Here is a 56798-nt window from a genome sequence, read left to right as displayed (position 1 = left end):
CCGACATGCCGATATGCGGTGCGTAGCGGATGTCGTGCGCGGCTGCGTAATCCGCCATGCGCCTTGTCTCGGTTATACCGCCGGCGCGTGCGACGTCCGGCTGTAGGAAGGACAGCGTCCGGTTTGCGATCAGCCGCTGGGCCTGGTCGAGCGTGAAATTGCTTTCGCCCGCAGCCAGCGGGACATCGCAGCGGCGGCGCAGTTCTTCGTAGCCTTGCTCGTTCTCCGGCTGCAGCGGTTCCTCGAACCAGAAATAGCCGTTCGCCGACAGCGCGCGGCCAACCTCGACGGCCTCGTCGAGCGTATAAGCCCAGTTCGCATCGACGCAGAGGCCGACCAGGTCGCCCGCACGCTTGCGCAGACGCTCTATCCGTTTGCAAGCATCGCGCACCGGGCGCGCCATCTTGATCTTGATGCGCGGGAAGCCTTCGTCCAGATAACGGTCCAGTTCGGCGTCGGCAGCCTTGTCATCCGTCCAATTGACCGCGGCGGCGTAGACATCGATGCGATCGCGGCCAACGCCTCCCAGGAGCTTGGCGATGGGCTGGCCGGTTGCCTTGCCGAGGATATCCCACAGCGCAATATCCACGCCGGCAATGGCCTCGATGAGCATGCCCCCTGCCTTGCCCGACAAAGCCCTGCGCATCGATTGCCACAACGCCCCGATGTTGCGCGCATCCTGACCGACAAGGCGGGGCTTGAGCGACGTCTCGATCAGGTCGCCATAGGCCTTGGGCGAAAAGCGGGCCAGCGTTTCACCGACGCCGACAATGCCGGCGTCGGTGCGCACTTCCACCAGCACGAGCGAGACCTTGGTGTAAGAACCCCACGACGTCACGGTCGGTACCGGCAGCGTCTGGCTAAGCGGGTGGGCGATCACCTCCACAATCTTGAGCGGTTCTGCCGCCATCGGCTCGCTGGGACGCATCGGCCTCACGCTTCTCCCATTCCACTGCCTTCCTCGAACTGCGGATTCTCTTAGCGCGCACTTTCCTGCTTAGCAACCAAAAAACTTAGTTGCTATGTTTGCGCGCAATATGCTACGGCATCGACGAAAGGGACCCTGAATGTCGACCGACGCCACACGCAAATCGATCTTCACAGCCAAGCCGGCCAGCCCCTCGCGGCTTGCCGATGGCGTTTCGGACGCGATAGCGGCGGCCCTGGTTGATGGCCGCATAGCGCCCGGCGAAGCGTTGCCAACGGAAGGTGAGATCGCCAGGGAATTTGGCGTCTCAAAACCGATCGCACGCGAGGCGCTGCGCCAGTTGGCGAGCGCCGGGCTCGTATTCACGCAGCAGGGCAAGGTCGCGCGGGCAAAGGCCCTTAGCGGCGAGCCGATGGAACGCATCTACGCCTACGCCGTACGGTCCAGCCTGAAGCGACTTCAGGAAGCCAACGAAATGCGTCGCGTCATCGAGACTGGCATTGCTCGCCTTGCGGCGGAGCGCCGCGACCCAGAGGGTATTGAAACGATGCGTCGGGCGCTTGCCGACATGCAGAACGGCCTCGGCAAACCGCGTGATTTCACCGAAGCGGACATTCTGTTTCATCTCGGTCTTGCCATGGCGACCGGCAATGCCATGATCCGAATCCAGATGGAGGGATTGCGCTCAGTGCAGCGTGAGGTCTCCGAGCTCTTCTCGCGGCGTTCCAATCGCAGTGAGGCCGATTGGCGCGCGACGATCGAGCGCCACCGCAATATCCTCGAGGCCATTGCCGCTGGCGACGCCGATCTGGCCGACCAGCGTATACGCGAGCACTTCGATGCGGCAGACATTGCCTCGTTCGAAGTGGTCGACAAGCTGGGTGGGTCGGAACCGTGAGCAGCGACCGCTTTTCGCTGGCAGGTCGCCGCGCACTGGTGACAGGTGCCAGCTCCGGCATCGGGCGAGCGGTTGCCATCGCCTTGGCCGAGCACGGCGCTTCGCTCGTTCTGCATCATCTAGGTGACGAAGATGGTGCGCGCGGAACCGCTGAACGGACCGGAGCGAACACGACGGTCCTGGAGGCCGATTTCACGCAGGCCGAAGCCGTGGCCGCCTTTACAAACGAACTTGAGGCTAGGGCGGGCCCGATCGACATCCTGATCTCGAACGCGGCGATAGAGCACCGCCGCGCCTGGGAGGAGATCGACAGTGGGCATGTCCACAAACATGTCGCCGCCAACTTCACCGCGCTGCTGACGCTGACGGCATCGCTCGTGCCGGCCATGGCCAGACGCGGCTGGGGACGCGTCGTGGCGACCGGCAGCATCATGGCCCGCCGGCCACGCGCCGAAACCGTGGTCTATGCCTCGCTGAAGGCCGCGCAACTGACGGCTGTCCGCGCCATCGCGCGCGACGTAGCTCCCCATGGCGTTACGATGAATGTGATCTCACCTGGCGCGATCGAAATCGAGGCCACCGCCAGTCGCTATGTGGACGCGTCGTTCCGCAAGGCCGTGTCAGCCAAGATTCCGGCAGGCCGGCACGGCCAGCCTGATGATCTCGTGGGGGCCTTCGTGTTCCTGTGCAGCGATGCCGCCCGGTACATCACCGGCGCCGACATACCTGTCGACGGCGGCTGGACCATAGGCGATGCGCCCGGTTTGCTGCCAGGAACAGCGTCCTAACTACGGCGCGCTGACCGGGGATCGAAGTGCATCGAACCAATGGGAGGAAAAACATGAAGACCGCATTGAAACTTGCAGTATCGGCATTCACGCTGTTTGCGCTGTCCGCCCATGTCGTGGCGCAGGAACTCCGCGTCACCGTGTGGACGGGTAGCGAGGCGCACCTGAAGATGCTCGGAGGCATCGCGAAGGGTTTCACCGACACGCACCCGGGCGTCACGGTGAAGTTCGAAACCGTTCCGGTTGCGGACTATACGCAGAAGCTCACCTTCCAGGTTGCCGGTGGCAATGCACCGGATGTCGCATGGATGATGGAGGACGCAGCGCCCGCATTCGAAAATGCGGGGCTGCTGATGGACCTTGGCCCGACCCTCAAGGCGGCAAAAGGTTACGATTTCGACGACTTCTCGCAGCCGGCGATGGCACTCTGGCAGAAGGACGGCAAGGTCTTCGGCATCCCGTTCTCCACGTCGCCGTTCCTGATCTATTACAACAAGGACATGTTCGATAAAGCGGGCCTCGAAGACCCGAACCAGCTCGCCGCCAAAGGCGAATGGAACATGCAGGAATTCCAGGACGTCGCGAAGAAACTCACCGAGGCGAATCCCGGCAAATGGGGCTTCGAGTTCAAGGACGGGGAAGGCTACGCGTCGCGCATGACGCATGCCCTGCTGCCGCCTGTCAGGGCCTATGGTGGTGACCTATGGGCAAATGGGCAATGCGGGCTGGACAAGCCGGAGGCCGTCGCGGCGGTCAGGCAGCTCCACGACATGGTGTTCAAGGACAAGTCGATCGTGCCGCCGGGCGAACAGGGTGACTATTTCTCCGGAAATTCCGCGATGACCGTCAATCAGATATCGCGCGCCTCCAAGATGCCGGAGGCCGGCTTCAAATGGGGCGTCGCCCCACTGCCTTCGGGTCCGGCCGGCGAGGCTCCCGTCATCGGACAGGCTGCCCTGACCGTTTTCGAGTCGAGCAAGAACAAGGAGCTCGCCGCGCAGCTGGTCGCGGAGATGACCAGCAAGGAAAATGTCGCTGTCATGGCGCAGTTCTTCCCACCGGCCCGCAAAAGCGTCCTGGAGAGCGATGCCTTCGTCAATTCCAACAAGCTGGTCCCTCTGGAGCAGATGAAAAATGTCGCTGCCGCCATCGCCAATGGCCGTGTCCACCCGTCGCACGAGAAAGTGCCGCAGATCTTCGCCGCCATGGCGCCGCGGGTAGACGCGCTCTGGAAGCCCGACGCAAATGTCGAAGAGGCGCTCAAGGGCGTTTGCGCCGCCATCCAGCCCTTGCTCTAAAAGGGCCAACCGATGGCGAAGCAGGCATATCGGGACACCATGGCGCGTGATCACCGCGCGCCGTGGCTGAGTCTGAAATATCGCGAGACGCTGGAGGCATGGCTTTTCGTCAGCCCGACCTTCGTCGGTTTCCTGATCTTCTTCCTCGGGCCGCTGATCGCCATCGTCTACTATTCGATGACCGAATGGAACCTGCTTAGCCAGCAATCTACGTTCGTCGGCCTGCGCAATTTCCAGAACGTGCTGTTTCAGAATCCGGACTTCTGGCATGTCGTGCGCAATTCGGTGGTCTTCGCCCTCGGTCTGGTTCCTCTGAACATGGCGCTTGCGCTGATGCTGGCGCTAGCGTTGTCGAGGCCGTTCCGCGGTGTCGTGTTCTTTCGCACCATCTTCTTTGCGCCGGTCGTCACGTCGGCAATAGCCTGGGCGATCGTTTGGAAATTCATGCTCCAGGGCGATGGTGGCGCGGTGAACCTGCTGCTCGGCTGGTTTGGCATCGACGGGCCGAACTGGTTGCGCGAGCCCAATTGGGCGATGGCCGCAGTGATCGTGACGCGCGTCATCAAGATGGTCGGCCTCAACATGATTCTGTACATCGCGGCATTGCAGGCGATCCCGCGCGACTATGAGGAGGCCGCGACCCTGGAGGGTGCGTCGCGCTGGCAGATATTCCGCATGATCACCTGGCCGATGCTGGCGCCGACGACGCTCGTCATCATGGTGCTCACGACAATCGGCTCGTTCAAGGTGTTCGATCACATCTATCAGATGACCGGCGGCGGACCGGAAAACGGAACGCTCGTGCTAGCCTTCTACATTTACCAGCAGGGCTTCAAGTTCTTCAATGTCGGCTATGCAGCCGCGCTCGCCATGATCATGTTCGTCATCGTCATGGCGCTGGTCCTGGTGCAGGTGATGTTGCGTCGGAGGGAAATGGAATGACCTCGCGACAGACCGAAACCCTCTACCGCATATGCTGGACGATCGCTCTCCTGTTGCTTGCGGTGCCTTTCGTCTTCCCCTTCCTCTGGATGATCTCCGGCGGTTTCAAGAGCACGACCGAGATCTTCGGGTCGCCCACTCTTGTCCCGCGTGTCTGGCGCTTCGGGAATTTCGCCGAGGTCTTCAGGTATCAGCCTTTCGCAAGACAGTACTTCAACTCGCTCTACATCGCCTTCACGGTGACCGCGCTGACCCTGTTCATTTCGTCGCTGGCCGGCTACGCCCTGGCCCGTATGCGCTTCGCCGGCGCCGGGCTTCTGATGCTGTTCCTCGTCATGGCGCTAATGGTGCCGGAGGAAGTTACCATCATCCCGAACTTCTTTCTGATCCGGACGCTCGGCATGATCGACACCCACTGGCCGCTCATCCTGCTGCCCGTCTTCGGCCCGCAGGGCGTGGTGGCGACGTTCCTGATGCGCCAGTTCTTCCTGGCCTTGCCGAAAGAACTGGAGGAGGCCGGCAAGATGGATGGCCTGTCGCGCTTCGGCGTATGGTGGAAGATTGCCCTGCCGATGTCGCGCCCGGCGCTTGCGGCGGTTGCGATCATCACCTTCCTGCATTCGTGGAACCTCTTCCTCGAACCGCTGATCTTCCTCAGCTCGCTAGAGAAGTTCACCTTGCCGCTCGCCCTGTCCAACTTCAATGACAGCTATGGACTGCCGCTCTGGAACCTCCAGCTTGCCGCAACCAGCCTGGCCGTCGTTCCGATCCTCATCGTCTACTTGATCGCCCAGCGCCAGATCATCGAGAGCTTCGCCCTCTCAGGCGTCAAGGGATAAGGAAAATCTGCCATGACCAGGGTTCTGCTGAAGGACATCCGCAAACGATTCGGCGCCACCGAGGCCATTCGTGGCGTCGACCTCGAAATCGACGACGGCGAGTTCGTCGTCTTCGTTGGCCCTTCGGGATGTGGCAAGTCTACCTTGTTGCGCCTGATATCCGGCCTCGAACACATCAGCGAGGGCGAACTCAGGATCGGTGACCGGATCGTCAACGAAGTGCCCGCCGCCAAACGCGGCGTGGCCATGGTGTTCCAATCCTATGCGCTCTATCCGCATCTGACCGTCCGCGACAATATGGGCTTCGGCCTCAAGGTGCGCAAAGTGCCCGCCGAGGAGCGCGTCCAGCGGGTCGCGGAGGCGGCCGCCATCCTGAAACTTGAGCTGTTGCTCGACCGATATCCGCGCCAACTGTCGGGAGGCCAACGCCAGCGGGTTGCCATCGGCAGGGCCATCGTCGGCAATCCGGACGTCTTTCTGTTCGACGAACCTCTGTCCAACCTCGACGCGGAGTTGCGTGTCCACATGCGTTCCGAAATCGCAGCACTCCACCGCCGCCTTGCCACTACAATGATCTATGTCACTCACGATCAGATCGAGGCGATGACCTTGGCGGACAAGATCGTCGTGCTGAGCGACGGCAAGATTGAGCAGGTCGGCTCGCCGCGAGAGCTTTATGACAGTCCAAGCAATCTTTTCGTGGCGCAGTTCATCGGCAGCCCGAGGATGAATATCCTGCCGGCCGCACTCGCTTCGGCATTGTCGCCGGAGTTCAGAGTACCCGAAACCGCTGAATCGCTCGGCGTGCGGCCAGAACACCTGACGTTGACATCACCCGAAAGAGCCAAGCTCAACGGAAAGGTAGCTCTTGCGGAATACACGGGAGCGATGACACTCATCCACATTGAATTGCCTGGGCGGACCTCCTGTCATGTGATGAGTGACGAAAGAAATCCGCCTGAGATCGGAAGTTGCGTAGGTCTGACGGCTCGGCCGGGCACGCTGCACTTCTTTGACAAGGACGGTCGGGTGTTGTGAAAGGCGGCGGGACCGGCGGACGGAAACACCAGCATTCAAATCTCCACAGCGGCAATGTCGGTCTCGCGAATGCGCTCCGCGAAGAAGTCCGCTTGCTCCACTTGGCGCGCCGGCTGCGGTGGCGACGCTGAACGAACCCGTTGCGGGGATGGGCGCGTGGGATGAGGTAGAGATCACGAACCGGACGTCGCTCGCATTGAGGGTGGTTCGGCAGCGGCAGAGCATCACGGGCTTCTTCAACAAGGAGCCTGACCATGCCTCATGCATCGCGACGGCTGGCTGTTTCCGGGCGATGAAGTCCCTCCAAGCGGAAGCTAGTGAAGGGAGCAGCTCGTCTCCGCTAGCCAAGAGCCAGTCGGCGGGCACTGGTAGTGATCATGCCGGCATCAACGGCTTGACACGTTCGATAATGGCGGCGACCGCCTCCTTCGGGCTCTTGCGTCCGAGAACGGCGAGCTGCACTTCCTCGAGGAACGTCGACTGTGCGCGGGCGGCTTCGGGAAAAGCCGGGAAGGCCGATCTCGCATTGGCGAGGGCGGCGGCCTCGACCTTCGCCTGCGGCTGTGACTCTGTGAACGATGGGTCGGTATAGGTCGAGACGCGGACAGGGCCGTTGCCATTCCGTGCCATGCCGAGCGTCGCCGCCTTGCTCGACACGAAACGGATGTAGCTCCAGGAAAGCTTCTTGTCCTCTACGTTAGCGGGGATCGCCATCGCCCAGGATTCGACGACCGTGTGCATCTCTTGATCGTCGCCAAGCGTCTTCGAGCCGGGGAACTCGATCGCCTTGATCTTTCCCGGCGCCGTCGACTGCTCCTTATTGTTGAGCTGCGCATAGCGGGCAAACGGCAGCACGGCGAAGGCCGCGCGTTCCTGCTGCATCCATGTCACCATGTCGTCGTTGCGCGTCGTGGCGTAGCTGCGCGGGAGCGCACCGGCCTGGAAGAGGTCGGCGAGCACGGACAGGCCTTCTTCCATCGCCTCCGGATTGGGGACGACCTGGAACTGCTTGTCGATGAAATCGCCGCCGAAGGCGCGGGCGAACATGACGGGGAAGACGGCGAGGTCGCTCGCGAGAATCATGCCGACGACCGGCGTGCCGGACTTCGAAGTGAAGGTCAGCTTCTTCGCCTGCTCGACCAATTCCTCCAAGGTCTTCGGCGGGGCCGAAATGCCGACCTCCTGAAGCAGCTCCTCGTTGTAGAACAGCCCCTGCGTGGCGTGACGCACCGGGATGCCGACGAGCTTGCCGCCTACGGTCATCGACTGGCGCAGCCCCTCGGCAATATCGTCGAAATCCTCGATCGGCTCGACTTTCCGGAGGTCGTCGAGCGGCTCGAAGAGCGAGGCGATCTGCGATGTCATGCGGTTGTCGATGACATAGCCGACGTTGAAATCGGTCTCGCTCAGGCTCGCCTCCCGGAATAACCGGTCCTGGAGCGGATTGCTGTCGAGCGTCGTCCAGGAGATCTGGGCGTTGTTCTTGTCCTCCCAAGGCTTGATGACATTGCCGGCGGCGCCGGTCGTCAAGTTGGTTTGGTGGACGCGATGGCAAAGCACGTTCAGCGTCTTTACCTGAGCATGGGCCAACCGACTCAATGCGCCCGTCGCGCCGGCAGCCATCGCGGTCGTCAGCAGGGCTCTGCGTGTCATGTGCAAAGGCATTGTCTTCCTCCCTTTCTTGGTGACCTCGTCACCCCTTGGTCGCGCCAGCGGTCAGCCCGGCGACAAGAAACCGGTTCATCAGGACCACGAAGACGAGAACCGGCAGCAATTGGACGGTAGAGGCTGCAAAGAGCACGCCCCAGTCAACGCCATCGATCGAGCTGATCATCTCTGAAAGGACCAGAGGCGCGGTCTTGGCGTGGTTGGCGGTGAAAATATAGGCGAATAGAAACTCGTTCCACGCGAAGACGACGACGAAGACGGCGACGGCGAGCATGCCGGGCGCTACGAGCGGCAAGATGATCTTCACAAGGATCGTCAGCGGCCGCGCGCCGTCGAGGACAGCCGCCTCGTCGAGTTCGCGCGGCACTTGATCGATGAACGTCCGCATCAAAAGCGTACCGAGCGAGACGAAGAATGTCGCGTAAAGCAGGATCAGCACCAGATGGGTGTCGTTGAGCCCGAGCCGATTGACGACCGGGAACAGTGGCAGCGTCACGACAATCGGCGGGATCAGCCGCGATCCGATCAGAAACATCACCGATCCTTCCAGGAAACGGACGCCCCGATAGCGTGAATAGGCGAAACCAGCGAGCAAACTTGCCATGACGGCAAGCGCCGTTGCCCCGGTGGTGATGATCAGGCTGTTGACGAGCCCGTCGAAAAAGGACGGCCAGCGCCGCCACAGCGAGGCGTAGTGCTCGAAGGTCGGTTCGAAGAAGAGCTCTGGTGGAACCGCGAAAATCTCGCGACCGGGTTTGAACGACGAGAGCACGATGAAGCCGATCGGAAACAGTGACCAGACGACGATTGCCGCAACAGCGAGCGTCTTTCCGGCACCGATGGCGAGACGCTTAGAACGCATTGGCCACGGATTCCTTGCGCAGCCGCCATACATAGCCAGTCGCAAGCAGCAGCGAGATCACGACCATCATCCACGCCGTCGCGGCCGCCGTGCCGAACGCGTTGTAGCGGAAGCCTTCCTGATAGAGATAAACGGAAACGACCTCGGTCGTGCGCGCCGGGCCGCCCTGGGTCAGGAGCCAGACCTCGGAAAAGAGGCGGAAGGCGAAGATGTAGCGGAAGAGCAGCGCAATCAGCATCGCTGGCGTCAGAAGCGGTAGCGTGATGTTGCGGAAGAGCTGGAACGCATTGGCTCCGTCGGTACGCCCAGCCTCGTATAGCTCCTTCGGAACCGCGAGCCGTGCCGCGTAGAGAATGATAAATGTGAATGGCAAGTGCAGCCAGATTGTCAGCAGTCCGACGAGGATGAGGCCATGGGAAGGGATGAACGTCCAGTCGAGCGTCGGCAGCCCGGCGTATCGCAGCATCAGCGTGATCGGCCCGACGTCTGGATCGAACAGGAAGCGCCACATTGCGACCGCCGTCACCTCGCTGATAGCGTAGGGAGCGAGCACCACGACGAGCATGACACGCTGGAAGGGAAGCCCGGAGGCGAAAAGCAGAGCCAGGCCGAGGCCGAGTAGCAGTTCGATATGAACTGCCACGGCGACGACGAGGACCGTGTTCCAGATCGAACCCCAAAAATATGGATCGGTGAGGACGCGGATATAGTTATCGAGCCCAACGAAGGTTGCCGATTGGCCGAATGACGAGGCCTCGAAACTCAGCCACAGGACGAAGATGGCGGGCAGCACGATGATCCCAAGCACCAGGAGGTGCACGGGCGTCGCATAGAGATAGGCAGGCGAAAACGCGAAGCGCCGCCTCTTGGTCTCGCCAGCCGCTTCCGCCGCCCCTTCCCCCCTGTAGCCGGCGGACGCCTCGGAACCAAATGCCATTGCTCCTCCCTGAGCGGTTGCGCGTCAGCCGTCCGTGGCGGCAAGTGGAACGGTGCCCTCCACCGTCGTTCTGTACATCACCCGGCGGTATCCGGGATAATCGTTGATGGCTGTGTGAAGGACGTGGGGATTGTTCCACATCCCAAGCGTCTTCGGTTCCCAACGCAGCCTGCAGTTGAACTCGGGCCGAACTGCCCGCGCCATCAGGAAGTCGATCATCGGTTTGCTTTCGTCCTCCGTCATCCCCTTGAAGTTGGTCATGACACTGCTGACGAAGACATAGCGCCGGCCTGTCTCGGGGTGCCGGCAGATCACCGGGTGCTCCACGACGGCATTCTCGATCGCCTCGACATCGGACTTCACGCCGAGCCGGCTATGCGCCGCGTTGATCGCGAAGACACCGCGGCCGCTATGGACGCCAGTTAGTCCTCGCAGGATTTCGACGAGCTGCGGTGACAGCGAATCGTAGGCTTTTTCGAGACTGGAAAAGCAGGTGTCGCCGCCAACCGGCGGCACCTCTTCACCGTAGAGCATCGTGATGCCCGGCGGCTTGGCAAGCCAGGCGAGGTCCATATGCCAATCCTCGCCGATCACCTTGCCCTTGTCGTCCGGTTCACGCACGAAGCGAACGACATCCTCGAAGCCGTCGATCGGCTTGTGCACCGGATTGCCGCTGAACGGGCCGAAGCGGCGGGCGACCTTATGAACACCAACTGGATCAAGCTCCTGACCGCGAACGGCGAGGACGTGGTATTTGTAGAGCGCTCGGCGGACGTCCGCGAAGGCGTCCTCACTCGCACTCGCCAAATCGATTCCGCGGATTTCCGCACCCAGTGCTCCGGTAAAGGGATTGATCTCGAAACGGGTGAATTCGTCATCACGCAGCACCTGGACCTCCCTGTACGCGCCTTGTCGCCACTGAACGATGGCTGACTTACCTGTAAGTAAGTACCTCCGGCGTCAACAGTTGTCAACTCGCCCTCGTTTTTGATTTCTTGGCTTCTAGCCTCGACGCGAGCCTTTCCTCGCATCCTGCCAGGCTGCGCGAATGATGGCCGCCAGTACGGCGAAGGTCCTGGCGACCTCATCAAAGCTTCCGGTGTCCTGAGTCATCGGTGGGCAGGACAGAAGTGTGGTGCGCAGCATGTGCACGAGTTCGTCCCTGAGTGTGTCGGCGGAGAGGTCTCCGTCCTCCACAGCCTGGTCCACCGCATGGCGCAGGCTCTGTTCATAGACCCGGTTGACCCGCTCCAGGGCATGTTCCGCCGGTTCGCCGAGGACTGGGAGATCGTGGCGCAAGCGTGACAGCGGGCTCCACATGTTACGGGCTCCGTCCTCAGCGTTGAAACGTTTATAGAAGTGGCGAAGATCCTCGAGCTGCATATCGAGCCGGTCGAAGAACCGGACGTCGGGCGTCGTCCAGAAGCGCCTGATCCGGGTCTCGGCGTTCGTGGCGAAGTCGGCGATCAACTCCTCCATCAATTGACGCTTGTTGCCGAAGTGATGGTGGATGTTGGCTCGTGTCGTGCCAATCGCCGTCGCTATATCGCCGAAGCTGAAACCGTCGTGGCCGCGCAGGACATAGAACTCGGCCGCGATCTCTTTGATCTTGCTGCGGGTAGAATGCGCCTCGTCACCGGGAGGTTCTAAAGTGTTGGTTCTCATATCCATTCCAAACTCCATGCCGCTCGCCGTCGCGAAATCAGTATACGGACCGACCTTAAGCGGCCCGCAGCTGGGCACGAAACGCGGCGTGCGCCCCACTGTCACAATGTCATGGGATGGACGCGTCGTACATGGATCTCACAGAGGCTCACAGGCAACCGTCCCCTTTCGCCGCCTTTGAGCCCAGAAGATCAGCCCGAGCAGCAATATCGCCGGAACGGCAAACCAGTAGCGCGACGGTCGCTCGGCGGGCACCAGCACCTGATTGATCTCGTCGCCGGGTTGCAGGCCGAATTTGGCCGCCTGGCTGCCCAGCCGCACGACGCCCACCGTTACGCTGTCGCCAAGCGCGCTGACATCCAATCCTGCAGCCTTGAGGCGCTCCGTGGATGAATTGCCAGGCCCGAGTTGCAGCCTCACCAGCTTCGATATCTCGTCGCCGTTGAGATTCAATGTCGTCAGGCGCAAGCGAATAGCGCCTCCGTCGGCTGTTTGGTCGACAACATGGCCGAGTTCAGAGGCGGGTATTGCCTTATATGGTTCACTCACCTGATCAAGGAGGAAGCCCGGCCTGAACAGCGTGAAGCAGACCAGAAGCAGCGCGACCGTCTCGTACCAGCGGTTGCGGATCAGCAGCCAGTTCTGCGTCGCAGCGACAAAGGAGACCATCGCCGATGTGGACGTCACCACCATGGCGACGAAGTCGAACGGCCCTTCCAGGTCGATCATCAACAGACCGGTGTTGAAGATGAAGATGAAGGGCAAAAGGCCGGTCCGGATCTCATATTTGAAGCCCTGCAACCCCGTCTTGACCGGGTCGGCCCCGGAAATTGCCGCCGCCGCATAGGCAGCAAGGCCGACTGGTGGCGTCACGTCCGCCATCAGCCCGAAATAGAACACGAACATGTGGACCGCGACCAGCGGCACGGCGAGGTCATTCTGGGCCGCCAGATCGACAATGACCGGCGCCATCAGGGTGGCAACGACAACGTAGCTCGCGGTCGTCGGCATACCCATCCCAAGGATGATACAGATCACCGCAGTGAACAAAAGCATGACGATGAAGCTGCCGCCCGAGATGAATTCGACCAGTTCCGTCATCACCAGGCCGATGCCGGTGAGCAGGACGGTGCCGACGATGATACCGGCGGTGGCGGTAGCGATGCCGACCGTCGTCATGTTGCGCGCGGCGGCAGCCAGCCCACCGACCAAATCGTCGAGGCCGTGACGCCAATGCGACGCCAATTTGTGGTCTTTGCGAAAGAAGGCGGTTAGCGGACGCTGGGTGATGATCAGCGCCATCAGAGCGACGACGCCCCAGAATGCGGAAAGGCCGGGCGAAAGTTCCTCCACCATCAGACACCAGATCAGCAAGATCACCGGCAGCAGAAAATGCAGGCCAGTGCGCGCCGTCTCGCCGAAGTGGGGAATCCTGACGATTTCACCGTCCAGGTCTTCGAGCGGCAGATCGGGATGGCGGGCGCGGTAGGCAACAAGCCCCACATAGGTGGCGACAAGTGCGGCACTGATCATCCAGGTCGCGGCCGCGCCAAACACAATCTTCGTCCAGCCAATCCCGTAGTAGACGAGACCTGCGAGGATGATGAAACCGCACACGCCCATCAAGCCGCGAACCACACCCTGAAATGCAGTATTTGTACTTCTTGACGGCAGGCCCTTCAGCCCCATCTTCATCGCCTCGATGTCGACGATGTAGAACAGTGAGCCGTAGGTCAGCAGTGCGGGATAGAAGGCATGCTTGACCACCTCGGCGTAGGAAATGCCGACATATTCCGCGATCAGAAACGCGGCGGCGCCCATCACCGGAGGCATCAACTGGCCGTTGACGCCGGCCGCGCATTCGATGGCGCCGGCCTTCACCGCCGTATATCCGACCCTTCGCATCAGTGGGATGGTGAAGGTTCCGGTCGTCACCACATTTGCAATCGATGACCCCGAGATCATGCCGGTCAGGCCGGAGGCCACCACTCCAGCCTTGGCGGGCCCGCCGCGGTACTTGCCAAGCAGCGAGAAGGCAAGCTGGATGAAGAAGCCGCCGGCGCCGGCGCGCTCGAGCAGGGTGCCAAACAGCACGAACATGAAGACGACGTTGGTCGAAACACCGAGGGCGACGCCGAACACGCCTTCGGATGTCAGCCACATCTGCGAGGCCGCGCGCGGCAAGGTGGCGCCCTTGTGACCGAGCAATCCGGGCAGATAGGGACCGGCGAAGATATAGGCCAGCATGATAGCCGCGATGACAGTGATGGCCGGCCCAACGGCACGGCGGGCGGCTTCGAGCAGGATGAGGACGCCGACGATCGAGACGATGAGATCAACAGTGGTGGGAAGACCAGGCCGCTGGGCAATATCCTTGTAGAAGGCCACCAGATACAGAGCTGCCGCGGCGCCAGCGATGCCGAGTACCCAATCGGGCAGCGGCACGCGGCTGCGCGACGATGCCTTGAAGGCAGGAAACGTCAGCATTGCCAGGAACAGCGCGAAGGCAAGGTGGATCGATCGTGCGATGCCGTCGCTGACGACGCCGAAATTGACCAGGAAGGGAATGGGCGATGCATACCAGAGCTGGAACAACGACCACGCCAGCGACACGCCGAGGATCAGCTTCGCCGTGAGGCCGGTCGGCTTGCGCCCGCCAGTGTCGGCCTCGGCGACGATCTCGTTGAGCTTGTCGATGTCGATAACGGGTTGGTCAGGCGTTTCCACCCGCTGGCTTTGATCTGTCATCGTTCCCCACGCTCATTTTCGTCTCTTATGATTGCAACGCGAGGCGCCCGTCGGCGCCTCGCGTTGGCGCGCTTACAGCCAGCCCTTTTCCTTGTAGTAGCGCTCCGCGCCCGGATGCAGCGGCGCCGACAGACCAGCCTTGATCATCTCCTTGGGATCGAGATTGGCGAAGGCCGGATGCAGCTTTTTAAAGTCGTCGAAATTCCCGAAGATCGCCTTCACCATCTCATAGACCACGTCGTCAGGCGTATTGGCGTTCGTCACCACGGTGGCGCGGACGCCGAACGTCGTCACGTCGTCCGGATTGTTGGCGTACATGCCGCCTTTGATGGTGGCGACCGAATAGTAGGGATGCGCGGCCACCAGGGCGTCCACGGCTGGCCCGGTCAGCGCAATGAGCTTGGCGCCGCAGGCCGTTGTCGGGTCCTGGATCGCAGCGGAAGGATGTCCGACGCCGTAGAAGAAGCCGTCGATCTTGTTATCGCAGAGCGCGCTGCCTTGCTCATCCGCCTTCAGTTCCGCGGCCAGCGAAAAGTCGCCGAGCGTCCAGCCCATCTGCTTTAGCAATTCCTCCATCGACGAGCGCGTGCCGGAACCAGGATTGCCGACATTGAAGCGCTTGCCCTTGAAATCCTCGAATTTGGTGACGCCGGCATCGGGCCTCGCCAGCACGGTGAATGGCTCGGGATGAACCGAGAACACCGCCCGCAGATCCTTGAACGGCTTGCCGTCGAAATTCCCGGCACCGTTGTAGGCCTGATACTGCACGTCGGACTGTGTCAGCCCGAAATCGAGATCGCCGGTCTGGATAGAGTTCACGTTGAAGACCGAACCCCCCGTCGATTCTGTCGAGCAGCGAATGCCGGTCTCCTTGCGATCCTTGTTCATCAGCCGGCAGATGGCCCCACCGACCGCGTAGTAGACGCCGGTGACCCCACCAGTGCCGATGGTGACGAAGCGCTGCTCGGCCGCGTTCGACGGCAGCGCCAGCAGCATGCTGGCTGCGACGCCAATCAGTGTTTTCATTGAACTATGCATGGTTGTTACCTCTCTGGTGGGTTGTCCCGGCCTTGCGCCGGTGACGCTTTGAAGTTGACTGATGGTCCTGCGGCGCGCATTTCACATTGCCGATGCAAGTGCCGCATCGACCGCGTCGCCAAGCCGCTCGACGATCCTGTCGATATCCGGTTCGGTGATGATGAAGGGCGGCGCAATCAGCACATGATCGCCGCGAACACCGTCGAGCGTGCCGCCCATCGGATAGACCATCAGCCCACGGGCCATCGCCTCCTTTTTGATGCGGGCATGGAGCTTGAGCTTGGGATCGAAGGGCTCCTTGGTTGCACGATCGATCACAAGCTCGACGCCCTGAAACAGGCCGCGCCCGCGAATGTCGCCGACATGATGATGGTTGTCGAAACGCTGGCGCAGGCGCTCGTCCAGCCGCGTCCCCATCGCCTTGACGCTGTCGAGCAGGCCATCGCGACGGATCACCTCCTGCACAGCAAGACCGGCCGCCGCCGCCATCGGGTGGCCCATATAGGTATGCCCATGCTGGAAGAAGCCGGTGCCATTGGCGAAAGCGTCGAAGATATGCCTGCCCAACAGAACCGCGCCGATTGGCTGATAGCCGCCTCCGAGGCCCTTGGCGATGGTCAAAAGGTCGGGAGCGATGCCGTCCTGCTCGCAAGCATGCAGGGTGCCGGTGCGGCCCATGCCGCACATGACTTCATCCAGGATAAGCAGGACGCCGTAGCGGTCGCAGACGGTGCGAATGCGCTTGAAGTAATCGCCGACGGGCGGCACGGCACCCAGCGTGGCGCCTACGACAGGCTCGGCGACGAAGGCGATGACTTCGTTGGCGCCAAGTTCGAGGATCTTGTCTTCCAGTTGCTGGGCCGCGCGCGCCGCATAGGTTTCGTCGCTTTCGCCTTCCTGCTGGCAGCGGTAGGCGTAGCAGGGATCGATGTGATGGGTCTCGATCAGCAACGGCTTGAACTGGGCGCGCCGCCACTCGTTACCGCCGGTGGCGAGAGCGCCGAGCGTGTTGCCGTGATAGCTCTGTCGGCGGGCGATGATATGGCGCCGTTGCGGCTCGCCCTTCTCGACGAAATATTGCCTGGCCATCTTGAGCGCGGCCTCGATCGCTTCCGAGCCGCCGCTGACCAGATAGACGTGGTCGAGCCCTGAAGGCGCGTCCTCGACCAGCCGATCCGCCAATTGCTCCGCCACCTCTGTGGTGAAGAAGCCGGTATGGGCGTAGGCAATGCGGTCAAGCTGGGAATGGAGCGCGGCGATCACGTCGGGATGACCATGGCCGAGGCAGGAGACGGCCGCACTGCCTGATGCGTCTATGTAGGACTTGCCCTCGGCATCGAACAGTTCGATGCCCTTGCCCCGGACCGCGACTGGGAGCGTCGAATGGATGGCTCGATGGAGGATGTGTGTCATGGACTGTTTCTCAGAGCACTTTCTTCGGCGGACGTTGATTCAAATGGGTGTTGAGGGCGGCGCCCTGTTCATCGAAGCGGCGCAGCGCATCGACAGCACTCTCCCCTGCCTGTCCCGCGACAAGAGCGCCGAGGACTTCCGACACGATGAAGGCCGGCGTCATGGTGTGAAAAAAGGACGGACTGCTTGTCGGTACTATGACCAGATGATCGGCCAGTTGCGCCAGCGGCGCTACCTCGCTGTCGGTGATTGCAATGATGGGCACGCCCCGTCCCGCGGCAAACTCGGCCAGCTCGATCGTGAATCGCGTGTAGGGCAGCACACTGGCCGCGACAAGAACGTCGTCGCCCGTCGCATGACCGAGCGCGTCGCCATCCGTTCCGCCGATGCCATGCAGCAGGACCGACTTTTCGCCGATCAGCGACAGGATATAGTGAAGATGCCAGGCGACCGCGTGGCTTGATCGCAGTCCGAGGCAGTAGACGCGCTTTGCCGCGGTCAGCGCCTTGGCGATTGCCACCAGCCGGTCGATCGATTTGCTTTCGGCCAAGTAGGCAACCTGACTGGAAATTGAACGCATGATGTCGCCGGCCAGCGCATGATCGCCCTTGTGCTTTTGACTGGCGACCTGGATGCCGGCCTTGCCGGCAAACCCGATCTCGCCACCCCGGATCGCGGTGGCGTAGATCTCGCGCACCGTCTCGTAGCCATCGAGGCCGAGACGCTGGGCCAGTCGCGTCATGGTCGCCGGCTGGACACCAGCGTGCTTGGCCTGCTCGCGCATGGACAGCAGTGCGACATCATGCGGCCTGTCAAGGACGTACCGTGCCGCGGACCGAAGCTGCGCCGACATCCCGTCGAACGCATCGATGATCTGTCCTTCAAGCTCTCCCCGGTCCATGGGTATTGCTAGCGCGGCAGATCAGTGATTGCAACACATGTTTCAATATGATGAATTACTGATCCATATGAATCTTATAATGTTCGGTATCCCTCATTGAGCCTCACCAATAATCTCGGCCCGATCACTATTGCCGTTGCACCGAACGGTGGCCGTCGCACAAAGGCTGACCATCCGGCAATCCCACTGACATCGGCCGAGCTGGCCCGCACAGGTGCCGAATGCGCCGAAGCCGGTGCCGCCATGATTCATGTCCATGTCCGTGATCGAGACGGCAAACATCTCCTCGATGCCGATGTGTATCGCCAGGCGATCGCCGCCATTCGCGGTGCCGTTGGCAACAGGCTGATGGTTCAAATCACATCCGAGGCGCTCGGCATCTATGCGCCAGCCGAACAGATGGCCGTCGTGCGGGACGTGAGGCCGCAAGCGGTTTCCCTCGCGCTTCGCGAAATCGTTCCGGATTCCGCATCAGAACCAGAATTTGCAAGCTTCATGGCCTGGTTGCGTGCCGAGCAGATTTCCCCACAGATCATCCTCTATTCCCCCGAGGAGGCCGTCAGGCTGTCCAACTTGCAGCAGCGCGGACTTATCCCCTGGCCAGACGTGCCGGTGCTTTATGTTCTGGGTCGCTACACGCAGGGGCAGATTTCTTCTCCCTCCGACCTTCTGCCATTTCTCGCTCCGGAGAAGCCGCGCTTCACTCATTGGAGTGTCTGCGCCTTTGGCCGCAACGAAGCCGCTTGCGTGATGGCGGCCGCCCTGCTTGGCGGCCATGTCCGGGTTGGCTTTGAAAACAATCTTTTTCTCCCGAACGGCGGCATAGCCGCGTCTAACGCTGAACTCGTAGTGGCGACAGCACGGATAATTGCGGATTGCGGCATCAGGATCGCGTCGGCCGCAGAACTGGCGGCGAAATGGCTGGCCTCATTTCGCTGAGCGGAATGGCCAATTTTTGTAATCAAACATCATTGGCAACGTGATCTGCGATGTTGCGAATGGTGCTGCGCCGTTGGCGGGAAATATGACGTCAGCTCGAATCGGTCTCGGAATGGTTCTTCAGCATCGAAATTATCCGATGAACAACCTGCTGTTGGTCGCTCTTGACTCACCCAATCCTCAGTGTAGGCTCCGGTCAATAGGTCAGACCAATATGCCAATCGGCATAGCGATATCTGAAGAGAGGATTAGGCTGATATGCCGATCCAGGCCGTTGAACCGCGTCGGCTCTATCGACAGGTCGCCGATCAGCTCAGGCAGCTGATCGACTCCGGCGAGTTCGCCGTCGGCGACCGTCTGCCGACCGAGCGGGATTTGGCCGACCAATTGGGAATCTCTCGTCCGACAGTGCGCGAAGCATTGATCGCACTGGAAGTCGAAGGTCGCATCCGCATCCGCGTCGGCTCCGGCATCTACGTCACGGATCCGCCGAACACGGCCGCATCCGAAGCGGCAACGGACGAAGGTCCGTTCGAGCTATTGCGCGCGCGCGAATTCGTCGAAGGCGCGATCGCCGCCGAAGCTGCTCTCCATATTCGGCCGGCCGATCTCAAGCTGCTGGATGACGTGCTGCGCCGGATGGAGGCCATGCGCCACCCGAACAAAATGACCATCGCGCTTGACCGGGAATTCCACACGGCCGTGGCGGGCATTCTCGAAAACGCCGTGCTGGTGCGCTTCATCGGCGAGCTGTTCGACCAGCGCATGAACCCTTACTTCGAACGCCTCTCCACCTATTTCGAGAACAAGGATTCCTGGCAAATCGCCGCTGGGGAGCATCGTGCAGTGCGCGATGCGATTGCGGCGCGCGATCCCGAGCGTGCGAAGGCTGCCATGCAGCATCATCTGCGCCAGTCGCAGATCAGGTTCTCACGCAATTTCGATGAAAGATCCGTAGCCAAGGAGGTTACGCAATAGAGAGTTGGATTAGCAATCGGGCGGGGGAGCCAGATAGCCAACACGACCACAGGGAGGAATTTGGATGCTGAGAAAATACGCAGTTCTGCTGGGTGTGATCGCCGCGATCGTTATGCCGATGGCTTCGGCCTCGGCTCAAACGGTGCTGAAATGGGCCCATGTCTACGAGACGTCGGAACCCTTCCATACCGAGTCCGTCTGGGCAGCCGACGAGATCAAGAAGCGCACCCAGGGCCGCTACACAATCGATGTCTATCCGGCCTCCCAGCTCGGCAAGGAAGCAGACATCAACCAGGGCCTGATGCTCGGCACTGTCGATATCATCATTTCCGGATCGAGCTTCGCGGCGCGCGAATATCCGCCGATCGGCGTCACCTATTTCCCCTATACTTTCCGTGATGCCGACCATTTGCTGAAATACACCAAGAGCGACGTCTACAAGGCCCTGACCAAGGGCTACGAGGACAAGACCGGCAATCACATCGCTGCCACCACTTATTATGGCACGCGGCAGACCACCTCGAACCGGCCGATCGCCAAATGCTCCGACATGCAAGGCCTAAAAATGCGTGTTCCCGACGTGCCGGCCTATCTCGCCATGCCCCGTGCCTGCGGTGCCAACACCGCGCCGATTGCCTTCGCCGAGGTCTATCTGGCGCTGCAGAACGGCACGGTCGAGGCCCAGGAGAACCCGTTGACCACCATTGAGGCAAAGAAGTTCTACGAGGTGCAGAAGAACATCGTGCTCACCGGCCACATCGTCGATCATCTCAATACCATCGTATCAGCGTCGCGCTGGGCCTCGCTTTCCGATGAGGACAAGAAGATCTTCACGGAGGTGATGCAGGAGGCCGCCGCCCGCGCCACGGCAAAGATCGTCGCCCGAGAAAAGGACCTGGTGCAGGTATTCAAGGACCGCGGCATCAGCGTGACGGATGTCGACAGTGCCGATTTCGAGAAGAATGTGCTGGAGAAGGTCAGCTTCGAGGAGTTCGGCTACAACAAGGCTGATTGGGAAGCGATCCGCGCCATCAAATAGGGCAGCGGGAAATCGGATGCTCATCAACGAGGATAGAGCGGCAATCGGATTCGCTGCTTTAGCCTGCCCATCCGTCCGGCTTCACGTTGTGCCGGACGGCCTTTCCAATCCTTGACGACCCACCAGCTTCGGGAGCCCGCGCGATGGCCGAGGAACACCACACCGAGATCACCGTCGAAGAGATCGCCCATGCCTTCGAGGAGGTGCCGGTACACGTCGACCTGTCGGACCACGGCATCGAGGACTGGATCACGCTAGCCGTGTTCTGGGGCATGGTCGTCTGTGTCTTCCTGCAGTTCTTCACCCGCTATGCGCTCAACAACAGTCTTGCCTGGACCGAGGAGATCGCCATCAACGCGCTCGTCGTCGTCGTCTTTCTCGGCGCCGCCATGTGCGTGCGCCTTTCGCGCCATATCCATGTCGACGTGCTCTATCACTATCTGCCGGAACGGGCCGGCCGCTGGCTGGCACTCGCCGTCGATGTTATCCGCATCGCATTCTTCGCCTACGGATCCTGGCTGATGTGGCGCTACGTCACGATCGTGGCGCATGAGCGCATGGTCACCGTGAACCTGCCGCGGCGCTGGTTCTTCTACGCCGTCCTGGCCGGCTTCGTACTGATGCTTCTGCGCTCGATCCAGGTCTTTATCGGCAATTACAGGCGCGGCTACTCAGTGCTCGAGCGTCCTGGTGCGTTCGAGACGGCAGGGGTCTGAGCGATGCTGCTTCTGGTCGGAGGTTTCATTGTCCTGATGCTCATTGGCGTGCCGGTCGCCGTTTCGATGGCGGCCGCCTCGATCCTTTACCTCGTCATCTACGGCGTCGCGCCCGATATCATCGCAGCCCAGCGCATGATTGCCGGGGTGGAGAGCTTTCCGCTGCTCGCCGTTCCCTTCTTCATCCTGGCCGGCAACCTCATGAACATCGCCGGCGTCACCGGGCGCATCTATTCCTTCGCCCTTGCCCTGGTCGGCTGGATGAAGGGCGGCCTGGCGCAGGTCAACATTATCGGATCGGTGATCTTTTCCGGCATGTCGGGCACCGCGCTCGCCGACGCCGCCGGCATCGGCACCATCGAGATCAAGGCGATGAAGGATCATGGCTACCCGATCGACGCCGCGGTCGGGGTCACCGCCGCTTCCGCGACGCTCGGGCCGATCTTCCCGCCCTCGCTGCCCTTCGTCATCTACGGCATGATGGCCAATGTCTCGATCGGCGCGCTGTTCATGGCCGGCATCCTGCCTGGCGTGGTCATGACCGTGCTGATGATGATCACGGTCGCCATCTTCGCCTACAGGCGTGGCTGGGGCTCCGATACGCCCTTCGAGTTTCGGCGGCTGGCCGAAGCGGCGGGCGAGGTGCTGGTGGTGGCTGCCTTTCCGGTTGCCTGCTATGTGCTCGTGCAGCTTGGCCTGTCGATCAACATCGCGGTCGGTATCGCGCTGCTGGTGCTGATCGTGGCCGACTGGTATTTTGACTTCTCCGCGGTCATGGCGCTGATGACACCGGTCATCCTGATCGGCGGCATGACGATGGGCTGGTTCACGCCGACCGAAGCGGCCATGGCGGCCGTGATCTGGTCGCTTTTTCTTGGGCTGGTGCGCTACCGTACGATCACGCTGCGGTTGCTCGCCAAGGCCAGCTTCGACACGATCGAGACGACGGCGTCGGTACTGTTCATCGTTACCGCCGCATCGATCTTCGCCTGGCTGCTCACCGTCAGCCAGGCGGCACAGCTGTTTTCGAACTTCATCTTCGCGCTCACCGAAAATAAGTGGGTCTTCCTGATCCTGGTCAACATCCTCATGCTGGTGGTCGGCTGCTTTCTCGATACGATCGCCGCGATCACCATTCTGGTGCCGATCCTGCTGCCGGTGGCCGCCGTCTACGGTATCAACCCGGTGCATTTCGGGTTGATCATGACGCTAAACCTGATGATCGGGCTTTTGCACCCGCCGCTCGGCATGGTGCTGTTCGTGTTGTCGCGCGTCGCCAAACTCTCGGTCGAACGCACCACCATGGCGATCCTGCCGTGGCTGGTGCCGCTTATCGTGGCGTTGCTTCTGATCACCTTCATACCGGCCATCACGCTCTGGCTGCCGACTGAGATGGGACTGATCCGGTGAGCGGCCAGGCGATCGCGGCGACATTGTTCGGCCCGCAAGACCTGCGTGTCGTGGAACATCCGCTCGGCCCGCTGGCGCCAGGAATGGTGCGGGTGCGCTTTGGCGCGGGCGGAATTTGCGGCTCCGACCTGCATTATTTCCGCCACGCCCGCACCGGCGATTTCGTCGTTACTTCGCCGCTGATCCTTGGTCACGAAATCGCTGGCGAGATCGTCGAGATCCACGGTGCGGCACCTGGCCTCAGCGTCGGCGACCACGTCGCGATCAATCCGTCGCGCTGGTGCGGGCATTGCGCGCGATGCCTCGAAGGCCGCGCCAATCTCTGCAAAAACATCTATTTCATGGGTTCGGCATCGAAGACGCCGCATATGCAGGGCGGGTTCGCCAGTCTGTTCGACGCCACCCCCGCGCAATGTTTCAAGGTTCCACTTGATGTGGCCTACCAGGCCGCCGCACTTGCCGAGCCACTGGCGGTCAGCCTGCATGCCGTCGCGCGGGCCGGCGACATCAAGGGCCGCAACGTCATCCTGTTCGGTGCCGGCCCCATCGGTCTCTTGACCATGCTCGCGGCCAGGCTTGGCGGCTGCGGCGAGCTCACTGTTGCCGACATATCAGCCGCCCCGCTCGCCTTCGCCCGCCGGTTTGGCGCAGACAGGACGATCGACCTTTCCGGCGACGACGCCGAGCTCCAGGCGCTCGCCGCCGACAGGTCGCTCGACGTGGCGTTCGAGGTTTCAGGCACCGCGGCGGGCCTTGCCGCAGCGATCGCCAGCGTCCGGCGCGGCGGCACGGTTGTCCAGGTTGGCAACCTTCCAGGCGGCCAGATTCCGCTGCCGGCCAACGCGGTGATGGCCAAGGAGATCGATCTCAAAGGCACTTTCCGCTTCGGCGCCGAGTTCGGCCGGGCTGTCGATCTCATCGTGCAGGGCGACGTGGACGTCCTCAAGCTCGTGACCGCCGAGCACGCCCTGTCCTCCGCCCCCGATGCTTTCCGTCTCGCCGCCGACCGCTCACAGAGCGTCAAGGTCATGCTGACCGCGGAATGATAGAGGCGAGCCTGATTGTGCAAGACGCGCTGAGGGACCAAGAACGGTCTGATGAGGCCACGACGACGAGTTCGAGAAGAATTGCGGGGTGGGCGGCGAGAGGGCACGGCTGGCTCTGACCTCTTCGACCCGCCGAACCTTCTGGTGCTGGCGAGTTCGACATCGCCATAAACGAGATGCCGATCACAGCGCTGTCGCGATATGAGGGCAGCGTGCACTCGCACGACCGCCATTTTCTGGCGGCACCTTCGAAGCCGGGCAAGAACTGACGATCTACTTCCTGTATCCATCAAGTCTCGCGGCACGTTCGAAGCCCTGAACAAGATGCTCGCTGTCTTCCGGGAACTTTCCACGCGCTGCAAGAATTCCATGCCTATCCAGGTGCGCTTTGTGAATGCCGCCGAGGAGACCGATCTTCCGGGCAGCGTACCAAATCACCGCGACAGCCGACCCTCATCGTCGACAAGGGTCAGGCGAGAGGGCGGGGCATGTCCCCACGTCCAGAGCACGAGATTGACATCGTCCGCGGTCGCGCCCAGCGCAAAGCTCCTGACGAGTAATCCGTGATAGCCAAGGCCGATCAGTCTTCGGGCAAATGCCTGCGTCACTGCCTCACCGGTCGCCTTCATCTGGTCGCGCCAGGAGCTATCGGCAAGCGCGCCGGCATCGACACTCTCGGCCAAAAGCGCCTGTTCGTCCCGGCTGTCGAAGACCTGCTCGATGTCTGCATCGTAGGAGACTAGCGTGGTCGGCTGCAAATTGCCGACCTGATTTGCTTCCCGCAGCGCAGTGATCACGGAAAGCGATGTATAGAGTGCGGGAGTGCCCTTCGGATTGAATCGACCGCCGTAAAGCTCAGCACCGCGACCCGAAAGCGACGCACGCGCGTAAATGGGGTTTAGCGCCCGATAAAGCTTGCCTCGATACTGCATTCACCGGGTCAGGCGTGGATGCCGGCATCGACGGCGTCGATATAGTCGAGCACCTCGTCAGCCCGACCGCCACGGACCAGTTGCATGGCCGTCTGCCCGGAAAAGCCGGGCAACGGTTCGGACCGATACCATGCATAGGCCATGAGCGCCGAGCCGAAGCGCGGCTCGACCTTATTGACGATCTCCACCATTTCGCGCAGCCGGCGCTGGGTTTTGTCCGACCGAACGCGGTCCTTACGCTGGACGGCGTCCTTGCCGAGGCCTGCGGTCCTCGCAACCTCCTCGCTGGTCGTGCGGAGAGCCTCCGCGATCTTGCGCGGCGCGAAAAACCCATTGTCGGAATATTGAACTAGGCCCATCAGCTGCTTCCTATGATTGACGCATGTATGACGCAATATAGCGTCAAATCTGGCGGCATTCAATGGCCGGCAGTCTCGCTGCCGCCTTTGAGCCTGCGTTCCTGCCTCTGGGACGAAACTGTATCACCCGTGCGGATGGTGCCTCGCCACGCATCAGCGCAGCGATGTGGTCGCCCACTCCGTTCGCCGCATCGATCAGCAAGCTATCCACGCGTTTCAGAATATAGCCGCCGGTCACCCCGCTGAGCCGATGCCCCAGCATCGCGGCAATCGTCGGAATCGTAGCCCCGAGCTGTTCCGCAACGCCCGCGAAGCTATGGCGCAAACTATGCAAAGTCACGGCATCGAGCGGTCCGACCACGGGAAGCTTTTCGTCACGGCACCCGGCCGCAGCTGCCTCAGCCGAAAGGCGTGCCGTTTTTTGAACCATCTCCCAGAGGCCAGGTAGCCCCTGGTAACCCGCTTGCTCAGGCCCGGCGGCAAACACGTAGTCCGAAATCGGCTCCAAACTGTCGATCATCGCAAATGCAGCCTGGCTGAGCGGCCGCAAGGATGGTCCGGTCTTGGTCTCGCCAAGGGCGAGACAAGTTCCCAGAGAATCTACCTCGTCCCAGCGCAATTGTTGACATTCGCCACGTCGGACACCGCTCAGCGCAATGAAGCGAATGGCAGCGATTCCAATCTGGCTGTGCCTAGGTGCGCCGTGGCGATCGCGTTTCTGCTCAAGTGTATGAAGGGCCTCTGCCAGCGCGCGATACTGATCGCCGGTTAGGAGTGCCTTCTTCTGCGCATCCGCAAAACGACGCACACCGCGCACCGGATTCTGCTCGACATGCCCACTATCGATGCCCCAGGCAAAGATCGCACCAAGAAGCCCTAGTGTGCGAGTCAGCGCACCCTTGCCGCCTTTCACGATCGACCGACGCCGTGGCCCGAGTTTTTCGTCTCTGACGGTCTTTCCGGTTACGACGCCTGTCTTGAACAGCTCCATGTCCATTCGCGTAACCGCTCTGGCCTTGAGCTGTCCCAGCAGAGGCTTGATATGCGCCTCAATGCGGGAACGATCCGTTGACAGCGTGCTGTCTTTCTTGGGGAGTCCCTTGCGGCCAAGAACCAGGCCGGCCGAGGCGGCCTCCATGTAGAGCTCGCAGAGCTGAGAGACGGACATCGCATTTCGCAACTCGTGCCGAAGCGTCGCCGGATCCTTGCCTTCCACGACCTTGGCCAGCTCGATCTTCGCAAGGTCACGTGCGCGCTCCGCGGTCAGTGGACCATAGGCGCCAATCTTCAGCCATCGCTGGCGTCCACTGTGGGTGCGGAACTTGACCACAAATGTCTTTCGCCCGGATGGGAACACTCTGACGCCGAACCCTCTGAGCTCGGTATCCCAGTAAAGGGTTCCTGTCTTGGTGCCATCTGACCGAAGGCTCTCGATTGCGCGTTTGCTAAGCTTGGGCATCTTGCCTCCAGGGTCCTCCACGTTGCAACCATAGTGCAACCAAATGGGAGCAAGCTCAAGGCAAAAAATGGATATGCCCGGCGACGTGATGCGCCGTATCATATTGGTTTAATAGGAGATTTGGATACTGTAGCGCACCATAGCGAAAGCGATATAGCGCCCTCCGAAGGCAGAGGTCACAGGTTCGAATCCTGTCGGGTGCGCCAACTGCTCAATTTGCGTTAGCCACCACCCCCCTCACGCTCTCCCGCTCCACCAGCGGACACTCCAGCTTCGTAATCGGATACCGCCCCCGTCCAGGCGCCGCCGGCGCTTCCAGCTGTTCGATCGCCCATTGGCCCATCGCCATGTGCGGCAGGATCGAGGTTGTCAGCGGCGGGAACAGATGCCGGGCGATTTCCTCGTCGTCGTAGCCGACGACGGAAATGTCCTGCGGAATGTGCAGGCCGGCTTCCTTCAGCGCTTCGTAGCAGCCGATCGCGGTGCGGTCGTTCTGGCAGAAGATGGCGGTCGGGCGGTCCTTCAGTGCTAGCAGCTTGACGGTCGCGGCGTAGCCGGCGCTGGCCGACCAGTCGCCCTCGACCACCAGTTCGGGGTCGAACGGGATGTCGGCGGTGGCGAGCGCGCGGCGGTAGCCCTTCAGCCGGTCTTGCGCGGCCTGCATCCACGGCTCGCCGGTGATGGTGGCGATGCGGCGGTGGCCGTGGCTGATCAGGTGGCGGGTCGAGCTCTGGCCGCCGGCGATCTCGCTTGGCACCACGGCCGGGAAGGCATAGTCCGCCGTGTAGCAGTTGAGCAGGATCACCGGGATGTCGAGGCCGTAGAGATAGTCGGGCGCTGATATCTCGCGGGTGAAGATGGTCATGTAGATCAGCGCCGAAATGCCCCGCTTGGTCAGCGCTGCGATGGCGCGCGGCTCCATGACGGAATCGCCCAGCGTCTGCGCCACCAGAAGCACATTGCCGGCATTCCATGAGGCCTGGCGCGCGCCCTCGATGGCGACCACGGCTTCCGGGCTGGTGGCGAGCTGGTCGACGGCGAAGCCGATGACGCCGTCCAGTCCCTCGAACGCCGGAAGCGGCGGGTGAAGTGCCTCGAAGGCGGGCGCGGTATAGCCAAGGGTCCGCGCGGCCTCGATCACCCGTTCGCGGGTCTGCTGCGACAGCTTGATGCCGGGCGAGTTGTTGAGCACGAAGGAAACGGTCGCCTGCGAGCAGCCGGCGGCCCTGGCGATATCGGTCATGGTGACGCGGCCCCTGGCGCTCTTCGCCGGCGCCTTGCGGCGTCTCGCCGTGTCGATGGTCTCGCTCATGTCACTCCCAATCCCCGGTCTGTCTAGCGGCGACCTGTCAGGTCGACAAGATAGCGTGACGTTGTCGATTTATAGAGGTCGCCACGGGAATTTATATCTATTAGTACCTTCAAGGTCCATCCGTCATTCATCTCCACACAACCCTGAATACAAATATTATAAGGCTTGGATCCTGGCGCAGCCGGGGCGGCGGCTCGTTGGTAGATGCGCCGCGAAACCGCAATCATGCCCTCTGATGTCGCCCCAAACTAATACTGTTTACTAATACAAAAATGCGCTGTACCGTCAATCCGTCGCGTCCGGCCCGACTGGCCCGGAGGCGGTGGGAGAGTACGAAAATGGCCCGATGGCGAGCGGATATTACCTCCGCGAGCTATGTCTCGGATATTGTGATATGTCTGACAAATCGGACTATTTACGAATGAAGGATGAGTCTCTAAGGTCCGCATCGTGGCTGGAACGGCGTCATTCTTTCGTTGCCGGGAACCCTTTGAGGAGGAGGGCGTCCAAGCTGCAAACGGCAAAATCAGGTCAGTGCAAGATCGGTCAGTCTGATGACTGAGCCAAATGGGAGGTTGAACATGAAATCCTTGATACGAAATGCATCCGTAGCCACCGCGGCGCTGCTGCTTGGCCTGTCGGCCACGGCAATCGCGCGCGCCGACGACAAGCCGACGTTGGCCTTCGTCGTCAACGGCGCTTCCGATTTCTGGAAGGCCGCCGAAGCCGGCGTCAAGAAGGCGCAAGGCGAACTGCCGGACTACAATCTCGAACTCAAATATCCCGAGCAGTCCTCGGTCGCCATCCAGCAGCGGCTGATGGACGATCTGGTGACGGCGGGCGTCAAGGGCATCATGGTCTCGGCCGTCGATCCCAAGACCTCGACCGACGGGCTGAACAAGATCGCTTCGGAAACGGCGCTGTTCACCACCGACTCGGACGCCCCGCAGACCAAGCGCGTCGCCTATATCGGCTCGTCCAACGTCGATGCCGGCAAGCAGGCGGCCGAAATCGCCAAGAAGGCGATGCCCGATGGCGGCAAGTGCCTCGGCTTCGTCGGTCTGCTCGGCGCCGACAATGCCAAGGAGCGCATCCAGGGCATGAAGGACGGTCTGGCCGGCACCAAGATCGAGCTGATCGACGTGCGCGGCGACGACATCGACCAGGCGCGCGCCAAGAAGAATGTCGAGGACGCGCTGGTCGCCAGCCCCGACGTCACCTGCATGGTCGGCTTCTACTCCTACAACACGCCGCGCATCTATGAAGCGCTGCGCGATGCCGGGAAGCTCGGCTCGATCACCGTCGTCGGTTTCGATGACGATCCGATCACGCTGGGCGGCGTCAAGGAAGGCACCGTTGCCGCAACCGTCGTGCAACAGCCCTTCGAATGGGCCTATCAGGGCATGAAGCTGATGGCTGCCTATCTCAAGGGCGACAAGTCGGGCATCCCGGACGGCAACCTCATCATCATCCCGACCAAGATCATCGGCAAGGATGATGTCGACGCCTATGCCGCCAACCTGAAGGCGATGGCCGGAAACTGATCGTCGTCGGCGCCGCCCCTCATCCGCCTGCCGGCACCTTCCCCCCGTATAGTGACGGGGAGAAGGGACGCGCTCCAACGCTGGCAATCCCCCTCTCCCGTTCTTCACGGGGAGAGGGTAAGGGTGAGGGGCAGCGCCAACGCCTCGCTTTTTATTGACGGGTTCGATCAGGCCAGTCAGTCTGCGAGATCGCCAATCGCTGTCAGGCATGATGAACTATTCCGACACATCCATCGCAGCAATCACGCCGTTCCTCAGCCTTGAGAACGTGCGCAAGACCTATCCGGGCGTCGTCGCGCTCGATGGCTTCTCCATGGAGGTCAGGCCAGGCGAGGTCATCGGTCTCGTCGGCGAAAACGGCGCCGGCAAATCGACCTTGATGAAGATCCTCGGCGGCGTCACCACGCCGGACACCGGCACGATCACCGTCGATGGCACCGCCCACAAGGGCCTGACCGTCGAAGCCAGCCTGGGTTCGGGCATCGCCTTCGTCCACCAGGAACTCAACCTGTTCGACAATCTCGATGTCGCCGCCAACATCTTTTTCGGCCGCGAGCCCTTGCGCGCCGGGCCGCTCAGGCTCGTCGACCGCGCGAAACTGCGCACCATGGTGGCGCCGCTGTTGAAGCGCGTCGGCGCCAATTTTTCCGCCGACACACCGGTCGCGACCCTATCGCTGGCGCAGCAGCAGATGGTCGAGATCGCCAAGGCGCTGTCGATCGAGGCAAGGTTGGTCATCCTCGACGAGCCGACATCGAGCCTGCCGCTCGCCGAAACCGACAAATTGCTCGACGTCATCAAGGCGCTGAAGGCCGACGGCATCAGCGTCATCTTCATTTCGCACCGCCTGCACGAGGTCGAGCGCGTCGCCGACCGCGTCGTCGTGCTGCGCGACGGTATGCTGGCCGGCACCTTGCCGAAGAGCGACATCGGCCACGACCAGATGGTCAAGCTGATGATCGGCCGCATGCTGAAGGAGCGCGAAAAGGCATCCGAAGCCGCGCGGGCACCGGGCGCCACGGCGCTGTCGGCCAAGGCCATCCGCACTCCTGCCTACCCCGGCCGGCCGGTCGATCTCGACGTCAGGCGCGGCGAAATCCTCGGCCTGGCCGGCCTTGTCGGTTCCGGCCGCACCGAGCTGGCGCGGGTGTTTTTCGGCATCGACTCAAGCCTTGGCGGCGCGCTCGAGCTCGACGGCAAGCCGCTCGTGCTGGCTTCCGCGGCGGATGCCGTCGCGCATGGCATCTTCCTGGTGCCCGAGGACCGCAAGCTGACCGGCATCCTGCTCGACCTGTCGATCGCGCAGAATATTTCGCTGCCCAATTTGCCAGCGCATGCGCGGCGCTCCCTGGTTTCGGCCAGCGCCGAAACCGCCACCGCCGAGAAGCAAAAGAAAGATCTCGGCATCAAGGCGCCGTCGGTGCAGACGCGCACCGGCACGCTGTCGGGCGGCAACCAGCAGAAGGTCGTGCTCGGCAAATGGCTGGCCATGAATCCGAAAGTCATGATCCTCGACGAGCCGACGCGCGGCATCGACATCGGCGCCAAGGCGGAAATCTACGGGCTGATGCGTGCACTCGCTGATGCCGGCGTCGCCGTGCTGATGATCTCCTCCGACATGGAAGAGGTGATCGGCGTGTCCGACCGCATCGCCGTCATGCATGAGGGCCAGATCTCGGGCATTCTCGACAAGGACCGGTTCAGCCAGGAAAACGTGCTGCTGCTGGCGGTGGGCAAGCAGCCGAAATAGTTTTTTGTTTTGCCACGGGTTCCGGTCCGGAACCTTCTCGGGCGGGCATTGGGGAGAAGACGATGAGCAAGAAAGATCTCGGCCTGCTGATCCTGATCCTGGTGGTCGGCGCCATCGTGGCGATCATCAATCCGCGCTTCCTGTTGCCGATCAACCTCGCCAACACCTCGAACCTGATCGGCCTGTTCGGCATCCTGTCGATCGGCCAGGCCTTCGTCATCATCACCGGCGGCATCGAACTGTCGGTCGGCTCGGTGGTCGCCCTGCTGGGCACGCTGTTCATCGACTTCATCGCCGTGCGCGAGGTGGGCTGGCCGCTGGCCTTCGTGCTGATCCTGTTCCTCGGCGCCATCATCGGCCTGGTGCATGGCTGGCTGATCACGCGGCTCAAGCTGCAGCCTTTCGTCGTCACGCTGTGCGGCCTGTTGATCTACCGCGGCGTCGCCCGCTTCTATACCGCTGACGGCACCGCCGGCTTCGCCTTCGGCCAGAATTTTCCCAACCTCGAATTCCTGACCGCCGGGCGCTCATACGGCGTGCCCAACAGTTTCATCGCGCTGATCGTCATTTCCATCGTCATGTGGGTGGTGCTGCATCGTTCGGTGTTCGGCCGCTATCTCTACGCCATCGGCAAGAACGAGGAGGCGGCGAAATACTCCGGCATCCGCACCGGCCGCGTCGTCATGGCTGCCTATGTCATCTGCGGCGTGCTGACGGCGCTGTCGGCGATCTATTTCGCCATGTACACGCGCTCGATATCGCCGGCCAGCCATGGCCAGTTCTACGAACTCTACGCCATCGCAGCCGCCGTGCTCGGCGGCTTCTCGCTGCGCGGCGGCGAGGGCTCGCTGATCGGCGTCATCCTCGGCACGGTGCTGCTGCAAGAGCTGCAGAACCTCGTCAATCTGCTCGGCATCCCGTCATCGCTCAACTTCGCGGTGATGGGCGGCGTTATCCTCATCGGCGTGCTGGTCGACCAGCAATGGGGCGTGTTCCGGGAACGGCGGCTGATGGTCGATGCCACCCGCAAAAGCGCCGCCGGCGCCGCCGCGGAATAACCGCCCTGCCAGGACGCGCCGCGCGTTTGTCGGCGCCTGGCGGCATGAATGAAATGGTTGCGGCCTTGCCGCCCTTCTGCGATTGCGGGACGTCTCCACATCATGCCGGATGTCGGTGGCGGACGGATGGCAGGCCATGAGCGCGAAACCTGAACTGTTGATGCTGAAGGCGGGCGCGCTTGAAGCCGAACTGGCGCCGCAAATCGGCGGCAGCCTGGGCGCGCTGCGCTGGCGCGGCATCGATCTCATGCGCCGGCTTTGCGACCATGATCGCGAAGCCGGCAACGTGCTTGGCGTCGCCATGTTCCCGATGATGCCGTACGCCAACCGCATCGCCGGGAATGCCTTCATGTTCGGAGGGAAACGCTGGCAGGTCCAGCCGAACAATCTCCCCGAAACAATCAATGTGCATGGCAGTGGCTGGAAGTATCCCTGGACTGTCACCGACGCGACCGCCGACAGGGCCGGATTGTCGCTCGAAATTACCGCCGGTCCCGAGCCTTATTCCTATCGCGCGACGCAATTTTTCGAAGCCTCCGATGAAAGCCTCGCGGTCCGAATGACGATCACCAACACCGGGCCGGTTTCGATGCCGTTCGGGTTCGGACTGCATCCCTGGTTCGACCGCGACCCGGACGTGACGCTGCGGTTCAACGCCACGCGGTTCTATCTGGAAGAACCGCAAGGCATTGCCGGCGATCCGATCACGCTTGCCCCCGAACTCGACTTCGCCGATGGCCGGCCTCTGCCGGGCGGCTGGCGCAACAATGATTATGGCGGCTGGAGCGGCGAGGCCGAGATCCGCTTCCCGACACGCGGCGTCGGGCTGCGCATCAAGGCCGATCCGATGTTCAAGCACCTGATGCTTTATGCCGATCCTGCGAAACCGTATTTCTGCGTCGAGCCGCAGACCAATGCCTCCGGCGCCTTCCACCGCGACGGATGGAACGATCCGGACGAGGGCATCATCGTGCTTGCCCCGACCGAAAGCATCGCCGGCACCGTCTCGTTCATGCCCTTCGCGCTTGAAGGCTAGCCTAGATCAAGCCCGACATGTCGGAAAAAGCCATCGCCTTGCGTAGCACGTCGGCGAAGCGCTCGCCGGCGGCTTCGCGCGGGCCGCTGTTGTCGATCGAGGTGACGCCAGGTCCCGACAGGCTCACATTGGCACTGCGCGCCAGTCGCGCCAGCACTTCGCCGCGTGACTCGCGGCCGCGCATCGCCAGACGCTCTGCCAGCACGTCGGGCGAGGCGGTGATCTCGACCACCGCCAGATTGGCATAGCGCTCGCGCAGCACCGGGATGATCGCGCGCGAAACGTTTGCCACGGCAACGCGGCCATTGGCGACGGACCAGTCGACATCGGCGGGGATGCCATAGCGCAAGCCATGCGCCTCCCAGGAAATGGCGAAGGCGCCGTCGGCTTCGGCCTCGACGAAGGCGGCGTCGGCCAGCGTGTCGTGATCCTCGCTGGCGGCATCGCTCGGCCTGGTGATGACGCGGCGGACGAACTCCAGCCTTGTCTCGTCGGCAAAGCGGCTGCGGGCATAGCCGATCACCGTGTCCTTGCCGGCGCCGCTTGGACCGACGACGGCGACGAAGACGCCGTCACGGATCGGAAACATCTCGGCCGACAATTCACGCTCGATCAACGCCGACACCATCATGCAACCCGGCGTCCCTGCCGCCAGACGGTGCGTACGACCGGAACATGGTCGTCGACGCGCACGCGCACGAGGTCGGCGCGGCGGCCCTGCTCGATGACGCCGCGGTCGGTTAGGCCAATCGCCTCGGCCGGGTTTTTTGAGACCATGGCGACCGCCTGCGGCAGTGAAATGCCGTCGACGACGTCGCCGAGGAAGAACGCCGACTGGATCAGGCTGAAGGGAATGTAGTCGGACGACAGGATGTCGAGCAGGCCGTCGCTGGCCAGCGTGCGGGCCGAGACATTGCCCGAATGCGAGGCGCCGCGCATGACGTTGGGCGCACCCATCAGCACGCCGAGCCCGGCCTCTTTCGAAGCCCTGGCGGCTTCTTCCGTGGTCGGGAACTCCGCGACGCGCACGCCCTGTTCGATCGCTTCGCCGACATGGCCAAGGGTGGCGTCGTCATGGCTGGCCAGCACGATCCCGCGCTCGTGGCAGGCGGCGGCGATCACTGCCCGGTTCGGCACGGAATTGCGCGCCGATTCCCCCATCCGCTTTTCGCAGAACAGTTTGAAGTCGCGATCGGTCAGCTTCAGCTTGCGCTGGTAATAATAGGCATAGGTTTCGAGGTTGACGAACTGGCGCTGGCCGGGCGCATGATCCATCAGCGATGCCAGCTTGACCCGCTCGTCGCCGTCGAAATTAGCGAAAGCCTTGAGGCAATCCGGCGCCGAAACCTCGCAGCGCAGATGGATGAAATGGTCGGCCCGCAGACGATCCTGCTGCACGCTGTCCTCGATCGCATCGGCCAGCTTGCGGATGTCGGTCGACGTCAGGTCGGCATCCTCGTCCATGCCGACTCGCAAGGCGTCGAGCACGGTGGTGATGCCGGCTGTCGCCACTTGCGCGTCATGGGCGAGCACGGCGGCGATGGGGTTCCAGCGCACCTTGGGCCGTGGCGCGTAGTGGCCTTCGAGATGGTCTGTGTGGAGTTCGACCAGCCCGGGAATGATGTAGTCGCCACCCATATCCTCGCCGGCCACGCTCCCGCTGGCTTGGCTGGTGCCGGCATCGATACCGGCGATAAAGCCGTCGCGCAGCACCAGCGAACCCTCGACGATCTCGTCGGCAAGAACGATGCGGGCGTTGTGGAGAACAGTTTCGGCGGTCATTTCAGGCAGTCCTTGGTTGTTCAGGCGGTTTTTCTGGCCGGGCGGCGCCCGAGCGCGTGATGCGAGAGCACCATGAACGGTGCGCCCGGTTCGGTTTCGACGAACAGCGTCAGCGCATCCACCAGCACCGGCTGTTGCAGCACCTGCGCAAACAGGCTGTCGATTGCTAGTCGAAGACGAGGGCTTTCCTGTGACGCCGCACGGCCGGACAGCGTCATGTGGAAGCGAAAGGTTTCGAAGACATAGGGGTAGCCCCATTGGCAGAGATTGCGGAACTCGGCTGGCTTCAGCGAATCCGGGCTGCGCCGCTCAATCTCGGATTCGGTCAGCGGGGCGCGAAAGCGATCGAAATCGCGCACCACGTCATCGGCGAAGCGGTTGAGAAGAGGCAGCGGCCCTTCCGGCACCAATGCGAAGAAGCTGTCGATCTGGCTGACGACGAGGCGCGGGATGGTCACCACCGCCGTCGCCTCGGCGAAATGGTCGAGGGCCGTGCGCAGCGAGGCTTCCGTCTCGCTGGCGGCCAGGCGGAAAGGGGCTTTCAGCGTCGCGTGGAAACCATAGCGGCGCGCCGAAGCGGTATGGAAAGCGACTTCCGCCGCCGACAGGTCGGCCACCGCCTCGACCGGCCTTGTCGCCGCGCCAAACGGGTCGCGGCCGAGCCAGTTGGCAGCGATCCGCGCCAGTGGCTCGTCCTGCCGGGGGGTGAAATAGATGGCGTAGCGCATGGAAGGTCCTTGTCAGCTCCGCTGCCATAGGTGATTTCCATGACGGATTGACGAAGCTTTGCAGCGTTTCCGATAACAAAACGGTGCGGCCGGGTCATTAGCCGACGATTTTTTCGTGCTGGACCAGTCCCCGGGTCTTCAAGAATGGCCTGTCAGGCTTTCATCAGCCATTCGTGCTCGGGCGCATTGTGGAATTTCCACGTCCGCTTCGGTCCGGCCATCACGTTGAGATAATAGAGATCGTAGCCGTGGCAGGCGGCGCAGGGATGATAGCCCTTGGGCACCAGGACGACATCGCCATCCTCGATCGCCATCGCTTCGTCGAGCGCGCGATGGCCATTCTTGTCGGCGTCGGTGTAGACGCGCTGAAAGGCAAAGCCCTGCGGCGGGTTGAGCCGGTGATAGTAGGTTTCCTCGAGATAGGATTCGTCGGGCAGATTGTCCTGGTCATGCTTGTGCGGCGGATAGCTCGACGTATGGCCGCCGGGCGTGATGACCTCGACCACCAGCAGCGAATCGGCCGGCTTGCCCTCCGGCAATATGTTGGTGACGTAGCGCGTGTTGGTGCCCTTGCCGCGCACCTCCTGGCCGAGATCGTCCGGTGTGATCACCCGCACCGGCAGACCGCCGCCAAGGCCCGGCGCCGAGCAGACCGCGAGTTCCAGTTCGGTGTCCGCCGTCACCGACCAGTCCGATCCTTCAGGCACATAGACCGACCACGGCTTGCCCTCGAAGGGCGACATGCGCTCGCCAAGCAGGCCCAGATCCTTGCCGCCGGCGGACGCCGTGCCCTTGCCGGTGACGAACACCAGGCAGACTTCGCGATCATCGGTTTTTCCGGACGCGCTCTCGCCGGGCTTCAGTCGGTGCAGGTCGAAACCGACATAGGTCCAGCCGGCGATTTGCGGTGTCACATGGGCGACCCGGCCATGGCCTTTATTGGCTTTGACGAGCAGCTTCGACATTTTTGTCTCTCCTATCGCAAATCTTCGAGAATTGGCCGAAGTCTCCCAACTTCGTCATCCTAGGGCGAAGCAGGAGCGAAGCTCCGTCGCGAAGACCCTAGGATCCATGCCGTAACCTCAGTCCAAGAGCGCAGCGGGACGGAATACTGCACCGCGGCGGCTGTTTTGATGTCGCGGCATGGATCCCGGGGTCTGCGCTGCGTCGCTTCGCTCCTTGCTCCGCCCCAGGATGACGAAGCGAGAAGCGCCGCAAGCTAATCGCCAACGCATGGGATCAGTCACTCCTTCGGTTCGGCCTCGGCCTTGGTCTCATCGACCGGCTTGTAGAGGTAGAAAAATTGCCAGACGGCGTAGCCGGCGAAACCAAGCGCGATGACGCCCCAGAACGGCGTGCCTGTGGCGAACTCGATGATCGACCAGATGATGCAGACCGCGACGACGGCGACACGCCGCCACAAAGGCCGGAAGAAGGGGTGTTCGTAATCTTTCATTGGGCCAATCTACAGCAATCGCCTTCGCCGGGAACCCATCGCATCAGGCTCCCTTGATCAGACATTGGGAAAGCCTTGCGTCTCGACCGTGTAGCCGGCGGCGGTCATGACGCGCATCAATTCCTTGTAGCCGACTTGCGCCATCCTGAGCGGCGGGTTCTTCTTCGGGTCCTGCTCGGCCTCGACCACGAACCAGCCCTCGTAGCCATGGTCCGCGAACCGTTGCACGATGGCGCCGAAATCCAGCGAACCGTCGCCGGGCACGGTGAAGGCGCCCAGCGCCACGGCATCGAGGAAGGACTGCTTGGTGCGGTCAAGCTTGTCGATCACGCCCATGCGCACGTCCTTCACATGAACATGGCTGATGCGCTTGTGATGGCTGTCGATGGCGCGCAGCACGTCGCCGCCGGCAAAGGCCAGATGGCCGGCATCGAGCAGCAGCGGAATGCCGGCTCCGGAATGGCGCATGAAGGCATCGAGTTCCGGCTCCGTCTCGACCACTGCCGCCATATGGTGGTGGTAGGAGAGCGGCATGCCTTGCTCGGCACACCATTCGCCAAATTCGGTGAGCCGCCTGGCATAGGCCTTCATCTCGTCATCCGACAGCTTCGGCTTGGTCGCCAGCGGCTTTGAGCGGTCGCCCTGGATGGAGCGGCCGACCTCGCCATAGACGATGCAAGGCGCGTTCACCGCCTTGAACAGGTCGATCATCGGCTGGATGCGGTCCTTGTTGTCGGCCATCTCCCCGTCGACCAGTGTGCCGGAGAACCAGCCGCCGCACAGGGTCACGTCGGCTGCCTTGAGGATCGGCAGCATGACATCGGGGTCGTTGGGAAAACGCCGGCCCATTTCCATGCCGGTGAAGCCGGCCGAACGCGATTGGCGCAAACACTCCTCCAGCGACACGTCATCGCTGAGTTCCGCAAGATCGTCGTTCCACCACGCAATGGGGGACATGCCCAGTTTGGCTTTCAAGTCGTCACTCCGGTTTCTTGTTCACCCTCCCCACAAGGGGGAGGTAGGGCTTGGCGGCGCAAAAATTCAATCGCCGATTGTCTGGATCTGCCGCTTCTCGTCATAGGTCTTGCGCGCCGCGTTCACCTGCGGCCGGGCCGATACTTCCGGCACCGCCACATCCCACCAATGGCCGCCGGCATCGGTGGAGGCAAGCGGATCGGTGTCGATGACCAAAACGGTGGTGCGGTTGTTCTTCTTGGCCTTTTCCAGCGCGTTTTCCAATCCGGCGACCGACGGCACCTTTTCGGCAATCGCCCCCAGGCTCGCCGCATGCGCGGCGAAGTCGATATCGGGCAGCACCTCGTGGCGCGAGTCCTTCAGGAGGTTGTTGAAGTTGGCGCCGCCGGTCGCCATCTGCAGCCGGTTGATGCAGCCATAGCCGCGGTTGTCGAGCAGCACGATGGTGAGCTTGAGGCCGAGCATCACCGAGGTGGCGATCTCCGAATTCAGCATCAGATACGAGCCGTCGCCGATCATGACGACGACCTCTTCCTTGGGCTTCGCCATCTTGGCGCCCAGCCCGCCGGCAATCTCGTAGCCCATGGTCGAGAAGCCGTATTCGGCGTGGTAGGAGCCGGGCGCGCCAGCCTGCCAAAGCTTGTGCAACTCGCCCGGCAGACCGCCGGCGGCATGCAGCAGCGTCACGCCGGAGCCCATCGCGCGCTGCACGGCGCCGATCACCTGCGCATCGGACGGGGAGGCGGCATTGGTCGACGCCGTCACCTTGGCGGCCTCGGCTTGCCAGGCCTTCTTGCCGGTGGCCGCATTATCGGTCCAGGTCGCCGGCGCCTTCCAACCTTTAAGCGCCGCACCCAGTTCGGCCAGACCCTCGGCCGCGTCAGTGACCAGCGGCAGCGCGCGGTGCTTGCCGGCGTCGAAGGGCTGCACGTTGAGCCCGATGATGGTCTTGCCGGAGTTCTTGAACAGCGCCCACGAGCCGGTGGTGAAATCCTGCAGGCGCGTGCCGATGGCCAGCACGACATCGGCTTCTTCGGCCAGCCTGTTGGCGGCCGAGGTGCCGGTGACGCCGACCGCCGCCATGTTGAGCGGATGCTCGTCCGGGAGCGAGGATTTGCCGCCTTGCGTCTCGCAGACCGGAATGCCGGCGCTCGCCACGAATTTCGCCAGCTCGTCCGAAGCCTGGGAATAGAGGACGCCGCCGCCGGCGATCACCAGCGGCTTTTTTGCGCCCTTGAGCGCGGCGACAGCAGCCGCAAGCTCATGGCGGTCCGGCCGCGGCCGGCGCTGGTACCAGACCCGCTCGGCAAAGAAGCTCTCGGGATAGTCATAGGCCTCGGCCTGCACGTCTTGGCACAGCGACAGCGTCACCGGCCCACACTCGGCCGGATCGGTCAGCACAGTCATGGCGCGGCTGAGCGCCGGGATGATCTGCTCCGGCCGGGTGATGCGGTCGAAATAGCGCGACACCGGGCGGAAACAGTCATTGACCGTCGCCGTGCCGTCGGAGAAATCCTCGGCCTGCTGCAGCACCGGGTCCGGAATGCGGTTGGCGAAGACATCGCCGGGCAGAAACAGGACGGGCAACCTGTTTACATGGGCGAGCGCCGCGGCCGTCACCATGTTGAGCGCACCAGGACCGATCGAAGAGGTCGCGGCCATGAAGCGACGGCGGAAGTTGGCCTTGGCGTAGGCGATCGCAGCATGCGCCATCGCCTGCTCATTGTGGGCGCGGAAGGTCGGCAGTTCGTCGCGCACCTGATAAAGCGCCTCGCCTATGCCGGCGACGTTGCCGTGGCCGAAGATCGCCCAGACCCCGCCGAAGATCGGGACCTTGTTGCCGTCGATCTCGGTCATCTGCCTACTGAGAAAACGGGTCAGCGCCTGCGCCATCGTCAGGCGGATTGTCTTGCTCATGGTGTCTCCTCCGCAGTCGTTGTGCCGCGCTTCTTATGCCGCTTTGCGGCCGCGCGCGGCAAGCCACGCTTCGGTCAACTGTTCGAAGCGCTGCGCCATGTCGGCGATAGCTTCTTCATCCGACATCTTGCCGGCCAGCCATTGTTCGGCAGCGTGGACGAAGATGGTGCGACCGACGGCAAAACCCTTGACGATGGGCGCCTTGGCGGTGGCGGCGAATGCCGCTTCCAGTTCGTCCTGCGGCGCTTCCAGCCCAAGCAGCACGACGCCGCGGCACCAGGGATCGTGCTTCAGGATCACCGCTTCGATCTTGGCCCAGGCGCCGCTCGACGCCTGCGGCTCGAGCTTCCACCAGTCCGGCTTGATGCCGAGCCCATAGAGTTCCTCCAGCGCGCGCGGGATCGTCGTATCGTCGAGCTTGCCATGCTTGCCGGCAATGATCTCGATGAGAAGTTCTCTGCCTACTTTCCGCGCGCCTTCGAACAGCGCGCGCAGCTTCTGCTGCTGCTCTTCCTTGAGCGCCGCCGGATCGTCGGGATGATAGAAGCACAGGCACTTGATGCAGTGATCGACAGGCCATTCGGTGAGCTGCGAGCCGATGTCCTGCGAGAATTCGAAGCGCAGCGGCCGCGAGCCCGGCAGCTCCACCGGCCGGCCGAGCCAGGCGAAGGGATGGCGGGCGAATTCGAACATCGCCTTGCGGCCATGTTTTTCGTCGATCAACATGCCGTAGCCGTCGCGTCCGGCGGCGACCTTCGCCGCGGCCTTGACCGCCAGCACCTTGAATTCTTCGATCCGCGCCGGATTGGCGCCGGCCTTCGCCGCCACATCCTCGAGCTGCACACGGTGGTCGCAGGCGAGCGCCATCAGCGAGGGAATGTCGCGCCGGCGCGTCGTCGCCCAATGGATGTGGTTGATCGCCTCGTCCTTGCGCAGGGCCAGATGCTTGCTGCCATGCTTGAGGAAGAACTGCAGCTCCTCGAAGGTCGGATATTCCGGCGCGCAGAGCAGCCGCGACACGGCGAAGGCGCCGCAGGCATTGGCCCAGGTCGCCGCCGTCGCATGGTCTTCGCCACCCAGCCAGCCGCGCAGGAAGCCGGACATGAACGCGTCGCCGGCGCCGAGCACATTGTAGATCTCGATCGGGAACCCCTTGCCGACGACGCCGTCCTCGAGATCGTCGCTGATAGGTCCGTCATAGACGATGCAGCCCATGGCGCCACGCTTCAGGACGATGGTGGCGGACGATAGCGAGCGGATCGTCTTCAGCGCGCTCAGGCAATCATCGGCGCCCGACGCGATCATGATCTCTTCCTCGGTGCCGACAATGAGGTCGCAATCGGGCAGCACCGTCTTCAGCTGGGCCGAGACACGGTCCGATTTGACATAGCGCTCAAAGCCTTCGGCATGACCGGCAAGACCCCAGAGATTGGGCCGGTAGTCGATGTCGAACACCACCTTGCCGCCCTTGGCCTTCATGATGCGGATCGCCTTGCGCTGGGCGGCGTCGCTGTTGGGCCGGGAAAAATGCGTGCCGGTGACGACGATCGCCCGCGCCGAGGCGACGAAGGCCTCGTCGATGTCTTCCGGCGCCAGCGCCATGTCGGCGCAGTCCGAGCGGTAGAAGATCATCGGCGAGACGCCTTCGTCCTCGACCGACAGCAGCACCAGCGCCGTCAGCCGCTCCTTGTCGGTCTTCAGCCCGTCGACGTTGACGCCTTCACGTTTGAGCTGCTCGCGGATGAAGCGGCCCATCTGCTCGTCGCCGACGCGGGTCAACAGCGCAGAACGCAGGCCGAGCCTGGCCGTCCCGACCGAAATGTTGGCCGGGCAGCCGCCGACCGACTTGGCGAACGAGGTGATGTCCTCCAGCCGCGAGCCGATCTGCTGGCCGTAAAGGTCGACGGAAGCGCGACCGATGGTGATGACGTCGAGCGGCGCCTGTTTCGCGTCCACGGCTTCGCTCATTGGAACCTCCCGTCGGCCTTGTTGTTTTGGGGTACACGCGCGAGCGGCAGCGTGGCGCCGGGAATATGAAATAATAATTCCAATCCATAGTCAATATGGAATGAGCATTCCTTCCGTGAAAAGTACCATTAGGCCGTCGCGTGCGGGAAGAGATTTTGGCGGGTCTGCCCAGTTCACCACGGAAGCGGGCCATCGTCGTTGAAGTACCCGGCGTTCGGACCATCGGCGTCCAAGGTCGCCAAGCGTATGACGATCTCGGCCGCCTGCTGCACGGTGCGGTGGCCTCTCTAAATCCATTCAGGTCGGTGGCGGTATAGCCGGGCGCCGCTGCATTGACCTTGATGCCTTGTGGCGCGAGTTCGCGGGCGAAGGCGACGGTGATGGCATTCAGGGCCGTCTTGGAACTGCCATAACCCATCAGGTTGACCGATTGGTTCGGCGTCCCGGAATCGAGCGCGCGCCCAATGGATCCCGTGGAACTGCTCACCATCACGATGCGGGCGGCCGGCGCTGCAAGCAGCAGCGGCAGGAAGGCTTGGGTCACGCGGATCGGTCCGAAGACATTGACGTCATAGGTGGCCCTGACATCGGCAAGATGCTGCTGGCTCGGCGGCAGCTCGTAGTTGATGGCGATGCCGGCATTGTTCACCAGCACGTCGAGACAAGGGCTTTCCGTCCCGACAGTCTTGGCCGCAGCCGCCACGCTTTCGTCCTGTGTGACATCCAGCTCGAGCCATTGCACGTCCAGACCTTCGGCGCGCAATTCCTGCGCTGCCGCCATGCCACGTTCGGCATTCCTGGCGCCAAGCCACACCTTGAAGCCCATCGTCGCCAGCCGTCGGGCGATTTCGTGGCCGATGCCCTTGTTGGCACCCGTCACCACAGCGGTTTTCGATCTCGTCATTTGGGTTCTCCATCTCTTCCTGTCGAAGACCAAGAGATGACGCCCTGTAGGAAACGCCGCGCGCCGAAAACTCTCCGGCTCTTGCCTAATCCTCTCATATGGGTTGCGCGGCCCCCGTGGATGCGCGAAGCTGACATCATGAGCGAGGCATTGCAGGAGCTGATCGAAATCGCCGGCCGTCATGCGCGCGGGCGACGAACGACAACGGCGATCCCCCGCGTTTCGATCGGCCGCAGCGAAGTCGCCACGGCGCCGATGGCGGGGGTATGGGGGTCGGGAATCCTGTTTGTGCTGCAGGGCGCGAAAACGGTTCTGATCGGAGACCGGACCCTTCGCTACAATCCCGCCAGCTATTTCATCTACACAGTCGACACACCCACCATCAGCCAGTTGGTCGAAGCGAGCGCCAAGCATCCCTACCTGGCAATCGGCTTCGCCCTCGACCTGCAGGCCGTCGCCGCCCTCCTCGTCGAGCACGAACCGGCGCTCGGCGGCGACAGTTTCTCCACCTCGCCCGTCAATGAAGACCTGCTCGACGCATTGCGGCGAATAATGCGGCTGCTCGACCGGCCAGGGGAGATTCCCGTGCTGTCGGCCATGCTCGAACGCGAGATGCTGTTTCGGCTGCTGCAAGGCCCCCAGGGCGCAAAGCTTCGCCAGCTTGCGCGCGCCGACGGCCATCTGTCCCGGATTGGCCAGGCGATCGCCTGGATCCGCGCACATTGCCATCAGCCGGTCCGGGTCAGCGATCTGGCCGAAATCGCCCATATGAGCAACGCTGCATTCTACCGCCACTTCAAGGCGGCGACGGCCATGAGCCCGATCCAGTATCAGAAACAGATCCGGCTGCTGGAGGCGCGCCAACTGCTGGCTGCCCAGCCAGGCAATGTTGCAAGCGTCGCCTTCGCCGTCGGCTACGAGAGCGCTTCCCAGTTCAGCCGGGAGTATGCCCGCCAGTTCGGATCGCCGCCCGCGCGCGACGCAGCCCAGCTTTTGGCGGCAGGCGAGGCGTCTGTAGAGGTCCTCTAAATTTTGCGCTTGCGGCCTGTGTCGCGTCGCTTCTCGCCGACGCCGACGGTCAGCGCCATGGCCAGCGCCATCGTTGCCGATAGCGAGCGGAAGCCGGCAAAATCGGCCTCGGCAACCTCGAACCAGACCTTGGCGAACTGGGCGAGCGGCGAAAACGAGCTGTCGGTGATGGCGACGATCGGCACGCCCTGTTCCGAAATGCTGCGCGCCTCTTCGATGGTGGCCGGCGCATAGGGCGAGAATGAGATGGCGATGACGGCGTCCGCCGGCGTGGCGAAGGCGATCATCTCGGCATTCAGGCCGGCGGCTGATTCGATCAGCTGGTTGCGGATCTTCAGCTTGCCCAGCGCATAGGCGATGTAGGACGCCACCGGATAGGAGCGGCGCTTGGCCAGCACATAGATGGTCTCGGCCTTCGCCAGCAACGAAATCGCATCTTCCAGATGCGTGTCGTCCAGCGTGCGTGAGATGTCGTTGAGCGAGGTGGAGGCGGCGGCGACGAAGCCGTCGAAGATCGCCCGGTGGCCGGCGGCGCCCTCGGCCTTGGCGCGCAAGGCTTGCAGCCTTTCATCATAGGATGAGTTGCGCTCGCGCAGCCGCTCGCGAAACACCTGCTGCAGGCTGGTGAAACCGTCGAAGCCGAGCTGCTGGGCAAAACGGATCAAGGTCGAAGGCTGCACGCCGGCCGAAGCGGCGATGCTGGCGGCGGTGCCGAAGGCAATGTCGTCGGGATTGTCGAGCGCATAGGCGGCGATCTGGGCGATGCGCTTCGGCAGGCTTTCGCGCCGATCGAGGATCGTTGCGCGCAGCGTCTCGAAGTCGCGAGGTACCCGTTCGTCCATCGTCGCCCTGTCCAAGCTCATGCGTGAAGCGTCCCTCTGTGCCTCATCATAGTGAACCTGCGCAAGAACGCCATAAAAAATGAGGCAGACGTTCCATTCCAAGATAAAATGGACTAATTCATCCACGCAACGCTTCAGGCAGTGGAGAAACGGAAATGGTCGGCGTCGGTCTCATCGGCACGGGTTTCATGGGCAAATGTCACGCCATCGCATGGAGTGCCGTCGGCGCCGTCTTTCCCGATGTCGCCAAGCCACGGCTTGTCCATCTCGGCGAGGTCAACGAGGACCTCGCCAGGCGCAAGGCGGGCGAGTTCGGCTTCGCCAAGGCGTCCGGCGACTGGCGCGCCGTCGTCAACGACCCGGAGGTCGATATCGTCTCGCTGACCACGCCCAACCAGTTCCATCCGGAAATGGCCATCGCCATCCTCGAGGCGGGCAAGCATCTGTGGTGCGAAAAGCCGATGGCGCCAAGCTTCACTGAGGCCGAAGCGATGGCGGCCGCGGCGAAAAAGTCCGGCAAGGTCGCGGCCCTTGGTTACAACTACATCCAGAGCCCGGCGATCCGTCACATCGGCGCGCTGCTCGATGAGAAGATCATCGGCGAGGTCAACCATCTGCGCATCGAGATGGATGAGGATTTCATGGCCGATCCCGAGGCGCTGTTTTTCTGGAAGCACGAAGCCGCTTCCGGCTACGGCGCGCTCGACGATTTCGCCGTGCACCCGCTGTCGCTGGTTTCCGCCCTGTTTGGCCGCGTCGCCAGCGTCATCTGCGACATGGCCAAGCCCTATGCCGACCGCAAGGTGGCCAGTGGCGGCCGTCGCGCGGTCGAGACCTACGACATCGCCAGCGTGCTCATGCATCTGGAGAACGGCATTGCCGGCACGCTGCTTGTGAACCGCTCGGCCTGGGGCCGCAAGGGCCGTATTGCCGTCCAGATCTTCGGCTCGAAGGGGTCGATCCTGTTCGACCAGGAACGATCGAACGAATTCCAGCTCTATCTCACCGCCGACCGCCCGACCGAACAGGGCTACCGCACCATCTTGGTGGCGCCGCACCACAAGCCCTATGACCTCTTCGTTCCGGCGCCGGGCCATGGCCTCGGCTTCAACGATCTCAAGATCATCGAATGTCACGAACTGCTGACGCGGCTTGCCGGCAAACCGGCGCGGCTCATCGAATTTGCCGAAGGGCTGGAGATCGAGCGCACGGTGCACGCGATGGCGCGCTCCTTCGAGGAAAAGCGCTGGGTCGATGTGCGGTAGAGCCACGTAGTTCGTCGAGACGGGGTAGGTTGCCGACTCTCGGCAGACAAGATTTCACCATTCATTTGGTGACCCGTCGCAGACATTCGCGATTGGCCGACGCCTCCCTGACGCTTCGCCCCAGGATGACGAAGCAACGGGCGTTTCGACCAATCCCCAAGGCATGCGACCTGCCAAGGTAAGCACCACGCCAAGTATCTGCGGTCACCTCAGCCGCCGGCGGCCGGAGTCTCCCAGCCGTTGACCCAGACCTGCCGCAACCGGTCGCCCTCGCCCTTGAACCGTAGTCCCGTCGCCTGGCAATCTTCGATCCGGTCGCTGCGGAAATTGCGGATCGCCTGGCGCAGCTCGCACCAGGCGACGATATTGGCGGTTTCGGCGTAGTATATCAGGGCGATCGGGCGGACGAGTCGCTCGGAGGCGCGGCCCATTTCGTCGCGATAGGAGAGGTCGAGCTTTTCCTCGTCGCGGATGGCGCGACGCACCAGCGCCAGATCGATCGCACCGGTCGAGGGTGCGGCAAATCCCCATGCATGCAGCGCATTGGCGTCGAACGCCTGGCGCAAGGGCGGCGGCACCGCACCGGCGATCTTGGCGCTGACGCGCTTGGCCGCCTGCTTGAGCTCGCTGTCCCCGGTGCGCTCCAGCAGCGCCAGTGACAACACGATCGCCTCCATCTCCTCGATCGAAAACATCAGCGGCGGCAGGTCGAAGCCGGGGCGCAGTATATAGCCGATGCCACGCCCGCCCTCGATCGGCACGCGCATCGCCTGCAGTGCTGCGATGTCGCGGTAGATCGAGCGCACCGTCACTTCCAGCCGCCCGGCAATCGTTGCCGCCGTCACCGGCTGCCGCGCCAGCCGCACGATCTGGATAATCTCGAACAGGCGTGACGCCTTGCGCATTTTTCACCCGGATTCCGATCGCAACTGACACACCATCGTCAGTTGGGCTGACCTATAGGAGCGCCTATCGAATTGAGAATCAATACATTCCGCTGCGGCCTGGCCGGGCGAGGCGACGGGCAACTGACATGGACTACGCGGGAAATCTCTGGCTCTTCTGTCTCCTCCTCTTCGGCATCATCATCGTGCCCGGCATGGATATGCTGTTCGTGCTTGCCAATGCACTGACCGGTGGCGGCAACAGGGGACTTGCCGCGACCGGCGGCATTATGCTGGGCGGCATGGTGCATACGCTGAACGGCGCGCTCGGCGTCGGGCTGCTGATGCATTTCGTGCCGATTCTCTACAATCCGCTGCTGATTGCCGGCGCCGCCTACATGGCTTTTATCGGCCTGACGCTGATGCGCAGCTCGATCAAGGTTGGCGACGAGGGGCCAGCCGGCAGCCGCTCGGCATGGAAGGCGTTTCGCCAGGGGCTGGTGATCTGCCTGATCAATCCGAAGGCCTATCTCTTCGTCTTCGCGGTCTATCCGCAATTTCTGAAGCCGGCCTACGGTCCGATCTGGATGCAGGCTTCCATCATGGGATTGATGACGATCGCCATGCAATTTGCCGTCTATGGCGGGCTCGCCATCACTGCCGGCCGCAGCCGAAATCTCCTGGTCGCCAACCCCCGGGCGACCGCCTTTGCCGGCCGAGCGGCCGGACTGCTGCTGGTTGCGGTCTCGGTATTCACGGCATGGGAAGGACTGAGAGCAGGGTAGGATATGGATTTCTTGCGAAGAGGACCCCACCCTAACCCTCCCCACAAGGGGGAGGGAACGCTGCCGCGCACTCCAATTCGATCCTTTTGGCGCCTGAAACGTCGGCAGTTTGCCGTTGTCAGCGCCGACTGGAGTCTCCCTCCCCCTTGTGGGGAGGGGTTAGGGGTGGGGGTCCGTGCCGGGCAAAGGCCGGCAATAGTGGCTCAGGCAGCCCCCTGGCGGCTGTCGATCATGGCGCGGCGCGCTGAACGGCGCCACTCGACGGCGCGGGCAAGGCCGTGCAGCACCGTCTCGGTGGTCGCCCAGTCGATGCAGCCATCGGTGATGCTCTGGCCATAGACCAGCGGCTTGCCGGGCACGACATCCTGCCGGCCGGCGACGAGATTGCTCTCGATCATCACGCCGATTATGCGCTCGTCCCCCGCCGCGACCTGACCCGCGACATCGGCCGCCACCTTGGGCTGGTTCTCGGGCTTCTTGGCTGAATTGGCGTGGCTGACATCGATCATCAAACGGGGCGCGACACCGATGCGGGCAAGCTCCACTGAGGCGGCCTCGACGCTGGCCGCGTCATAATTCGGCGCAACGCCGCCGCGCAGGATGACGTGGCAGTCCTCATTGCCGGTGGTCGTCGCAATGCCGCTGCGCCCGCCCTTGGTCACCGCCATGAAATGATGCGGCTGGGCGGCGGATTTGACGGCCTCGGCGGCGATCCGCAGATTGCCGTCGGTGCCGTTCTTGAAGCCGACCGGGCAGGACAGGCCGGAGGCAAGCTCGCGGTGGATCTGGCTCTCGGTGGTGCGCGCGCCGATCGCGCCCCAGGCAACGAGGTCGGCAATGTATTGCGGCGTGGTCATGTCGAGGAATTCGGTCGCCGCCGGCAGGCCGAGATTGTTGACGGCGGAGAGCACGTTGCGCGCCATCCGCAGTCCCTTGTCGATGTTGAAGCTGCCGTCGAGGTCGGGATCGTTGATCAGGCCTTTCCAGCCGACCGTCGTGCGCGGCTTTTCGAAATAGACCCGCATCACGATCTCCAGCCGGTCCGACAGGCTCTCGCGCAGCGCCGCCAGACGGCTGGCATAGTCCACGGCGGCGACCGGATCGTGGATAGAACACGGGCCGACGACGACCAGCAGCCGATCGTCGGTGCCGTTCAAGATAGCGTGGATGGCGTTACGTGAAGCGCTGACGGTGCGCGTCGCCGTCAGCGTGCGCGGTATTTCCCGCATCACCTGGTCCGGCGTACTCAATTCCCTGATTTCCTTGACCCGAAGATCATCTGTGGTGGTCAACACGGCTTTCTGCTCCTGTTTGGGGAACCTGCCGGCTGAAACAAAAAAGCCGCCAGGTATGGCGGCTGTTTGGATCTTGTTGCTGCAATCTTCAGATCGAGCGCAATCCTCCCGCCGCCAGCGAGCTCCTAAAGTACCAATACGTGGCGGTCAGGTTGATCATGCGGCTCATATAGTCGAAGCGGAAGCGCTTGTCACGTGCTTGATTGGCCTACCAGCGCGGATCAGGCCATTCGACGTTATCCCACTCCAGAAGGTCTCCAGGTGACAGAAGATTCTTCTCGCCACGTTGAAGGCGGTATGTGTAGAGGGTTTCGTACAGGGGTTCGAAACTGGATAGTAGGTCCAGAAAATGCCGCCTCCGCTCGGATTTTGACCATGAGCAGAAAATTGCGGTACGGCTCCAGAGACCATCGAAAACATTGCGGTATGCTGGATCCAGCCGCTGCCAATGCGCGACTGCTTCAGCGCCAAGCGCTGCGAAATCCTCCTTGAGAGCCTCCTCGATTACGGCTTCCAGAGCATAGACAATGGCCTGGGTTTTTGCGGTGTGTTCGAGATACGCCAGCGATACCCTCAGCATCCTTTGCTGAAGAAGAATAACGGGCCACAGCGCCTGGACACCATAACGGATGCCCATTTCCTCATGATCTGAGGGCGGGTGTAGAATCTCGCGTTGGCGTTCGTAGGCCTTCCGGACATCGTAGGCTAGATTTAAGAACAGGCCTTCCCTGTCCTTAATAAGCGGCGATCGGTCATTGACCTCATGCACGACCGTGTGGAGCCATTGAAGAGATGTATAGTCACCAACCAGTAGAATGCCGGCGTGATTTTTCAGTAAGCGATATGAAAGCAAACGCACCCTCCTGTCTCAGCCGGCTTTCTAGACATGCTGCACCGAGCGGCTCATTCAGTCCAGGGATCGAAGAGTCCAATCCCAAAGCCTTCGAAATCCTTCGTGTTGCGCGTTGCCAAGGTGAGTTCCCGCGCAATCGCCGTGGCTGCGATCAGGCCGTCCATCGACGACAGGCCGCGACCGTGGCGCTTCGCAAAGCCCATCAGGTCGCCCCAGGCCAAGGCAACTGGTTCATCCACCGGAAGGACCCTCTGCTCGAAGCGCTGCGGCAGGTCCCGAGCGAGCCACTCGGCCAGTGCCTCACGTTTCCGGCCCTCATCCATTAGGGCGACGCCACGCCGGATCTCGGCGATCGACACGACGCTGATGAATGAGCGGTCCTCATCGAGCCTGTCCAGCCAGTCCAGAACGCGTGCGTCCGGCGCCGGCCTTGTCACCTCGGACAGGACATTCATGTCGAGCAGCAGCCTCACAGCGGCAGATCGCGCGGTTCGTCGCGCTGACGCTCCAGGTCGAGATCGGCGCCGCGCAGCGGCGACTCCAACAGGAACTCCGAAAGCGTACCCTTGCGCGCGGTCTTCCGCTGCCATTCCTCGGCCGAGACGACAACCACGCTTGGTTTGCCGTTTCTGGTGATCGTCTGCGGCGAAGACTGCGCGCGCTCGATAACCTCAGAGAGCCGGGCTTTTGCCCCGGCGACCGTCCAGTTGGTATTCTCTTTGGGTGCAGACAGCATTGCGACCTCCATGACCAGTCTGACTATCTTGACTATATGGGAATGGCGATGCGGCGGCAACAGGGCGCGGGGGGCTGACCGATGGTAGCCAATTGGGGATGGGTCGAAGCCTCTCGACTCCGTCATCCCTGGGCGAAGCAGGAGCGAAGCTCCTTGCTCCGCCCGTGGATGACGAAGTGTTGGGCGTTTCCGCTGGACTTGCCTGCTGCTATTCCGGAGACGACCCGGCGATGCTCTGGTCGTAGTCGACCAGCGATCCGGTCATCACACCCGACTGCGGGCTCACCATGTAGCTGATCAGGCGGGCAAGCTGGTCCGGCTTGACCAACTGGCCCATCGGCTGCGCGGCTTCGGCCTTTGCCAGCCAGTCGTCCGGCGCGTCGTGCCATTTCTTCTGGACGATGTCTTCGCCCTCGGTGTCCATCCAGCCGGGCAGCACCGCGTTGCTGCGGATGCGATTGTGTCGATGCGCATTGGCGACATTCTTGGTCAGCGTCATCAGCGCGCCCTTGCTGGTGGAATAGGCCGTCAGGAACGACTGGCCGCAATGCGCCGACATGGACAACACGTTGACGATCGAGCCGGGTGCTTTTTTCTCCAGCAGATGCGCCACCACGCCCTGCATCAGGAAAAACGGCCCACGCACATTGGTGTCGAAGATCTGGTCGAAAAGCTCTTCGCTCGTTTCGACCAGCGAGCCGCGCGCCGACGTCGCGGCGGCGTTTACCAGCGCGTTGATGGTGCCGAAATGCGAGATCGCGGTGGCGACCGCACGCTTGCAGTCGGCCACATCAGAGACGTCGGCGCTGATGAAAATCGCGTCGACACCCAATTTCCTGAAATGGGCAACGGCTTTGTCGCCCTTCTCCTGCGAGCGGCCGATGAGCGCCAGCGCCCGGCAGCCTTCGTCGGCCAGCGCTTCGGCGACGGCGAAGCCGATGCCTTGCGCACCGCCGGTGACGATGGCGCGCGTTTTTGAATTGCGATCGGCTAATGCGCTCATCGCTCTGCTCCTGTCTGGATATCTTACTTTGCCGTGTCCAAGCGAACGGTCTTGCCTGTGGTCGCCGACTTCAGCGCCGCATCCGCCAGCTTCAGGGCCACGAGACCATCCGCGCCGCTTGGTGCCGCCTTCTTGCCCGACGTCGCCGCTGCGATGAAGGCAGCGATTTCATTGGCATAGGCGTCGAGATAGCGCGTCATGAAGAAGTCATGCAGCGGCGGGCGGGTGTAGCCCTTCTCGTTGGCCAGTTCGATCGACACCGGGCGCTGGTTCTCGGCCGCGATCATGCCTTTCGAGCCGTGCACCTCGATGCGCTGGTCGTAGCCATAGGTGGCGCGGCGCGAATTGGAGATGACGGCCTGCTTGCCGGATGCGGTTTCGAGGATGACGCTGACCGAGTCGAAATCGCCGGCCGCGCCGATCTTCTTGTCGACCAGCACCGAGGCATGGGCGCTGACCGCCACCGGCTCTTCGCCGAGCAGGAAGCGCGCCATGTCGAAATCGTGGATGGTCATGTCGCGAAAAATGCCGCCCGAGCGCTTGATGTAGTCGATCGGCGGTGCACCCGGATCGCGCGATGTGATGGTGACCATCTCGACGGTGCCGATAGCGCCGTCGTCGATAGCCTTGCGCACGGCGGCGAAATGCGGGTCGAAGCGCCTGTTGAACCCGACCATCAGCGTCGCCTTGGTCTTCTCGACCACGGCCAGGCACTTCTCGACGCGCTTGACGTTGAGATCGATCGGCTTCTCGCAGAAGATCGCCTTGCCTGCCTTGGCGAAGCGCTCGATCAGATCGGCATGGGTGTCAGTCGGCGTGCAGATGACGACGGCATCGATATCCCCGGATTTCTCGATGGCGTCGATGCTGCGAACTTCGGCACCATAGGCGCTCGCCAGTTCAGTTGCCGCCTTCTCGAACGCATCGGCGACAGCAACCAGTTTGGCCTGCGGATTGGAGCCGACGGCGCGGGCGTGGACCTTGCCGATGCGGCCGGCACCGAGGAGGGCGAAGCGAACAGTCATGAGTATTTCCTCTAGGGGGATGGGTTAGAGAGAGTTGTGTCCGCACCTTCCTTAGGAGGAAGGTGGCGAGGTTATTTCAAGCACGCATATCGCCCCAAAAACAGGGTGATTACCCTGTTTAGGCCGCGAGTTCCGCCTCGCCGGTCTTGGCGCCGGTGATGTAGGAGACGATATCGTTTCCGTCGGTGTTCTCCTTGCGCAGATTGGCGACGATGCGGCCGCGCCGGAACACGACGATGCGGTCGCAAAGGTCGAACACCTGGCGCATGTTGTGGCTGATCAGGATCAGCGGCTCGCCATTGTCCTTCAGCGTGCGGACGATGTTTTCGACCTGCGCCGTCTCCTGCACGCCAAGGGCGGCGGTAGGCTCGTCCATGATGATCAGCTTGGAGGCAAAGGTCGCCGTCCGGGCGATTGCCACGCACTGGCGCTGGCCGCCCGACATGTGGCGGATGGTGTTGGACAGATTGGGGATCTTCACCGCCGTGCGGACAAGTGCCGCCTCGGTCGCCTTGCGCATGTATTTGCGGTCGAGGATCGAGAACGGGCCGAGATTGAACAGCACCTTTTCGCGGCCGAGGAACAGATTCGACGGCACGTCGAGATCGTCGGCCAGCGCAAGGTTCTGGAACACGGTTTCGATGCCCGCCTCGCGTGCCTCGATCGGACCAGTAAAGTTCACTTCCTTGCCGTCGAACCAGATCTGACCGCTGGTGCGCTGCTCGACACCGGTGATCTGGCGCACGAAGGTCGACTTGCCGGCGCCGTTGTCGCCCATGATGGCGACATGCTCGCCCTTGCGTAGTTCGAAGTTAGCGCCTTCGAGCGCGTGCACGCCGCCATAGCGCTTGGTCAGGTTTTCGGTCTTCAGGACGATGTCTGACATGATCATGCCCTCATTGCCCGCAGGCGTTGGCGCCACTGGTCGAGAACCACCGCACCGACGATGATCACGCCCTTGACCATCTCCTGGTAGTAGGCGTCGAGGCGCAGGAAGGTGAAGCCGGAGATGATGACGCCGAAGATCAGCGAGCCGATCACCGTGCCGATGATCGAGCCCCGGCCGCCTGACAGCGAGACGCCACCGATGACCGCCATGGCGATGGCGTCGAGTTCATACATCACGCCCATGCCGGACTGTGCGGTCAGGTTCTTGGAACTCAATACCACGGCGGCAAGTGCTGCAAGCACACCGGCGATGACGTAGACGAGGATCTTGTGGTTGGCGATCTTGATGCCGGACATGCGCGCGGCGTCCTCGTTGGAGCCGATCGCGTAGCAATGCTTGCCGTACCTGGTGTAGGTCATGATCAGCTGGAACAGCACCGCCAGCGACAGGAAGATGATGACGGGCATCAGGCCTTTGCCGATGGCCGCGAAACCCTCGGTGGGAAACGAGATCGGCTGGCCCTTGGACCACCATTTGGCGATGCCGCGCGCGGTCACCATCATGCCGAGCGTGGCGATGAAAGGCGGAATGCGCGTGTAGGCGATCAAGGCACCGTTGACCAGGCCGGCCAGCAGGCCGCAGCCGATCGCGACCAGCACCGGCACGATCACGGGCAGATCGGTCCAGCCTTGCGCCAGGAACATCGCCTTGGGGTTGGGATTGCCGTTGACGGTCGCCACCTGGGCAAAACTCATGGCGATCATCGCGGTCGCGCCGACGATCGAACCCGAGGACAGGTCGATGCCGCCGGTGATGATCACTTGCGTCACGCCGATGGCGATGATGCCGACGATCGACACCTGCAGGATGATGATCTGTAGCCGTGCCTCGTTGAAGATCGCGCTGACGTCGCTGCGGGTGTTGAACAGGAAGCTGTCGCCAAGAAAGACGCGGCCGATCAATTCGAAGATGACGACGAGGATGATGAGCGCCAGGAAAACATTGAATTCGGCCGGCCATGTGCGCTTCTTCGCGTCATAGCTGACCCCGCCGACGCCATGAGATGTCTGTGCCAATCTTCTATCCTCCGTCAGCCGCGGTCGTCCCTTGCTGCCTTGCCGGCGCTGAGGGAAAGAGGAGCGGCGCTGTGAGAGCGCCGCTCCGTGTGCGTGCGGCTCAGTTCTTCTTCAGGAACTTGTCGATGTTCGCCGGCGTCACCAGCTGGAAGGGGACGTAGACCTTGTGTTCGACCTTCTCGCCCTTGGAGAGCTTAAGCGCCGCATCCAGCGCACCGGCGCCCTGGCCGGCCGCATCCTGGAACACGGTTGCGTCGAGGTCGCCCGCCTGCATGGCGGCAAGCGCGTCCTGGGTGGCATCGACGCCGCCGACCACGACCGTCTTCATGTCGATGTTGGCGGCCTTCATCGCCTGGATGGCACCGATGGCGCTTTCGTCATTGTTGGCGATGACGCCATCGAATGGCTTGCCGGTCGACAGCCAGTTGGTCATCAGATTCTGCGCCTCGTCGCGATTCCAGTTCGACGTCTGCTTGTCGATGATCTTGATGAAGCTGCAATCCGGCGTGGCGATTACCTCTTCGATATCCTTGGTGCGCTGCACGGCGGCCTGGTTGGAGAGCTCGCCCATGATCACATAGACATTGGCTTCCTTCTTGCCGGCTTCCGTGAACAGGCGGCAGACTTCCTTGGTCTCGAGCGTGCCGGAATCGGCCTCGTTCGAGGCGACGAAGGCCTGGTTGTCGGGCAGTGTGTCGACATTGACCGGCTCGCGATTGACGTAAACCAGCGGAATCTTGGCTGCGGCGGCTGCATCCGACATCGCCTGCGTGGCCGAGGTGTCGACCGGGTTGACGATGATGGCGTCGACGCCCGACGCGGCGAAATTCTTGATCTGGTCGAGCTGCTTGGCGACGTCGTTCTGCGCGTCCTCGACCTGCAGCTCGACGCCATCCATGCCCTTGGCCTGCTCGATCATGCCGTTGCGCAGCACGGTCAGGAAGTTGTCGTCGAACTTGGCCATCGACACGCCGACCTTGGCGGCAAAAGCGGATGAACTCATCAGCGCCGCGAAAGCGACGCCCAAAATCAGTTTCTTCATTGTCTTTCTCCTCCACATGCTGGTGTCCGGTTTCACCGATTTATCCGGAATCCCCGATCTCCCCGGGGAATCTCTCCCTGCTGTCGTTTCTGTTCCGGGTGACGCCTTGCCGTTTGCTGGAACGCCAAGCCCTCTGTTTGAAACAGATGTTCCGGAACGAAAGAACCAAAATACACAGTTGGTGAAATATTTATTCCATTTTGCCTTGAGGCGTCAAGGAGATTCCAAAACCGGATGCGCGATTTTCGGATGAGGGGCGCTTGCCGCGGAAGGAGCGAACGCGAAACGAGACGCAGACCTGGATCCGTGCCGTGACCGCTACCGAAGAATGCGGTGGCATAGAATGAAGCCGTTCTGTCGCGATCCTTCCCACCGCCCTCTGTCCTGCCGGACATCTCCCCCGCAAGGGGGGAGATCGGCTGTCATCCCGGCTTTTGCCAATCTCCTCCGTTGCAAGAGTGTGCGGAGCGCCGAAGCTGCCAATCTCCCTCCTTGCGGGGGAGATGGCCGGCAGGCCAGAGGGGGGTGCTGTCCCGCCGACATCTCACAGACCTCTGCACCAGTCTGGAACGTCAGAGCCCTAAATGTTCTCCGGCAAATAAATATCGAACGGCAGGAAGGTCTGGCCGGGCGCGTTGGCGGCACCCGTCTCGATGGCGTGCGCCATCAGGTCGACCAGTTCGCGGCACAGCGCTGCCAGCGGCGTGGAGATCACCATTGTCAGGATGCCATCCGCCAAGGCGGAGCGCGATGTCGCGTTGATCTCGTGGCAGATGACCGCGGGCATCTCGGCCGGCTTTGCC

The 56798-nt window shown here is 62.4% G+C and carries 52 protein-coding genes and 2 pseudogenes (1 of these 54 running past the window's edge); 19 read left to right on the top strand and 35 right to left on the bottom strand.

The features are described 5' to 3' along the window. Positions 1–928, bottom strand: partial view of a mandelate racemase/muconate lactonizing enzyme family protein gene (locus NKJ06_RS09410; RefSeq protein WP_352809679.1) — the 5' portion only. Its footprint begins 218 nt before the window's first position; only the first 928 of its 1146 coding nucleotides appear in the window; the start codon lies at positions 926–928; its stop codon lies off the left edge, out of view. 139 nt (positions 929–1067) lie between these two features. Between NKJ06_RS09410 and NKJ06_RS09405 the strand changes: the two genes are divergently transcribed. From NKJ06_RS09405 to NKJ06_RS09380, 6 genes are read left to right on the top strand one after another with little or no spacing between them, the layout of a single operon-like run. After that, positions 1068–1826 carry a FadR/GntR family transcriptional regulator gene (locus NKJ06_RS09405; RefSeq protein ID WP_352809678.1) on the top strand — a complete coding sequence of 253 codons (759 nt, stop codon included), beginning with the start codon at positions 1068–1070 and terminating at the stop codon, positions 1824–1826. After that, positions 1823–2614 (top strand): SDR family NAD(P)-dependent oxidoreductase, encoded by a 792-nt coding sequence (locus NKJ06_RS09400; RefSeq protein ID WP_352809677.1) that lies wholly within the window; start codon positions 1823–1825, stop codon positions 2612–2614. The genes NKJ06_RS09405 and NKJ06_RS09400 overlap by 4 nt, the downstream gene beginning before the upstream one ends. A 53-nt stretch (positions 2615–2667) precedes the next feature. Next, the gene (locus NKJ06_RS09395) at positions 2668–3912 is read left to right on the top strand and encodes an ABC transporter substrate-binding protein (RefSeq protein WP_352809676.1); all 1245 of its coding nucleotides are present in this window, start codon (positions 2668–2670) and stop codon (positions 3910–3912) included. 12 nt (positions 3913–3924) lie between these two features. Next, entirely contained in the window at positions 3925–4854 is a 930-nt protein-coding gene (locus tag NKJ06_RS09390; protein ID WP_352809675.1) for a carbohydrate ABC transporter permease, read from the top strand. Then, positions 4851–5693 carry a carbohydrate ABC transporter permease gene (locus NKJ06_RS09385; RefSeq protein WP_352630525.1) on the top strand — a complete coding sequence of 281 codons (843 nt, stop codon included), beginning with the start codon at positions 4851–4853 and terminating at the stop codon, positions 5691–5693. The genes NKJ06_RS09390 and NKJ06_RS09385 overlap by 4 nt, the downstream gene beginning before the upstream one ends. 12 nt (positions 5694–5705) lie before the next feature. After that, positions 5706–6731 (top strand): ABC transporter ATP-binding protein, encoded by a 1026-nt coding sequence (locus tag NKJ06_RS09380; protein ID WP_352809674.1) that lies wholly within the window; start codon positions 5706–5708, stop codon positions 6729–6731. 375 nt (positions 6732–7106) lie between these two features. On the opposite strand, the gene NKJ06_RS09375 is transcribed toward NKJ06_RS09380, so the two are convergent. From NKJ06_RS09375 to NKJ06_RS09335, 9 genes are all read right to left on the bottom strand, one after another. Beyond that, a complete protein-coding gene (locus NKJ06_RS09375; protein WP_352809673.1) occupies positions 7107–8396 on the bottom strand; it encodes an ABC transporter substrate-binding protein in 1290 nt (429 codons plus the stop codon). A 28-nt stretch (positions 8397–8424) separates the two neighbouring features. Next, positions 8425–9261 carry a carbohydrate ABC transporter permease gene (locus NKJ06_RS09370; protein WP_352630532.1) on the bottom strand — a complete coding sequence of 279 codons (837 nt, stop codon included), beginning with the start codon at positions 9259–9261 and terminating at the stop codon, positions 8425–8427. Further along, positions 9251–10198 (bottom strand): carbohydrate ABC transporter permease, encoded by a 948-nt coding sequence (locus tag NKJ06_RS09365; RefSeq protein ID WP_352630534.1) that lies wholly within the window; start codon positions 10196–10198, stop codon positions 9251–9253. Before NKJ06_RS09365 ends, NKJ06_RS09370 begins: the two co-directional genes overlap by 11 nt. Before the next feature lie 24 nt (positions 10199–10222). Beyond that, positions 10223–11086: a TauD/TfdA dioxygenase family protein gene (locus tag NKJ06_RS09360; protein WP_352630536.1), complete on the bottom strand. Its 864-nt coding sequence runs from the start codon at positions 11084–11086 to the stop codon at positions 10223–10225. A 114-nt stretch (positions 11087–11200) separates the two neighbouring features. Next, on the bottom strand, positions 11201–11869 hold the full coding sequence (locus NKJ06_RS09355; protein ID WP_352630539.1) for a TetR/AcrR family transcriptional regulator: 669 nt from the start codon (positions 11867–11869) through the stop codon (positions 11201–11203). A 132-nt stretch (positions 11870–12001) separates the two neighbouring features. Further along, positions 12002–14611, bottom strand: coding sequence for a TRAP transporter permease (locus tag NKJ06_RS09350; protein ID WP_352630541.1), 2610 nt, complete (start codon positions 14609–14611; stop codon positions 12002–12004). 72 nt (positions 14612–14683) lie between these two features. Further along, entirely contained in the window at positions 14684–15637 is a 954-nt protein-coding gene (locus NKJ06_RS09345; RefSeq protein ID WP_352630543.1) for a TAXI family TRAP transporter solute-binding subunit, read from the bottom strand. A 93-nt stretch (positions 15638–15730) separates the two neighbouring features. Next, on the bottom strand, positions 15731–17062 hold the full coding sequence (locus NKJ06_RS09340) for an aspartate aminotransferase family protein (protein ID WP_352630545.1): 1332 nt from the start codon (positions 17060–17062) through the stop codon (positions 15731–15733). A gap of 10 nt (positions 17063–17072) precedes the next feature. Next, the gene (locus NKJ06_RS09335; protein ID WP_352630547.1) at positions 17073–17963 is read right to left on the bottom strand and encodes a MurR/RpiR family transcriptional regulator; all 891 of its coding nucleotides are present in this window, start codon (positions 17961–17963) and stop codon (positions 17073–17075) included. Between the two features lie 96 nt (positions 17964–18059). On the opposite strand from NKJ06_RS09335, the gene NKJ06_RS09330 reads away from it, so the two are divergent. The 6 genes from NKJ06_RS09330 to NKJ06_RS09305 all read left to right on the top strand — a co-directional run bounded on the left by NKJ06_RS09330 (position 18060) and on the right by NKJ06_RS09305 (position 24091). Continuing rightward, positions 18060–18902 carry a beta-keto acid cleavage family enzyme gene (locus tag NKJ06_RS09330; protein WP_352630548.1) on the top strand — a complete coding sequence of 281 codons (843 nt, stop codon included), beginning with the start codon at positions 18060–18062 and terminating at the stop codon, positions 18900–18902. 258 nt (positions 18903–19160) lie between these two features. Beyond that, entirely contained in the window at positions 19161–19880 is a 720-nt protein-coding gene (locus NKJ06_RS09325) for a FadR/GntR family transcriptional regulator (RefSeq protein ID WP_352630549.1), read from the top strand. Positions 19881–19944: 64 nt separating this feature from the next. Continuing rightward, a complete protein-coding gene (locus NKJ06_RS09320; protein ID WP_502905600.1) occupies positions 19945–20919 on the top strand; it encodes a sialic acid TRAP transporter substrate-binding protein SiaP in 975 nt (324 codons plus the stop codon). A gap of 143 nt (positions 20920–21062) precedes the next feature. Continuing rightward, positions 21063–21635, top strand: a complete 573-nt coding sequence (locus tag NKJ06_RS09315; RefSeq protein ID WP_352630551.1) for a TRAP transporter small permease — start codon at positions 21063–21065, stop codon at positions 21633–21635. Positions 21636–21638: 3 nt separating this feature from the next. Beyond that, complete coding sequence (locus tag NKJ06_RS09310; RefSeq protein ID WP_352809671.1) at positions 21639–23045, top strand: TRAP transporter large permease; 1407 nt, start codon at positions 21639–21641, stop codon at positions 23043–23045. Further along, a complete protein-coding gene (locus NKJ06_RS09305) occupies positions 23042–24091 on the top strand; it encodes an L-idonate 5-dehydrogenase (RefSeq protein ID WP_352809670.1) in 1050 nt (349 codons plus the stop codon). The genes NKJ06_RS09310 and NKJ06_RS09305 overlap by 4 nt, the downstream gene beginning before the upstream one ends. 434 nt (positions 24092–24525) lie before the next feature. Here NKJ06_RS09305 and NKJ06_RS09300 read toward each other — a convergent pair whose 3' ends face one another. The 4 genes from NKJ06_RS09300 to NKJ06_RS09285 all read right to left on the bottom strand — a co-directional run bounded on the left by NKJ06_RS09300 (position 24526) and on the right by NKJ06_RS09285 (position 28153). Next, positions 24526–25023 (bottom strand): RES family NAD+ phosphorylase, encoded by a 498-nt coding sequence (locus NKJ06_RS09300; protein ID WP_352630556.1) that lies wholly within the window; start codon positions 25021–25023, stop codon positions 24526–24528. Positions 25024–25031: 8 nt separating this feature from the next. Beyond that, complete coding sequence (locus NKJ06_RS09295; protein ID WP_352630558.1) at positions 25032–25382, bottom strand: MbcA/ParS/Xre antitoxin family protein; 351 nt, start codon at positions 25380–25382, stop codon at positions 25032–25034. A 43-nt stretch (positions 25383–25425) separates the two neighbouring features. Next, positions 25426–26841, bottom strand: coding sequence for a tyrosine-type recombinase/integrase (locus tag NKJ06_RS09290; protein ID WP_352630560.1), 1416 nt, complete (start codon positions 26839–26841; stop codon positions 25426–25428). Between the two features lie 211 nt (positions 26842–27052). Continuing rightward, positions 27053–28153, bottom strand: a complete 1101-nt coding sequence (locus NKJ06_RS09285) for a LacI family DNA-binding transcriptional regulator (protein ID WP_352630561.1) — start codon at positions 28151–28153, stop codon at positions 27053–27055. Positions 28154–28734: 581 nt separating this feature from the next. On the opposite strand from NKJ06_RS09285, the gene NKJ06_RS09280 reads away from it, so the two are divergent. The 4 genes from NKJ06_RS09280 (at position 28735) to NKJ06_RS09265 (ending at position 33541) form a co-directional block, all read left to right on the top strand. Then, on the top strand, positions 28735–29697 hold the full coding sequence (locus NKJ06_RS09280; protein WP_352630563.1) for a sugar-binding protein: 963 nt from the start codon (positions 28735–28737) through the stop codon (positions 29695–29697). A 211-nt stretch (positions 29698–29908) separates the two neighbouring features. Then, positions 29909–31447: a sugar ABC transporter ATP-binding protein gene (locus tag NKJ06_RS09275; protein WP_352630706.1), complete on the top strand. Its 1539-nt coding sequence runs from the start codon at positions 29909–29911 to the stop codon at positions 31445–31447. Positions 31448–31509: 62 nt separating this feature from the next. Next, complete coding sequence (locus NKJ06_RS09270) at positions 31510–32505, top strand: ABC transporter permease (protein WP_352630565.1); 996 nt, start codon at positions 31510–31512, stop codon at positions 32503–32505. A 136-nt stretch (positions 32506–32641) separates the two neighbouring features. Beyond that, complete coding sequence (locus NKJ06_RS09265; RefSeq protein WP_352630567.1) at positions 32642–33541, top strand: aldose 1-epimerase; 900 nt, start codon at positions 32642–32644, stop codon at positions 33539–33541. A gap of 1 nt (position 33542) precedes the next feature. Here the strand turns inward: NKJ06_RS09265 and phnN are convergent, their stop codons facing one another. From phnN to NKJ06_RS09220, 9 genes and pseudogenes are all read right to left on the bottom strand, one after another. Further along, on the bottom strand, positions 33543–34172 hold the full coding sequence (gene phnN / locus NKJ06_RS09260) for a phosphonate metabolism protein/1,5-bisphosphokinase (PRPP-forming) PhnN (protein ID WP_352630568.1): 630 nt from the start codon (positions 34170–34172) through the stop codon (positions 33543–33545). Further along, complete coding sequence (locus tag NKJ06_RS09255) at positions 34169–35323, bottom strand: alpha-D-ribose 1-methylphosphonate 5-triphosphate diphosphatase (RefSeq protein WP_352630570.1); 1155 nt, start codon at positions 35321–35323, stop codon at positions 34169–34171. Before NKJ06_RS09255 ends, phnN begins: the two co-directional genes overlap by 4 nt. Before the next feature lie 20 nt (positions 35324–35343). Further along, complete coding sequence (locus tag NKJ06_RS09250) at positions 35344–36051, bottom strand: DUF1045 domain-containing protein (protein WP_352630571.1); 708 nt, start codon at positions 36049–36051, stop codon at positions 35344–35346. Between the two features lie 152 nt (positions 36052–36203). Further along, positions 36204–37016 carry a 5-deoxy-glucuronate isomerase gene (gene iolB, locus NKJ06_RS09245; RefSeq protein ID WP_352630572.1) on the bottom strand — a complete coding sequence of 271 codons (813 nt, stop codon included), beginning with the start codon at positions 37014–37016 and terminating at the stop codon, positions 36204–36206. Positions 37017–37294: 278 nt separating this feature from the next. Continuing rightward, a complete protein-coding gene (locus NKJ06_RS09240) occupies positions 37295–37507 on the bottom strand; it encodes a DUF3329 domain-containing protein (protein ID WP_352630574.1) in 213 nt (70 codons plus the stop codon). Between the two features lie 57 nt (positions 37508–37564). Beyond that, on the bottom strand, positions 37565–38482 hold the full coding sequence (iolE, locus tag NKJ06_RS09235; protein WP_352630576.1) for a myo-inosose-2 dehydratase: 918 nt from the start codon (positions 38480–38482) through the stop codon (positions 37565–37567). 66 nt (positions 38483–38548) lie between these two features. Beyond that, positions 38549–40399: a 3D-(3,5/4)-trihydroxycyclohexane-1,2-dione acylhydrolase (decyclizing) gene (gene iolD, locus NKJ06_RS09230; RefSeq protein ID WP_352809669.1), complete on the bottom strand. Its 1851-nt coding sequence runs from the start codon at positions 40397–40399 to the stop codon at positions 38549–38551. A 33-nt stretch (positions 40400–40432) separates the two neighbouring features. After that, positions 40433–42367, bottom strand: coding sequence for a bifunctional 5-dehydro-2-deoxygluconokinase/5-dehydro-2-deoxyphosphogluconate aldolase (locus NKJ06_RS09225; protein ID WP_352630581.1), 1935 nt, complete (start codon positions 42365–42367; stop codon positions 40433–40435). A gap of 173 nt (positions 42368–42540) precedes the next feature. After that, positions 42541–43271, bottom strand: a pseudogene (locus NKJ06_RS09220) (SDR family oxidoreductase). 36 nt (positions 43272–43307) lie between these two features. Between NKJ06_RS09220 and NKJ06_RS09215 the strand changes: the two are divergent. Next, complete coding sequence (locus tag NKJ06_RS09215; protein ID WP_352809689.1) at positions 43308–44300, top strand: AraC family transcriptional regulator; 993 nt, start codon at positions 43308–43310, stop codon at positions 44298–44300. Here NKJ06_RS09215 and NKJ06_RS09210 read toward each other — a convergent pair. Next, on the bottom strand, positions 44297–45142 hold the full coding sequence (locus tag NKJ06_RS09210) for a MurR/RpiR family transcriptional regulator (protein ID WP_352630711.1): 846 nt from the start codon (positions 45140–45142) through the stop codon (positions 44297–44299). The genes NKJ06_RS09215 and NKJ06_RS09210 overlap by 4 nt on opposite strands. A gap of 155 nt (positions 45143–45297) precedes the next feature. Between NKJ06_RS09210 and NKJ06_RS09205 the strand changes: the two genes are divergently transcribed. After that, positions 45298–46407: a Gfo/Idh/MocA family protein gene (locus tag NKJ06_RS09205; RefSeq protein ID WP_352630583.1), complete on the top strand. Its 1110-nt coding sequence runs from the start codon at positions 45298–45300 to the stop codon at positions 46405–46407. A 209-nt stretch (positions 46408–46616) separates the two neighbouring features. Here NKJ06_RS09205 and NKJ06_RS09200 read toward each other — a convergent pair whose 3' ends face one another. Continuing rightward, the gene (locus NKJ06_RS09200; protein ID WP_352630585.1) at positions 46617–47312 is read right to left on the bottom strand and encodes a helix-turn-helix transcriptional regulator; all 696 of its coding nucleotides are present in this window, start codon (positions 47310–47312) and stop codon (positions 46617–46619) included. Positions 47313–47440: 128 nt separating this feature from the next. On the opposite strand from NKJ06_RS09200, the gene NKJ06_RS09195 reads away from it, so the two are divergent. Beyond that, positions 47441–48076: a LysE family translocator gene (locus NKJ06_RS09195; protein WP_352630587.1), complete on the top strand. Its 636-nt coding sequence runs from the start codon at positions 47441–47443 to the stop codon at positions 48074–48076. A 203-nt stretch (positions 48077–48279) separates the two neighbouring features. On the opposite strand, the gene NKJ06_RS09190 is transcribed toward NKJ06_RS09195, so the two are convergent. From NKJ06_RS09190 to NKJ06_RS09145, 10 genes and pseudogenes are all read right to left on the bottom strand, one after another. Then, positions 48280–49371: a 3-deoxy-7-phosphoheptulonate synthase gene (locus NKJ06_RS09190; protein ID WP_352630588.1), complete on the bottom strand. Its 1092-nt coding sequence runs from the start codon at positions 49369–49371 to the stop codon at positions 48280–48282. Positions 49372–49579: 208 nt separating this feature from the next. Further along, complete coding sequence (locus tag NKJ06_RS09185; protein WP_352809668.1) at positions 49580–50230, bottom strand: DUF6904 family protein; 651 nt, start codon at positions 50228–50230, stop codon at positions 49580–49582. A 44-nt stretch (positions 50231–50274) separates the two neighbouring features. Next, entirely contained in the window at positions 50275–50697 is a 423-nt protein-coding gene (locus NKJ06_RS09180) for a type II toxin-antitoxin system VapC family toxin (protein ID WP_352630591.1), read from the bottom strand. Continuing rightward, entirely contained in the window at positions 50694–50960 is a 267-nt protein-coding gene (locus tag NKJ06_RS09175; RefSeq protein ID WP_352630592.1) for a type II toxin-antitoxin system Phd/YefM family antitoxin, read from the bottom strand. The genes NKJ06_RS09180 and NKJ06_RS09175 overlap by 4 nt, the downstream gene beginning before the upstream one ends. 208 nt (positions 50961–51168) lie before the next feature. Further along, on the bottom strand, positions 51169–51963 hold the full coding sequence (locus NKJ06_RS09170) for an SDR family oxidoreductase (RefSeq protein WP_352630593.1): 795 nt from the start codon (positions 51961–51963) through the stop codon (positions 51169–51171). 23 nt (positions 51964–51986) lie between these two features. Next, positions 51987–52988: an inositol 2-dehydrogenase gene (iolG, locus tag NKJ06_RS09165; protein WP_352630594.1), complete on the bottom strand. Its 1002-nt coding sequence runs from the start codon at positions 52986–52988 to the stop codon at positions 51987–51989. A 118-nt stretch (positions 52989–53106) separates the two neighbouring features. Then, a complete protein-coding gene (locus NKJ06_RS09160; RefSeq protein WP_023761106.1) occupies positions 53107–53874 on the bottom strand; it encodes an ATP-binding cassette domain-containing protein in 768 nt (255 codons plus the stop codon). A 2-nt stretch (positions 53875–53876) separates the two neighbouring features. Next, entirely contained in the window at positions 53877–54953 is a 1077-nt protein-coding gene (locus NKJ06_RS09155) for an ABC transporter permease (RefSeq protein WP_352630596.1), read from the bottom strand. Positions 54954–55053: 100 nt separating this feature from the next. Continuing rightward, positions 55054–55995, bottom strand: a complete 942-nt coding sequence (locus NKJ06_RS09150; RefSeq protein ID WP_352630598.1) for a sugar ABC transporter substrate-binding protein — start codon at positions 55993–55995, stop codon at positions 55054–55056. Between the two features lie 580 nt (positions 55996–56575). Further along, a pseudogene (locus NKJ06_RS09145) lies at positions 56576–56798 on the bottom strand (LacI family transcriptional regulator); the annotation flags it as partial.

This window comes from Mesorhizobium sp. M0293, from assembly GCF_040321735.1.
Lineage (GTDB): Bacteria > Pseudomonadota > Alphaproteobacteria > Rhizobiales > Rhizobiaceae > Mesorhizobium.
The sequence above is the reverse complement of the archived record's forward strand: the minus strand, read 5'-3'. Positions and strand labels throughout refer to the sequence as shown.

Excerpts from the sequence above, each read along its gene's own strand:
- NKJ06_RS09320 (WP_502905600.1), top strand. The coding sequence starts at position 19,945 with ATGCTGAGAAAATACGCAGTTCTGCTGGGTGTGATCGCCGCGATCGTT.
- NKJ06_RS09375 (WP_352809673.1), bottom strand. The coding sequence starts at position 8,396 with ATGCCTTTGCACATGACACGCAGAGCCCTGCTGACGACCGCGATGGCT.
- NKJ06_RS09315 (WP_352630551.1), top strand. The coding sequence starts at position 21,063 with ATGGCCGAGGAACACCACACCGAGATCACCGTCGAAGAGATCGCCCAT.
- phnN (WP_352630568.1), bottom strand. The coding sequence starts at position 34,172 with ATGATGGTGTCGGCGTTGATCGAGCGTGAATTGTCGGCCGAGATGTTT.
- NKJ06_RS09240 (WP_352630574.1), bottom strand. The coding sequence starts at position 37,507 with ATGAAAGATTACGAACACCCCTTCTTCCGGCCTTTGTGGCGGCGTGTC.
- NKJ06_RS09365 (WP_352630534.1), bottom strand. The coding sequence starts at position 10,198 with ATGGCATTTGGTTCCGAGGCGTCCGCCGGCTACAGGGGGGAAGGGGCG.
- NKJ06_RS09210 (WP_352630711.1), bottom strand. The coding sequence starts at position 45,142 with ATGGACGAACGGGTACCTCGCGACTTCGAGACGCTGCGCGCAACGATC.
- NKJ06_RS09390 (WP_352809675.1), top strand. The coding sequence starts at position 3,925 with ATGGCGAAGCAGGCATATCGGGACACCATGGCGCGTGATCACCGCGCG.
- NKJ06_RS09335 (WP_352630547.1), bottom strand. The coding sequence starts at position 17,963 with ATGGACCGGGGAGAGCTTGAAGGACAGATCATCGATGCGTTCGACGGG.
- NKJ06_RS09340 (WP_352630545.1), bottom strand. The coding sequence starts at position 17,062 with ATGACACACATCCTCCATCGAGCCATCCATTCGACGCTCCCAGTCGCG.
- NKJ06_RS09290 (WP_352630560.1), bottom strand. The coding sequence starts at position 26,841 with ATGCCCAAGCTTAGCAAACGCGCAATCGAGAGCCTTCGGTCAGATGGC.
- NKJ06_RS09175 (WP_352630592.1), bottom strand. The coding sequence starts at position 50,960 with ATGCTGTCTGCACCCAAAGAGAATACCAACTGGACGGTCGCCGGGGCA.
- NKJ06_RS09280 (WP_352630563.1), top strand. The coding sequence starts at position 28,735 with ATGAAATCCTTGATACGAAATGCATCCGTAGCCACCGCGGCGCTGCTG.
- NKJ06_RS09255 (WP_352630570.1), bottom strand. The coding sequence starts at position 35,323 with ATGACCGCCGAAACTGTTCTCCACAACGCCCGCATCGTTCTTGCCGAC.
- NKJ06_RS09170 (WP_352630593.1), bottom strand. The coding sequence starts at position 51,963 with ATGAGCGCATTAGCCGATCGCAATTCAAAAACGCGCGCCATCGTCACC.
- NKJ06_RS09370 (WP_352630532.1), bottom strand. The coding sequence starts at position 9,261 with ATGCGTTCTAAGCGTCTCGCCATCGGTGCCGGAAAGACGCTCGCTGTT.
- NKJ06_RS09310 (WP_352809671.1), top strand. The coding sequence starts at position 21,639 with ATGCTGCTTCTGGTCGGAGGTTTCATTGTCCTGATGCTCATTGGCGTG.
- iolB (WP_352630572.1), bottom strand. The coding sequence starts at position 37,016 with ATGTCGAAGCTGCTCGTCAAAGCCAATAAAGGCCATGGCCGGGTCGCC.
- NKJ06_RS09350 (WP_352630541.1), bottom strand. The coding sequence starts at position 14,611 with ATGACAGATCAAAGCCAGCGGGTGGAAACGCCTGACCAACCCGTTATC.
- iolG (WP_352630594.1), bottom strand. The coding sequence starts at position 52,988 with ATGACTGTTCGCTTCGCCCTCCTCGGTGCCGGCCGCATCGGCAAGGTC.
- NKJ06_RS09265 (WP_352630567.1), top strand. The coding sequence starts at position 32,642 with ATGAGCGCGAAACCTGAACTGTTGATGCTGAAGGCGGGCGCGCTTGAA.
- NKJ06_RS09325 (WP_352630549.1), top strand. The coding sequence starts at position 19,161 with ATGCCGATCCAGGCCGTTGAACCGCGTCGGCTCTATCGACAGGTCGCC.
- NKJ06_RS09295 (WP_352630558.1), bottom strand. The coding sequence starts at position 25,382 with ATGGGCCTAGTTCAATATTCCGACAATGGGTTTTTCGCGCCGCGCAAG.
- NKJ06_RS09300 (WP_352630556.1), bottom strand. The coding sequence starts at position 25,023 with ATGCAGTATCGAGGCAAGCTTTATCGGGCGCTAAACCCCATTTACGCG.
- NKJ06_RS09160 (WP_023761106.1), bottom strand. The coding sequence starts at position 53,874 with ATGTCAGACATCGTCCTGAAGACCGAAAACCTGACCAAGCGCTATGGC.
- NKJ06_RS09205 (WP_352630583.1), top strand. The coding sequence starts at position 45,298 with ATGGTCGGCGTCGGTCTCATCGGCACGGGTTTCATGGGCAAATGTCAC.
- NKJ06_RS09395 (WP_352809676.1), top strand. The coding sequence starts at position 2,668 with ATGAAGACCGCATTGAAACTTGCAGTATCGGCATTCACGCTGTTTGCG.
- NKJ06_RS09355 (WP_352630539.1), bottom strand. The coding sequence starts at position 11,869 with ATGGATATGAGAACCAACACTTTAGAACCTCCCGGTGACGAGGCGCAT.
- NKJ06_RS09200 (WP_352630585.1), bottom strand. The coding sequence starts at position 47,312 with ATGCGCAAGGCGTCACGCCTGTTCGAGATTATCCAGATCGTGCGGCTG.
- NKJ06_RS09275 (WP_352630706.1), top strand. The coding sequence starts at position 29,909 with ATGAACTATTCCGACACATCCATCGCAGCAATCACGCCGTTCCTCAGC.
- NKJ06_RS09345 (WP_352630543.1), bottom strand. The coding sequence starts at position 15,637 with ATGAAAACACTGATTGGCGTCGCAGCCAGCATGCTGCTGGCGCTGCCG.
- NKJ06_RS09405 (WP_352809678.1), top strand. The coding sequence starts at position 1,068 with ATGTCGACCGACGCCACACGCAAATCGATCTTCACAGCCAAGCCGGCC.
- NKJ06_RS09225 (WP_352630581.1), bottom strand. The coding sequence starts at position 42,367 with ATGAGCGAAGCCGTGGACGCGAAACAGGCGCCGCTCGACGTCATCACC.
- NKJ06_RS09195 (WP_352630587.1), top strand. The coding sequence starts at position 47,441 with ATGGACTACGCGGGAAATCTCTGGCTCTTCTGTCTCCTCCTCTTCGGC.
- NKJ06_RS09380 (WP_352809674.1), top strand. The coding sequence starts at position 5,706 with ATGACCAGGGTTCTGCTGAAGGACATCCGCAAACGATTCGGCGCCACC.
- NKJ06_RS09285 (WP_352630561.1), bottom strand. The coding sequence starts at position 28,153 with ATGAGCGAGACCATCGACACGGCGAGACGCCGCAAGGCGCCGGCGAAG.
- NKJ06_RS09385 (WP_352630525.1), top strand. The coding sequence starts at position 4,851 with ATGACCTCGCGACAGACCGAAACCCTCTACCGCATATGCTGGACGATC.
- NKJ06_RS09270 (WP_352630565.1), top strand. The coding sequence starts at position 31,510 with ATGAGCAAGAAAGATCTCGGCCTGCTGATCCTGATCCTGGTGGTCGGC.
- NKJ06_RS09250 (WP_352630571.1), bottom strand. The coding sequence starts at position 36,051 with ATGCGCTACGCCATCTATTTCACCCCCCGGCAGGACGAGCCACTGGCG.
- iolD (WP_352809669.1), bottom strand. The coding sequence starts at position 40,399 with ATGAGCAAGACAATCCGCCTGACGATGGCGCAGGCGCTGACCCGTTTT.
- NKJ06_RS09150 (WP_352630598.1), bottom strand. The coding sequence starts at position 55,995 with ATGAAGAAACTGATTTTGGGCGTCGCTTTCGCGGCGCTGATGAGTTCA.
- NKJ06_RS09215 (WP_352809689.1), top strand. The coding sequence starts at position 43,308 with ATGACGCCCTGTAGGAAACGCCGCGCGCCGAAAACTCTCCGGCTCTTG.